Raw genomic sequence first — 46,756 nt, forward strand, 5'->3', positions numbered from 1 at the left:
GTACGGCATCGTGGGACTCAAGACCCACGCCAAGATGCTGCTGGTGACGCGGCGTGAGGGCAAGGCGGGCAAGCCTGACGGCAAGCACCAGCTGCGTCGCTACGCCCATCTGTCCACCGGCAACTACAACCCCAAGACGGCGCGCCTCTACACCGACATCGGCTGCCTGACCGCCGATCCGGATCTCACCGCCGACATCGACAATGTCTTCCGCCAACTGGCCTCGCTGGGCAAGGCGAAGCCGGCGAAGCGCCTGCTGCTGGCACCCTTCCACATGCACGAGCGCATGGTCGAGTACCTGGCGCGGGTGGAGCAGTCAGCGCGCGAAGGCAAGGTGGCGCGCGTGGTGCTCAAGGTCAACGCCTTGACCGACGCCGAGCTGATCCACGCCCTGCTGCGCTGCGGCCAGGCCGGGGCGGAGATCGACCTCATCGTGCGCGGCGCCTGCATGCTGCCGCCGCAGCTGCCGGGCATCTCTGACCGCATCCGCGTGCGCTCGGTCGTGGGCCGTTTTCTGGAGCATTCGCGCGTCAGCTATTTCCGCTGGGGCGATGGCGAGGAGGACGAGGCGCTGTACCTCTCCAGCGCCGACTGGATGAGCCGCAACATGTTCCGCCGCATCGAAGTGGCCTGGCCGGTGCTGGACCCCAGGCTGCGCCAGCGCCTCATCGACGAAACCCTGCAGCCCTACCTGCACGACAGCCTCGATGCCTGGGAGCAACTGCCTGACGGCCACTACCGTCGCATCGAGGGCGAGGGCCTCAGCGCCCAGCAGGCCCTGATGCGGCGCTATGCCGTCGATTGAGGCACGTCGAACCGCCCGGGCTCAGGCCTGCAGGCTGAGCTGCAGGCGTCCGAGTTTGCGCCAGGCCTCCAGCTCTTCGTTGAGCAGGTAGAGCGCCCGCGGATGCGCCTGGGCCCATCCTTCGGCCATGCGCACGCTCACCCGGTCCCCCTCGCGCTGCAGGCGCATGGTCTGCGCGTCGACCGGTTGCCGGGCATGGCATTTGATCAGTGCCAGGCGCAGGGCCAGCAACTGCCACAGCAGGCTCTCGTCCTGCAGTTCCTGCTCCAGCTTGCGCAGGCCGCCGCGCTGGCCCAGGGCCAGGTCGCCCAGGCGGTGCAGCTGGTTCTGGGAGAAGCCGGGGGCATCCACATGGGCCAGCAGGTAGGCGCTGTGGCGGTGGTGGTCGTGGTGGGAGACCATCATGCCGATCTCGTGCAGCTTGGCCGCCCAGGCCAGCTCGCGCTGGCGTTCACGCTCGGCCTTGGGCGCCAGCTGCTGATGCAGCTGCAGGGCCAGGTCTTGCACGCGCTGGGCCTGCTCGGTGTCCACGCCAAAACGCAGCTGCAGGGCTGCCACGGACTGGTCGCGCATGTCGCGACCCCGGCTCAGCTCGCCCTGACTGGCCTGCAGGCGCTCGGCCAGGTCAAAGACCACGCCCTGGCGCAGTGCCCCCTTGGCTGGCTGCAGGCGCTCGATCTGGAACTGGGTGAGCAGGGTGTAGAGGATGCACAGGCCGCCGCCCACCACGGCGCGGCGGTCGTCCTTGAGTCCGGGGAGGTCCAGTGCGTCCATGTGACCGGCCGCCAGGCAGCGCTCGATACACCAGCGCAAGGCCTCGGGCGTGATGCTGCCGTCAGTGACACCGCTGGCGGCCAGGAGTTGAGAGACAGCGCCCACGGTGCCCGAGGAGCCCAGGGCCTCCTGCCAGACCGGCTGCGAATACTGGCGGGCGAAGAGGTTCAGTGCTTCCTCAAGCTCGGCGCCTGCGGCCACCTGGGCGGCGCGGAAGGCCTCGGGCGTGAAGCGGCCGTCGGGGAAATAGCGCAGTGAAAGGCTGACGCTGCCGATCTGGAAGGACTCGGCCTTCAGCGGCTTGCGGCCCAGGCCCAGGATCATCTCGGTGGAGCGGCCGCCGATGTCTATCACCAGGCGCGGGCGCTCGGAAGGCTGCAGCCGGGCCACGCCGGCAAAGATAAGGCGGGCCTCCTCGCGGCCCGAGATGACCTCGATGCCGTGGCCCAGGGTCTTCTGCGCCAGCGCCAGGAAGGCATTGCGGTTGCGGGCCTCGCGCAGGGTCTGCGTGGCCACGGCGCGCACGCGGGCAGCCGGGAAGTCGTGCAGATGCTGGGCAAAGCCTGCGAGACAGTCCAGACCCCGCTGCATGGCCTCTGGGGTCAGCATGCAGTCGCCGTCCAGGCCGGCGCCCAGGCGCACCGTCTTCTTCAGGTAGAGCTGGCGCTTGTACTGGCCCCGGTGCAGTTGGGCGATCTCCAGCCGGAAGCTGTTGGAGCCCATGTCGATGGCAGCCAGGGCGTCGCCGGGCTGGGTGAGCGGGGAATCAGAGCGAAGCGCATTCATGGCGCCGGATTGTCGCGGCTGATGAGGTGTGTCGTTGTGTAAGCGTGCGTCAGGTGTGGCAGCTTGCACAAAGCTGGGCCGGCCGGACGCAGGACGTCGCGGACAGCCTGCCCGGGGCTGTCCTGGCCCGCCCCACGCGTGGCCATTGACAGGTCTGAGAGAATCCCCACATGTGCAAACCCTGAAGGCGCGCCGTCCTGGTGCGCCGTCTGTTGTCGGGCGCCGGGGATCGCGGCGCGCCACGCTTCACGCATGACCCTGTCCTACATCCTGCTTGCCACCTTCGTGGGCGGCCTGCTCTCCGTGCTGATCGCAGCCAGCCTCACGGTGGCCTTGCTGGGGCGCCTGGTGCGGCACCTGGTGAGCCTCTCCACAGGGGTGTTGCTGGCGACGGCCCTGCTGCATGTGCTGCCAGAGGCCTTTGAACGCCAGGCCAGCCCCCATGCCCTCTTCATGACGCTGCTGGGCGGGCTGATGTTCTTCTTCCTGCTGGAGAAGGCAGAGCTGTACCGCCACACCCATCACCACGAGGGCGACGGCCATCACCACCACCATCATTTCGATGCGGAACAGGCGGGGCGTGGCGGCCTCTCGGTGCTGGTGGGCGACAGCATCCACAACTTCTGCGACGGCCTCATCATCGCGGCGGCCTTCCTGGCGGACCAGCACCTGGGCTGGGTCACGGCGGCGGCCATCATCGCCCACGAGATCCCGCAGGAGGTGGGCGACTACATCGTGCTGCTCAACGCCGGCTTCAGCCGCGGCAAGGCCCTGCTGTTCAATGCCCTGTCGGGCCTTGCGGCGGTGGCGGGCGGTCTGCTGGGCTACTTCATCGTGGGGCCCTGGGAATCGCTGTTCCCCTACCTGCTGGTCCTGGCGTCCAGCAGCTTCATCTACGTGGCCGTGGCGGACCTGATCCCCCAACTGCAGCGTCGCCTGCCCTGGCGCGAGACGGCAGCCCAGCTCTTCTGGCTGGCCGCCGGCATGGGCTTCATCGTGCTGGTGCTGGGCAGCAGGCACTGAGCCCCCTGGGCGGCCCAAGAAAAAACCCGCCACGCGGGCGGGTCTGTGTTGGGCGTGAAGGCGGTCAGCGCACCACGAGGACCGGGATGGTCGAGTGCGTCAGCACCTTCTGGGTCTCGCTGCCCAGCAGCAGGGCCTGCACGCCGCGGCGGCCGTGCGAGGCCATCACCACGAGATCGGCTTCCACACGCTTGGCATGCTCGATGATGGCCTCCCAGGGATGCAGGGCCTCGATGCTGTGCGCCTCGCAGGGCACACCGGCCTTCTCGGCCGCTGCCAGCACGGTCTTCAGCCGGGTCTGGGCGATACGCTCCTGGGCGTCGAAGAACTCCTGCGGCGGCGTGGGCTGCATCTCGGACACGGCACTGTAGGGGAAGGGTTCCTTGACGCTGATCGCGTAGATCGTGGCGCCCAGTTCCTGGGCCAGGGCCAGGGCCTGTTCGAGGGCCTTGGCGGTGATGTCGGAACCGTCGGTCGGGACGATGATGCGCTTGTACATGCGAACCTCCTGTGAGCTGATCCTGCAAGCCTTGGGTGAAGACCTCGCCGGATCTCTGGGGCGGCCGCCTTGGCAGCTGCTGAGATCCGGTGCTGATGCGCAGAGTGTTGCTGTTCAGTAGGCCGTCGCGCTTGCGCTATGTCAAGACTCGGGCGTGCATCGCCGCGCGGGCGCCAGGGGCTCAGCCCTGGGCCACCGGGCGGCGCGGGTCGGCCGACCATTCGCTCCACGAGCCCGGATAGAGCCTCGAGCCACGCAGCCCCGCATGCTCCATGGCCAGCAGGTTGTGGCAGGCCGTGACGCCGGAGCCGCACTGGTGCACGACCTCCGAGGCGGCGAAGGGGGGCAGCAGGGCCTGGAAATCGGCACGCAGGGCATCGGCCGGCTTGAAGCGGCCGTCGGCCTGGAGGTTGTCCTTGAAGAAGCGGTTCAGGGCGCCAGGGATGTGGCCGGCCTGCCTGTCCAGGGGCTCGACCTCGCCGCGGAAGCGCTCGCCGGCTCGCGCGTCCAGCAGGCGCACGCGGCCCAGCTGGGCCTGCAGGGCGTCGGCATCGATCGAGGAGGCCAGGGAGGCGCTGGCCTGGAAGCTGCCGGCCCGCGTTGCGGGCGACTCTGCGCTTAGCGCGCCGCCGGCCGCCTGCCAGGCTGCGAGCCCGCCATCCAGCACGGCCACGGCTTCGTGACCCAGCCAGCGCAGCATCCACCAGACGCGGGCGGCGTACATGCCGCCCTGGCCGTCATAGGCGACGACCTGCATGCCGGCGTCCAGCCCGAGGGCTGCCAGGCGCTGCGCAAAGACGGCTGGATCGGGCAGGGGATGGCGGCCGGTGAAGACCTGACCCTCGCCGGCCTTTGGGCCGCTGAGGTCGCGGTCCAGATGCAGGTAGTGCGCACCGGGCAGATGGCCCTGGGCGTAGGCGCGTTCGCCGGCAGCGGTGTCTGCCAGGTCGAAGCTGAGGTCCAGCAGCAGGAGCGGGCGGGCAGCGGCCTGCAGGGCCTGCAGTTCCTTGGCACTGATGAGAGTGGTGTGGCTCATGATTCGGTCGTGCTTTGCGGGCTGTCAGAAGAAAGGCTGCGGGCGCGCAGCAGCGTGGCCGCAAGGCCGGCGCCAACGATCAGCAGCATGCCCAGTATCGCAGCCGGGTCCAGTCGTTCCTGGAAGATCCAGACGCCGTAAAGGCAGGAGAAGACGATGCCCAGGTACTGCAGGCTGGCGTTCACCAGGGTGCGACCCTTGCGGTAGGCGGCCGTCATCAGCAGTTGGGCCGCGGTGGCCAGCAGGCCCACGGCCAGCAGCAGGGCCAGACCGCGCGGGCTGTGTGCATGCCAGGCCTGGGGCTGACCCCACTGCTGCACGCCATTGATCAGCGCGCCGGCCACGGCGCCGCCGCAGGAGAAGTAGAAGACGATGCGGTACTCCGGTTCACCGGCTCGGCCCAGGGCCGTCACCTGCAGATAGGCCATGGCCGACAGCATGCCCGACAGCAGGCCCACCAGCCCGTACCAGGCCTGGTCCTGCTGCATGCTGGGGCGCAGCACCAGGGCCACGCCCAGAAAGCCCACCAGCACGCTGGCGACCAGCCGGCCGTCGACCTGCCGGCCGCCCAGCATCACGGCGCCGCCGATCAGGAACAGCGCCATCCAGACCGAGGACATGTAGTTCAGCGTCATGGCCGTGGGCAGGGGCAGCTTTCCGATGGCGTAGAACCACAGCGACAGCGCCACCACCCCCGACAGACCGCGCCAGAAGTGCATGGCCGGCACCGCAGTGCGCAGGCTCAGGCGACGAGCCAGTACCAGGCCGCCCACCAGGCTCACCCCGACCAGGCCGCGGTACATGACGATCTCGCCCGAGCTGTACTCGGCCGAAGCCAGCTTGACGCACACGCCCATGGTGGCGAAGAGCAGGGTGGCCAGGGCCATCATGAGGGAAGCGGGCATCGTGTGGCGGATGTTGCTGGCAATGAAAAAACCGCCCAGGGCGCGGGGCCGTTGGGCGGTTGGTGAACGTCGGGGCGTCAGAACTTCATTTCGCGGCGGTACCACTCATGGAAGTGCTTCATGCCGTCCTCCATGGGGCTCTGGTAGGGACCGACCTCGTTGTCGCCGCGGTCCATCAGGGCCTTGCGGCCCCAGTCCATGCGCAGCGCGATCTCGTCGTCCTCGATGCAGGTCTCCATGTAGGCGGCCTGATTGGCTTCGACGAAGTCGCGCTCGAAGGCGGCAATTTCCTCGGGGTAGTAGAACTCGACGATGTTGGTCGTCTTCTGCGGACCCTTGGGGTGCAGCGTGGAGACCACCAGCACATGCGGGTACCACTCGACCATGATGTGCGGATACAGCGTCAGCCAGATTGCGCCCTGCTCGGGCGGCTGGCCGTCGCGGAAGCCGAGCACCTGTTCGTGCCACTTCTTGTAGACGGGCGAGCCCGGGGTCTTCAGGTCCCTGTGGATGCCGACGGTCTGCACCGAATGGTTGCTGCCGAACTCCCAGGCGAGGTCGTCGCAGGTCACGAACTGGCCCAGACCGGGATGGAAGGGCCCGACGTGGTAGTCCTCCAGATAGACCTCGATGAAGGTCTTCCAGTTGTAGTCGCACTCGTGCACCTGGACCTTGTCCAGCACGTAGCCGCTGAAGTCCAGGTCCCGGGCCTTGGCGATGCGGGACAGCTCGCCGGCGATGTCCCGGCCGTTGTCCTCGAACAGCAGGCCGTTCCATTCGCGCAGCTTGTAGCGGTTCAGGTGCTGGCAGGGGTCATGGTCGAAGTGCGGGGCGCCGACCAGGGTGCCCTTGAGGTCGTAGGTCCAGCGGTGCAGCGGACAGACGATGTTGCTCCTCGTGTTGCCACGGCCGCGCAGCATCACCGCCTGACGATGCCGGCAGACGTTGGAGATCAGCTCGATGCCTTCCGGCGTGCGCACGAGCGCGCGGCCCTCGCCCTCCTGGGGCAGTGCGTAGTAGTCGCCAACCTCGGGCACGCTCAGGGCGTGGCCAAGGTAGCGAGGGCCTTGCTGGAAGATGAGTTCGAGTTCCCTGCGGAACAAGCCCTCGTCGAAGTAGGAGGAAACGTGCAGCTGGGTGGTGCTGCTGTCAAGCGCTGAGAGAGTGAGGCTCAGGTCGGACATGATCCAAGAGGGTCTCCAAGAAACCAATGTCAACCCCCCGGGCCCGTCATCAGGGCATCTGCTTCAGGTGCGGGTCCGGGTTTGTGTCAAAAAGCCCGGCCAATCTCGCTGCGGCGCGCAGCGGTGTGATGTGCTGCGCCGTGATGCGATGGCCGGGCTCCCGAGGTCCGCCACCCCTGGGGGTAGCGGGCGAGGGCGGGATTGTACCCGGGGAGCGGGATGTCCGCTTGCTGAGCAGGATCAATGAGCAGGGCCTTTCGCCTAAGCGCTCTGGTTACATTGCTCCAGTCCACTCGGACCAGGGCTTGTTGGTACCCCACTACAATGCGCCTTTCGCATTTTTATGAGCAAAGCCACAGCGACTCCCCGTCCGGCATCCGGCGCCTCGCCAGATGGAACCGGCATCGCCCAGGACCTCAGCTACGAGCAGGCGCTCGACGAGCTGGAGCGACTCGTGGCTGCCATGGAGGCGGGGCAGCTGCCTTTGGACCAGTTACTTGACAGTTACCGTCGGGGCGCCGAGCTCCTGGCCCTGTGCCGGGACCGCCTGCAGGCCGTTGAACAGCAGGTCAAGGTCCTGGAAACGGGCGAAATGCGTCCGTGGGAGGACGAATAAGGAATGGATGCAGGCGTGTTTGATCAATGGGCCGCGCGCAGTCTGGCGCAGGTAGAACAGGCATTGGATGAATGGACGCCGGCTGATGCCCCGGCCGGCCTGGGCGAGGCCATGCGATATGCCGTGCTGGGCGCCGGCAAGCGGCTGCGGCCGCTGCTGGTGCTGGGGGCCGCCGAGGCGGCTTCGGCACAGGGCGAGGCCGCGCTGCGTGCAGCCTGCGCCGTCGAGCTGATCCACGCCTACTCGCTGGTCCATGACGACATGCCCTGCATGGACAACGACGTGCTGCGCCGTGGCAAGCCCACCGTGCACGTGCAGTTCGGCGAGGCGCAGGCCATGCTGGCCGGCGATGCGATGCAGGCCCTGGCCTTTGAGGTACTCACCCCTGACGGCGGCATGGATGCCCCGCTGCAGGCGCGCCTGTGCCGCCTCCTCGCGCGGGCCTCCGGCCACGCCGGCATGGCGGGCGGGCAGGCCATCGACCTCGCCAGCATCGGCAAGGCGCTGACCGAAGACACGCTGCGCGACATGCACCGCCGCAAGACGGGCGTGCTGCTGCAGGCCAGCGTTCTGATGGGTGCCGCCTGCGGCGATGTCTCTGGCGCCGCCTGGCAGGCTCTGAGCGACTACGGCGCGGCCTTGGGCCTCGCTTTCCAGGTGGTTGATGACATCCTCGACGTTACCCAGGACTCCACCGTGCTGGGCAAGACCGCCGGCAAGGACCAGGCCTGCGACAAGCCCACGTATGTGAGCCTCCTCGGCCTGGAGGGGGCCCGCACCTACGCCGCACAGCTGCGCACCCAGGCCCATGCGGCGCTGGCCGCCAGCGGCCTCGAGAACACGGCCTGGCTCAGCGTGCTGGCCGACAAGGTCGTGGACCGCGATAACTGACCCCCAAGAAAAGCAGGGTTCCCCATGAGCTTTCCCTTGCTGCAGACCATCGACAGCCCCGCCGACCTGCGCCGCCTGCCGCGCGCGCAGCTCAAGCCGCTGGCTGACGAACTGCGCGCCTATGTGCTGGAGAGCGTGTCCAAGACCGGCGGCCATCTGGGCTCCAATCTGGGCACGGTCGAGCTGACGGTCGCGCTGCATTACGTCTTCAACACGCCGGAGGACCGCCTGGTCTGGGACGTGGGCCACCAGACCTATCCGCACAAAGTGCTGACGGGCCGTCGCGACCGCATGCCGGGCCTGCGTCAGCTGGGTGGCATCAGCGGCTTCCCGCGCCGTGACGAGAGCGAGTACGACACCTTCGGCACCGGCCATTCCTCTACCTCGATCTCCGCGGCGCACGGCATGGCCATGGCCGCCAAGATCAAGGGCGAGAACCGCAAGGCCGTGGCCATCATCGGTGATGGCGCCATGACCGCGGGCATGGCCTTCGAGGCCCTCAACAACGCGGGCGTCGCCCATGGCGGCCTGATGGGCGACGTGCTGGTGATCCTGAACGACAACGACATGTCGATCAGCCCGCCCGTTGGCGCCCTGAACAAGTACCTGGCCCGCCTGATGAGCGGCAGCTTCTACGCCGCCGCCCGCGAGGGTGCCAAGAGCGTGCTCAAGAACACGCCTCTGTACGAATTCGCCCGCCGTTTCGAGGAGCACACCAAGGGCATGGTGGTGCCCGGCACCATCTTCGAGGAATTCGGCTTCAACTACGTCGGCCCCATTGACGGCCACGACCTCGACTCCCTGATCCCCACACTGGAGAACCTGCGCGACCGCGGCGGCCCGCAGTTCCTGCACGTGGTGACCAAGAAGGGTGCCGGCTACAAGCTGGCCGAGGCTGACCCGGTCAAGTACCACGCCGCCTCGGGCAAGTTCGACCCGGCTGTGGGCTTCGTCAAGTCCGCCACGCCGGCCAAGCCGACCTTCACGCAGATCTTCGGCGAGTGGCTGTGCGACATGGCCGAGCAGGACCCGCGTCTGGTGGGCATCACGCCGGCCATGCGTGAGGGCTCGGGCATGGTCGAGTTCCACAAGCGCTTCCCCACGCGCTACCACGACGTCGGCATCGCCGAGCAGCATTCGGTGACTTTCGCCGCCGGTCTGGCCTGCGAGGGCCTGAAGCCGGTGGTGGCGATCTACTCGACCTTCCTGCAGCGCGCCTACGACCAGCTGATTCATGACGTCGCCCTGCAGAACCTGGACGTGCTCTTCGCCCTGGACCGCGCAGGCCTGGTCGGCGCCGATGGTGCCACGCATGCCGGCAACTACGACATTGCCTTCACCCGCTGCATTCCCTTGATGAGCGTGCTGACGCCAGCCGACGAAAACGAATGCCGTCAGGCGCTCTATACCGGCTACCAGCACGAGGGCCCGGTGACAGTGCGCTACCCGCGCGGCTCTGGCGTGGGCACCGAGATCCAGAAGGACATGCAGGCCTGGCCCTGGGGCAAGGGGGAGATCCGCCGCGAATCCGGCAAGGCCCAGGGCCGTGCAGGTGCGCCGCGCATCGCCATCCTGGCCTTCGGCACCGTGCTGTACCCAGCCCTGCAGGCCGCCGAGCAGTTGGATGCCAGCGTGGCCAATATGCGCTTCGTGAAGCCCCTGGACGTCGAGCTGGTCCGGCAACTGGCAGAGAGCCACGACGCCCTGGTGACGATCGAGGAAGGCTGCGTCATGGGTGGCGCGGGCAGTGCCGTGATGGAAGCCCTGCAGTCCATGGGCCTGAACCTGCCGGTGCTGCAACTGGGCCTGCCGGACCAGTTCGTCGAGCATGGCGATCCGGCCAAGCTGATGGCCATGTGCGGGCTGGACGCGGCCGGCATCGTCCAGTCCATCCTGCAGCGTTTCGGCGCCCGGCCCGAGCTCCTGCGCCCGGCCGTGAACGAGTGAGCGGGCAGGCCGGCGTCGTGCGGCTCGCCCCTGCGCCAGGGGGCGCCGTCACCGCCGCCTGATGTCACGGCACAGGCGTTTTTAGAGACCTTGCCCGCACGGGTTTCCTCGGGCCGTGTCATGCTTGCGGCTTCCGGTGCTTCTCCTGGCCGGCCGTATTCCCAGCTTATGAACCAAGTCACCAGCAGTCTTCACATCCCCGACACCCAGAGCGAGCGCGACGAGCGCCATCTCGTGATCCAACGCGTCGGCGTCAAGGATGTGCGCTATCCGCTGCAGCTGCGCCTGGACCGTGATACCCAGCCCACCGTCGGCACCTGGGCCCTGGACGTGATGCTGCCCGCCGAGAAGAAGGGCACCCATATGTCCCGCTTTGTGGCCTGGCTGGATGCGCTGAAGCAGCCGCTGGATGCCGCCGTGCTGCGCGGCCTGCACGAGGACATGCTGGCCAGGCTGGAGGCAAGGGATGGTCGCATCGAGGTGCGGTTCACCTTCTTCCTGCGCAAGCGCGCGCCGGTTTCCGGCATCGAAAGCCTGCTGGACTATCAGGGCGCCTTCATCACCGAGACCCGCGATGGTTGCAGTCGCGTCTGGCTGGAGGTCGCCGCGCCGGTGAAGAGCCTGTGCCCCTGCTCCAAGGAAATCTCCGACTACGGCGCCCACAACCAGCGCTCGCTGGTGACCATCCGCGTCGAGTTGCTGGACGACAGCCTGGGCCTGGCCGAGCTGGTGCGTGCCGCCGAGCTGAGTGCCTCCAGCGAGATCTGGCCCTTGCTGAAGCGGGCCGACGAGAAGTGGATCACCGAGCACGCCTACGAGAACCCCAAGTTCGTCGAGGACCTGGTGCGCGACGTGGCCCTGCGCCTCAATGCCGAGCCGCGCATCGGCGCTTACCGGGCCGAGGTGGAGAACTTCGAGTCCATCCACAACCACAGCGCCTACGCCTGCATCGAGCGCTCCTGAGGCCTGTGCGACAGAAGCCTGCGCTACGGCATCCACTGTTCAGCCCCGCCCTGAGCATCCAGGCCCGCGAAAGCGGGCTTTTGTCATTCAGCCGGCTGGCGAAGATGGGCCGGTGCGGCGCAGGTCCTGCTCCAGCAGTTGCGACAGCGCCCGGGCCTCGGCACGCAGGCTGTCGAGCAGGGGGGCCAGCAGGGCGTGCCGGCTGCGCAACATGGCCTGCACGGTGTAGACCCGGTAAGGCACCGACACCCGCAGCCGGCGCAGCTGCAGCCCCTGCCCGCTGAAGCGCAGCGCCGTCAGCGGGTTCAGGATGGAGAGCCCCAGCCCCCGGCGCACACACTCGCAGATCGCTGCAGCGCTGTGCGTTTCCAGCTGCAGGCGGCGGGCGATGCCGGCGGCATCGAAGAGGGCGTCCAGCTGCTGGCGGTAGGGGTCCTGGCTGGCGAGGCTGATGAAGGGCTGGCCGCTCAGGTCCTCAAGGCCCAGGCTGGGCCGCTCCAGCAGCGGATGGCAGTCCGGCAGCACGCAGACCTCGTCCGCCTCGAAGAGAAGCTCGCTCTGCGTGCCCGGCGGTGATTGCGCCTGCTCGGTCAGGCCCAGGTCATAGCGCTGCTCGCTGAGCCACTCCTCCAGCAGCGGCGACTCCTGCGGCGTGATGCTCAGCCGTCCCTCGGGGGCCAGGTCTTGCCAGCGCTTGCAGGCGCCCGGCAGCAGGGCCTGGGTCAGGGCCGGCAGGCTCAGCAGCTCCAACACGGTCTCGTGGCCCTGTGCCAGCGCACGGGCGCGCAGCACGATGCGGTCCAGCCCGGCATAGCTGCGCTGCACCTCCTCGAACAGGCTCAGGGCGGCCTGCGTGGGCTTGAGGCGGCCTTTGACACGATCGAAGAGGGCATAGCCCAGCAGGAATTCCAGACGAGCCAACTCGCGGCTGAGCGTGGGCTGCGAGGTATGCAGGCTGCGCGCGGCCTCGCTGACGCCACCACTGAGCATCAGTGCGCGGAAGATTTCGATGTGCCGGTGGCTGATCAGCGCTGGGTTCATGCCCTAAGTATATCAATGGTGAATGGATGATGAATGGAATGCTATTTGCGGATATGGACAAGGAAGCGCATGCTGCGCCTCATTGCATAGCCTGGCGATGCCGACCATGACCCTGCCCCTGAACCCCACCTGCATCCAGCAACTGGCCCAGCAGTTCGGCACGCCGCTGTGGACCTACGACGCCCCGACCATCCGCGCGCGCATCGCGGCGCTGAAGTCCTTCGACACCATCCGCTTCGCGCAGAAGGCCTGCTCCAACACCCATCTGCTGCGCCTCATGCGCGAGCAGGGCGTGAAGGTGGATGCGGTCTCGCGCGGCGAGATCCTGCGCGCCCTGGCCGCTGGCTACCAGCCGGGGACGCCGGCCCAGGAGATCGTCTTCACCGCCGATCTGCTGGACCGCGCCACGCTGGACGCCGTGGTGCAGCACCGCATCCCCGTGAACGCCGGCTCCATCGACATGCTGCGTCAGCTGGGCCCGCGCTCGCCGGGTCATCCGGTGTGGCTGCGCATCAACCCCGGCTTTGGCCATGGTCACAGCAACAAGACCAACACCGGCGGCGAGCACAGCAAGCATGGCATCTGGCACGCCGAGCTGGGTGCCGCCCTGGCCGAGGTGAAGGCCCAGGGGCTGCAGCTGGTCGGCCTGCACATGCACATCGGTTCCGGCGTGGACTACAGCCACCTGGCCCAGGTCTGCGATGCCATGGTGGCCTTGGTGAAGCAGGTGAAGGCCGCGGGCCTGGACCTGCAGGCGATCTCCAGCGGCGGCGGGCTTTCCATCCCCTATCGCGAGGGCGACCCTGTGGTCGACACCGCCCACTACTTCGGCCTCTGGGACAGCGCCCGCAAGACGGCCCAGGCGCTGCTGGGCCACGCCCTGCACCTGGAGATCGAGCCTGGCCGTTACCTGGTGGCCGAGTCCGGCAGCCTCATCACCGAGGTGCGTGCCGTGAAGGACGCCGGACGCAATCACTTCATGATGGTCGATGCCGGCTTCAACGAGCTGATGCGCCCTGCCATGTACGGCGCCTTCCACGCCATGAGCTTGGTGCCGCAGGACGCTGCTCCACGGCCGCTGCGGCCCACGGTGGTGGCTGGTCCCCTGTGCGAATCGGGCGATGTCTTCACCCAGGGCGATGGCGGCGTGGTCCAGCCCCAGGATCTGCCGCAGGCGCAGGTCGGCGACCTGCTGGTGATCCATGACACCGGGGCCTACGGCGCCTCCATGTCCAGCAACTACAACTCGCGACCCCTCATTGCCGAGGTGCTGCTGGACGGGGGTGAGGTCCGCCTCATCCGCCGACGCCAGACGGTGGAGGAGCTGCTGGCCCTGGAGCAAGGGCTTTGAAGTCTGCGTGACAGGAAAATCCTATCAAGTACTCCGTTTGATAGGGCTGCTTAATAGCCAGGGCCAATAGGGGCGATTTGATAAATCAAAGCTAAGGGACTCGGGATGACCATAAGATTCAGTCCATCCCAACAACCCCACAGCGGAGATTACCGATGTCCCTGATCAACACCCAAGTCCAGCCCTTCAAGACTGAAGCCTTCCACAACGGCAAGTTCATTGAAGTGACGGAAGCCAGCCTGAAGGGCAAGTGGTCCGTGCTGGTCTTCATGCCTGCCGCCTTTACCTTCAACTGCCCGACCGAAGTGGAAGACGCCGCGGACCAGTACGCCGAGTTCCAGAAGGCCGGCGCCGAGATCTACATCGTCACCACCGACACCCACTTCTCGCACAAGGTGTGGCACGAGACCTCGCCCGCCGTGGGCAAGGCCAAGTTCCCCCTGGTCGGCGACCCCACCCACAAGCTGACCCACGCCTTCGGCGTGCACATCGAGGAAGAAGGCCTGGCCCTGCGCGGCACCTTCGTGATCAACCCTGAGGGCGTGATCAAGACCGCCGAAGTGCATGACAACGCCATCGCCCGCGACATGAAGGAAACCCTGCGCAAGCTGCGTGCCGCTCAGTACGTCGCCAGCCATCCCGGCCAGGTCTGCCCCGCCAAGTGGAACGAAGGCGCCAAGACCCTGACCCCCTCGCTGGACCTGGTCGGCAAGATCTGACCCCAGTGACGCCCCATCGTTTGTCGTGAGACAGACCCGAGCCGCCGGCCCCGCAGGGCTGGCGGCCCTCCCAGCGCGCATCGAGCGACGCTGAAAGCGCCCCGGCGGCCCCGGCGGGTGTTTTCAGGGTGGCTTGGATGGCCACATCTGTACGAAACACACGCAAGGAAAGAGAGCCCGCCATGTTGGACGCCGCACTGAAGGAACAGCTCAAGGCCTACCTGGAGCGCGTTCGCGAGCCCTTCGAGATCGTCGCCTCGCTGGACGACTCGGCCACCGCGGCCGAGATGAAGGAACTGCTGCAAGAGATCGACGGCATGTGCGACAAGATCCAGCTGCGCCTGGACGGCAGCGATGCCCGCAAGCCCTCGTTCAGCCTGCAGCGCCTGGGCACCTCGCAGAGCCTCCGCTTCGCCGGCCTGCCCCTGGGCCATGAGTTCACCTCGCTGGTGCTGGCCCTGCTGTGGACCGGCGGCCACCCGCCCAAGGTCGAGCAGGACGTGATCGACCAGATCAAGGCCCTGGACGGCGACTTCCGCTTCGAGGTCTACATGAGCCTCAGCTGCCACAACTGCCCGGACGTGGTGCAGGCGCTGTCGCTGATGGCCGTGCTCAATCCCAAGGTGAAGACCGTGGTGATCGAGGGCGGCGCCTTCCAGGAGGAGGTGACGACCCGCGAGATCATGGCCGTGCCCTCGGTCTACCTCAACGGCCAGCACTTCGGCTCCGGCCGCATGACGGTGGAAGAGATCGTCGCCAAGCTGGACACCGGCGCCGCTGCCCGCGACGCTGCCAAGCTCAGCGCCAAGGCACCGTACGAGGTGCTGATCGTCGGCGGCGGTCCTGCTGGTGCGGCCGCGGCCGTGTATGCCGCCCGCAAGGGCATCCGCGTGGGGGTCGCGGCCGAGCGCTTTGGCGGCCAGGTCAACGACACCCTGGCCATCGAGAACTACATCTCCGTGCTGGAGACCGACGGCCCCAAGTTCGCCATGGCCCTGGAAGCCCATGTGAAGGCCTATGACGTCGACATCATGAACCTGCAGCGCGCCGAGAAGCTGACGCCCGCCGCGCAGCCCGGCGGCCTCATCGAGGTGCAACTGGACAATGGCGCCGTGCTCAAGAGCCGCAGCGTCATCCTCTCCACTGGCGCGCGCTGGCGCAACATCAACGTGCCCGGCGAGGCCGAGTACAAGAACAAGGGCGTGGCCTACTGCCCGCACTGCGACGGCCCGCTGTTCAAGGGCAAGCGCGTGGCGGTGATTGGCGGTGGCAACTCCGGCGTGGAGGCGGCCATCGACCTGGCCGGCATCGTGGCCCATGTGACCCTGCTGGAATTCGCCGACCAGCTGCGTGCCGACGCCGTGCTGGTGGACAAGCTCAAGAGCCTGCCCAACGTCAGCATCCACACCCAGGCCCAGACCACCGAGCTGACCGGCGACGGCAACCGCCTCAACGGCATCAGCTTCACCGACCGTGCCACGGGAGAGGCCCGCCACATCGAGCTGGAAGGCGTGTTCGTGCAGATCGGCCTGGTGCCCAACACCGAGTGGCTCAAGGGCACGGTGGAGCTGTCCAAGTTCGGCGAGATCATCGTGGACAGCCACGGCCGCACCTCGCTGCCTGGCGTGTTCGCCGCAGGCGATGCGACGACGGTGCCCTTCAAGCAGATCGTCATCGCCGCTGGCGATGGTGCCAAGGCGGCCCTGGGTGCCTTCGACTACCTGATCCGCACGCCGGCCACGGCCTGAACAAGGCACAGGGTCAGGCCTTGCTGGCGGGCGAGACCCTGGGCAGCTACATCAGCCAGCGCCGGGTCAGGCTCGGCGCGCACCGGCTGCTGACCCAGCCGGACCTGCCTGTTCTGCAGGTGGCCCTGGCCGTGGGATTTGGCTCCGGCGAGGCCTTTGCCCGGGCCTTCAGGCATCGCTTTGGGCAGAGCCCTACGGCTTGGCGCCAGGCCTGGCGGGCACATCGCAATCTGGATCAGGCGCTCAGCAATCTGGATCAGATGGCCCTGCCGCCGCCTGAACAGAATGCGCCCATGAGCCACGCCCCCACTCTTGACCTCGCCCAGGTGCGCCTGGTCGAGCGCCTCCCTGCCCGCATCGCCTACCTGCGCCACGAAGGGCCTCTGGGCCTGCCTGTCCAGCGCTTCTGGCAGACGCAGGTGCAGCCCTGGCTGCGCCGGCTCGCTTGGCCGACGCAGGTGCAGTACGGCATCAGCCATGACGACCCGATGGTGAGCGACCCCGAGCGCTGCCGCTACGACGCCGCCACCGAGGTGCCGGCGGGCAGCCCGGTGCCCCAGGGCACACTCACGGCGCTGCTGCCCGGAGGGCGCTACGCCGCGCTCCCATTCTTCGGCCGTGCTGACCACATCGGCCATGCCTGGGCGGCCCTGCTGCGCGACTGGTTGCCGGGCAGCGGCTGGCAGCTGGACTACCGGCCCTGCTTCGAGTGCTATTCGGTGGACGGCCGCGCTGACCCCGAGACGGGCGTCTTCGCCTGCGACATCTGCATCCCGGTGGCCCTCGCATGAGCCTGCTCATCACGGGGCTGGGGTGGGGCGCCCTGGTCCTGGCTCTTGCCGCCGGCCTGCCGGCGCGAGCCGCTGGCGAGGCCCTGCATCCGGTCGGCCTCATCCAGCGCGACTGGGTGGACACGCAGCGCATGGCCTACGGCAGCCGCATCCCTCGGCCACTGCCGCTGACGCTGTGGTACCCGGCGCGGGCCGGGAGCCAGGAGGCAGCGCTGCCCCTGGGACCCTTCGAGCCCCTGCTGCTGGCACCCGGCGCGGCGCCGGCCCCGGGCCGGTGGCCGCTCTTGCTGCTCTCGCATGGCACGGGCGGCAGTGCGATGTCCCTGGGCTGGCTGGCGCGCGGGCTGGCGGCGCAGGGCTATGTCGTCGCCGGTGTCGACCATCACGGCAACACCGCCGCCCGGCCGCCCTATCTGGCCGAGGGCTTCCTGATGCCCTGGGAGCGGGTGCGCGACCTGCGTGCCGTGCTGGATCAGCTGCTGGCGGACCCGCAATGGGCCCTGCACATTGACCGCCAGCGCATTGGCGCCCTGGGCTTCTCCATCGGGGGCTATACGGTCCTGGCCAGCCTGGGCGTGCGGCTCTCGCCTGAGCGCCTGGCCGAGCAATGGCAGGCCTGCCTCGCCGGCAGACCCTGCCCGCTGCCGCCTGAGTTGGACGAGCTGCGCGAGGGCCGCAGCGCCGCCGACTGGCTGGCCGGTCAGTCGGCCCTCCTGCGCCAGCTGACCCGAGGCCAGGAGTCCGGGGCGGACCTGCGCGACGATCGCATCAAGGCCGGCCTGGTGATGGCGCCGGTCCTGGGGCGGCTCATGGACCCGGCCAGCCTGGACCGGCTGGATCGGCCCCTGCATCTCATCGTCTCGGGCCAGGACGAACAGGCACCGCCGCAAGCCACGGCCGCGATCGTGGTCCGGCAGGCCCGCGCCGCCAGTTGGCATGAGGTGGCGGGCTATGGTCACTATGCCTTCCTGGCGGTTTGCACCGCGCGGGCCCAGGCCGTCATCCCGGCCTTGTGCGCCGATCCGCCCGGGCAGCCGCGCCAGGCCCTGCATCGGCAGGTGCTGGAGGACGCGCGAGCCTTCTTTCAGCGCGCGCTGCCCTGAGCCGGGCGCGGGGCCGAGGGCAGGCGGCTGCGCCACCAGCCCTCGGCGCTGTAGACGGCCAGCGCCGCCCAGATCAGGCCAAAACCCAGCACGCGGGCGGCGGAGAAGGGCTCGTGGTACAGCCACACGCCCAGGATGAACTGGATGCTGGGCGAGATGTACTGCAGCAGGCCCAGCGTGGCCAAGGGGATGCGCCGCGCACCGGCCGCGAAGAGCAACAGGGGCGCAGCCGTCAGCGGTCCGGCCAGCACGAGCAGGCCGATCAGGCCGGCATCCCCGCTGTTGAGCGCGCTGTGGCCTTGCTGGCCCCACCAGGCGAGCGCGACGATGGCCACGGGCGCCACGACCAGGCATTCCAGCACCAGGCCTTCCAGTGCGCCCAGCACGGCAATCTTGCGCAGCAGGCCGTAGACGCCGAAGCTGCCCGCCAGGATCAGGGCCACCCAGGGCAGCCGCCCGGTCTGCACCGTCAGCCACAGCACGCCCGCCGCGGCCAGGCCCACGGCCACCCATTGCGCAGGCCGGGGCCGCTCGTGCAGGAAGAAGAAGCCCAGGGCCACATTGACCAGCGGGTTGATGAAGTAGCCCAGGCTCGCATCCAGCACGTGGTCGTGCTGCACGGCCCAGACGTAGGTCAGCCAGTTGGCCGACAGCAGCAGAGCCGAGGCGGTGAAGGCTCCCAGCACCTTGGGGCTGCGCAGCACCGGGCCCAGCCAGGCCCAGCGCTTCATGAGGCTCAGCACGCCCACCATCAGCAGCAGGCACCAGACGATGCGGTGGGCCACCACCTCCACGGAGGGCACGCTGCCCAGGTGCTTGAAGTAGAGCGGGAACAGACCCCACATGGCGTAGGCGAGGGCGGCGCTGATCACACCGTGGCGCAGGGAGGCGGTCATGAATGGGGCTTGCTGTACTGCTGGGCTCCGGCATTGTGGCGGGCCGGATCAGGCCTGTCTTGCCGCGGGGCATTGTGCTGGGCGGCGGGATGCACAAAGTCATGGCGGGAAAGTCCGCTTCGAGCGCCTCGGTCTTCGCGGCCTAATGCGGGGCATGCCTCGTATCGTCTTCACATCCCAGCTGCAGCGCTTCATCGAGGCGCCCGAGCTCGAGACCACGGCGCTGGTCCTGCGTGAAGCGCTGGAGCAGGCCTTTGCCGGCCATGCACTGCTGCGCGGCTATGTGCTGGATGATCAGGGGCAGTTGCGGCCCAATGTGGTGATCTATGTGGATGGCCGTGTGGTGCATGAGCGCCGGCTGCTGGACCAGGTCCTGCAGCCGACCTCGCTCATACACGTGCTGCAAGCCCTGTCCGGTGGCTGAGCCCGGCCGCCCTCTTCAGCAAGGAGCCAAGCATGAGTCTGCAAGCCTGGATTGCCACCCGCAAGGGACTTTTCAACCTGCGTCATGAGGGGGCACGCGGCTGGCGCGTGGCGGGCGTCAGCTTCCTGGGGGATCCAGTCACCATGGTGCTTCCGCGTGGCGCCGGTGCTTCGGCCGAGCGCCTGCTGGCCAGCCTGAACCTGGGCCATTTCGGTGCCAAGGTGCAGGCCTCCGATGACGCAGGCAAGACCTGGCACGAACTGGCAGCACCGGCCTATCCGCTGCAGCCGGAGGGGGCGCCCGGCCCGGCCTGGAAGCTGGTCCAGATCTGGTCGATGGAGCGCGATGCCGGGCGCCTGTGGTGCGGCACCAATCCCGGCGGCCTGTTCTGCAGCGAAGACGGTGGGGCCACTTGGGCTCTGCAGCGCGGCCTGTGGGACCGCCCGGAGCGGCTCGAGTGGTTCGGCGGAGGCTATGACAGCCCGGGCATTCACTCCATCTGCCCGCACCCCCAACGGCCGGACGAACTGCTGCTTGGCATCAGCTGCGGTGGTGTCTGGCGCACGACAGACGCGGCGCTGAACTGGGAACTGCTCGGTGAGGGCCTGGCGGCGGAGTACATGCCGCCGCAGCTGCAGGGCGCGCTGAACACGCAGGACCCTCACCGCATCGTGCGTTGCGCGGCCCGGCCTGAGGTGCTGTGGTGCCAGCACCATTGCGGCATCTGGCGCAGCACGGACAACGGCCGGCGCTGGCAGCGCCTGCAGGGCCCGGTGTCCAGCTTCGGCTTTGCGGTGGCTGCCCATCCGGCGGACGCCGGCACGGCCTGGTTCGTGCCCGCCATCAAGGACGAATGCCGAGTACCCATGGACGGCGCACTGTGTGTGCAGCGTACCCGCGACGGCGGCCAGAGCTTTGATGTGCTGCGGTCCGGCCTGCCGCAGCAGGGCTGCTATGACATCGTCTATCGCCACGGCCTGGCCGTCGACGCCAGCGGGCAGCATCTGCTGATGGGTAGCACCACCGGCGGCCTGTGGGCCAGCGATGATGGTGGTGATCACTGGCAAGACCTGACCCTGCGGCTTCCGCCCATCTATGCCGTTCGCTTCGAAGGGGGCTGAGCCTCGTTCGCTCCTCTCGTCCAGTTCCTCGCCTGTCCCCCTCTTTTTCTCCCTCCTCCGATGCCGTTCTTGAAACCAGCCGCCCTCATCCCCTGCGCCCTGTCGCTGCTGGGCCTCTCCCTGCAGGTCCAGGCGCAAGCCACCGCCCCTGCCGGTGCCGCCGCACCGGCGCCCTACGACCTCAAGGCCCACTACACCAAGTACGAGTTCCGCGTGCCGGTGCGTGACGGCAAGAAGCTGTTCACCGTGGTCTACGTGCCGAAGGACGTGGAGGCCGCGGGCAAGCGCTATCCCTTCCTGATGACCCGCACGCCCTACAGCTGCGGGCCCTATGGCGTGGACCGCTACAGCAGCCGCCATGCACCTTCGGAGGACTTCCTCAAGGCCGGCTACATACTTGTCTGCCAGGACGTGCGAGGGCGCTACATGTCCGAAGGCATCTACCAGGAGATGGCACCCATCAAGGCCGGCAAGGGTTCCAGGGACGCCGATGCCAGCACCGATACACACGACACCGTGCAATGGCTTCTGGACCATGTGAAGGGTCACAACGGCAGACTGGGCATCTGGGGCATTTCCTACCCTGGCTTCTATGCTTCCGCGGGCATCATCGACTCGCACCCGGCCATCAAGGCCGCCTCGCCACAGGCCCCCATCGCGGACTATTTCCAGCGGGACGACGGCTACCACGGTGGCGCCCTGATGCTGGCCCACAACTACGGCTTCCTGACCGGCTTCAAGCCGCAGGACAACCCCACGGTGGAGCCCAAGCGCTGGTCCAGCTTCGACTACAACAGCAAGGACGCCTACGACTACTTCCTTCGACTGGGCAATCTGGACAACATCGCCAAGTCCATTGGCAAGGAGCGCAATCCCTATTTCGACGAGCTGATCGAGAACGATCGCTACAACGACTACTGGAAGGCGCGCTCCGTTGGGCCGCAGCTGAAGAACATCAAGGCAGCTGTGCTGACGGTGGGCGGCTGGTTCGACGCCGAGGATCTGGCCGGCGCATTGGCCACCTACCAGTTCATCGAGAAGCAGAACCCCGGCATCAGCAATGCGCTGGTGATGGGCCCCTGGATCCACGGCGGCTGGGTGCGCACGCTGGGCAAGGGTCTGGGGGCGGTCGACTTCGCAAGCAAGACCAGCGACCATTTCCAGAAGCAGATCCTGCTGCCCTTCTTCGAGCAGCACCTGCGCGGCGGCAGCGACGCCAAGCTCCCCGAGGCCAGCATCTTCGAGACGGGCACCAATGTCTGGCGTCAGTACAGCGCCTGGCCACCGGTCGAGGCAAAGCTGCGCAGCCTCTACTTTCAGGCGGGCGGCAAGCTCGCCTGGACGCCGCCGGCTGCAGGCAAGGCCGAGTTCGACAGCTATGTGAGTGATCCCAACAAGCCCGTGCCCTTCATCGGCTACACGGCCCTGGGCATGCCGCCGGAGTACATGGTGGCGGACCAGCGCTTTGCATCCACCCGGCCCGATGTGCTGGTCTACCAGACAGAGGTGCTGGAAGAGGACGTGACGGTGGCCGGCCCTGTGAGCCCACGGCTCTTCGTGTCCACCACGGGTACGGATGCCGACTGGGTGGTCAAGCTGATCGACGTCTATCCGCCGGACCTGGGCGATGAGCTGCCGCGCAACCGCGAGCAGATTGCCGACGTGCCGCCGCCCCCGGGCTTCCAGCTGGGCGGCTACCAGCAGCTGGTGCGGGGCGATCCGCTGCGCGGCCGCTTCCGCAAGAGCTTCGAGAAGCCCGAGGCCATGGTGCCGGGGCAGGTGGAGGAAATCCGCTTCGACATCCCGGACGTGGCCCACACCTTCCGCCGCGGGCACCGCATCATGGTGCAGATACAGAGCTCCTGGTTTCCTCTGATCGACCGCAATCCCCAGACCTTTGTGCAGATCCGCAGCGCCAAGCCCGAGGACTTCAAGGCGGCGACGCAGAAGGTTTTCCACTGGAAGGAGCAGCCTTCGGCGCTGCAGCTGAGGGTGATTGACGGCGGGCGGTGACGGGGCGTCCCATCGATCGAAAGGGCGTCGCCAGGCGCCCTTTCTTCATTGCGAAGATGGGAGCGGCGCCCGCCTCCTGGCTCTTCTTGCACCGAGCCTGTCAGCGAGGGCTGATCGATCAGCAGCGAGGGTTCAGTGCGTCCCGCACCCGCTCGACAGGGGCCAGCCAGCACCAATCGCCCCGCTGCAGCATGTCGGCCCACTCAGGGCCCGGTGGCGCCTGGAGCATCAGGCGTTCTCCTGTCTGCGGATGGCGAAGTTCCAGCGTCCACGCATGAAGCCACAGGCGCTGCAGGCCCAGGAACCCGGCCACCGCGCGGTTGTGCGCGCCCTTGCCATGCGTGGCATCACCGACCAGGGGATGGGCGATGTGCTTGAAGTGGCGGCGGATCTGGTGGCGGCGGCCGCTGTGGGGCGCGGCCTCGATCAGGGCATAGCGGCTCTCAGGGAATCGGCCGTCCACGCTGAAGGGCCAGGCAACGCGGGCCAGGCAACGGTAGTCGGTGCTGGCCTCGAGCAAGACCTGACCCTGCGAAGGCCGCTCCGGATCGCGCGCCAGTGGGTGGTCGATCGTGCCGGCGTCCTCGGGCCAGCCACGCACCAGGGCCAGGTAGCGCTTGCGTGGCTCGCCCTGCTCGAAGGCCTGGCCCAGCTGCGAGGCGGTGTCGGCGTCCAGGGCGAACACGAGCAGGCCTGAGGTGCCCTTGTCCAGGCGGTGGGCGGGCCAGACGGGGCGGCCCAACTGGTCGCGCAGCATCTGCAGGGCGAAGCGCTCCTCGTGGGCGTCCAGCGCCGTGCGGTGCACCAGCAGGCCGGCGGGCTTGTCGATGACAGCCAGGTGCTCGTCGAGGTGCAGCACCTTGAGCGCTGTGTCGGGCGCCTCGCTCAACGCAGGTTTCCGTCGAGGTAGTGCCATTGCCCGTCCAGGCGGACGAAGCGGCTTGTCTCGTGCAGGCGGAAGGCGCGGCCGCCCAGCTTGGAGCGGGCGACGAACTCGACTTCGGCGTGCTCCGCGTCCTGCTGGGCGCGGGCCTTGATCTGCAGGCCCAGCCACTTGAGGCCGGGTTCGTTGGGCGCCAGCACGGCGGGTCGGGTGTCGGGGTGCCAGGTGGCGCGCAGGTAGTCCAGCAGGTCCAGGGTGTAGGCGCTGTACCGGGAGCGCATCAGAGCCTCGGCGTCTGGCGCATCCCAGCAGCCGCTGGCAGCAAAGCGCTGATGCAGTGCACCGCAGCAGGCGGCGTAGGGCAGGGGCCTGGACCGGGCGTCGCAGCGGCCGCAGGGGCAGGGGGCGGAATCAAGCATGGCGGCATCATGCCAGCTGACAGGGGCTGTCCGGAGGCCTCTCTAAAATGCACGGATGACCGCCCACCCCCACGACGCCCCAGGCACCGATTCCCTTGACGACCTCTTCGGCGATGCGCCCGCACCCCGGCCCGCCTTGGGGGCCTCGGAGGCCCAGAACGGCCTGCTCAAGGGCCTGAACCCGGAGCAGCTCGCCGCCGTCACCCTGGGGCAGGAGCCGGCCCTGATCCTGGCCGGCGCCGGATCGGGCAAGACCCGGGTGCTGACCACCCGCATCGCCTGGCTGCTGAACCAGGGCTTGGCCACGCCAGGCGGCATCATGGCCGTGACCTTCACGAACAAGGCTTCCAAGGAGATGCTCACCCGCCTCTCCGCCATGCTGCCCTACAACGTGCGGGGCATGTGGATCGGTACCTTCCATGGCCTGTGCAACCGCTTCCTGCGCGCGCACTGGAAGCTGGCCGGGCTGCCGCAGGGCTTCCAGATCCTCGACGCCTCGGACACGGTCTCGGCCGTCAAGCGCGTGATCAAGGCCATGAACCTGGACGAGGAGCGCTTCGTGCCCAAGCAGGTCAGCTGGTTCATCGCCGGCGCCAAGGAAGACGGCCTGCGACCCAAGGACATCGATCTGCGCGACGAGCAGACCCGCAAGCTGGCCGAGATCTACCAGGCCTACGAGGACCAGTGCAAGCGCGAGGGCGTGGTCGACTTCGCCGAGCTGATGCTGCGCGCCTACGAGCTGATGCGTGACAACGCCGCCGTGCGCGAGCACTACCAGCACCGCTTCCAGTACCTGCTGGTCGACGAGTTCCAGGACACCAACAAGCTGCAGTACGCCTGGCTGAAGATGTTTGCGCCGCCGGGCCGCGGCCAGGGCGTCTTTGCGGTGGGCGACGATGACCAGAGCATCTACGCCTTCCGCGGCGCGCGGGTCGGCAACATGAGCGATTTCGAGCGCGAGTACCGCGTGCGCCGGGTGGTCAAGCTGGAGCAGAACTACCGCAGCTACGGCCACATCCTGGATGCCGCCAACGAGCTCATCAGCCGCAACAGCCACCGCCTGGGCAAGAACCTGCGCACCGAGATGGGCCCGGGCGAGCCGGTACGCGTCAATGAGGCCGCCAGCGACTTCAACGAGGCCCAGTGGCTGCTGGAGGAGGCGCAGGCCCTGCATCGCCAGGGGCTGGCGCGCTCGGAGATCGCCATCCTGTACCGCAGCAATGCGCAGTCGCGGGTGATCGAGTCGGCGCTGTTCAATGCCGGCGTGCCTTACCGCGTGTACGGCGGCCTGCGCTTCTTCGAGCGGGCGGAAGTGAAGCACGCGCTGGCCTATCTGCGCCTGATCGAGAACGCCAACGACGACACCAGCTTCCTGCGCGTGGTGAACTTTCCGGCCCGCGGCATCGGCGCGCGCACGCTGGAGCAACTGCAGGACGCTGCGCGCCAGAGTGGCCGCAGCCTCTACCAGAGCGTGGCGGCGGTGCCGGGCAAGGGCGGCAGCAATCTGGCCGCCTTCGTGAACCTGGTCGAATCCATGCGCAACCTGACGCAAGGCCTGACCCTGCGCGAGATCATCGAGCAGATGCTGGAGACCTCCGGTCTGGCCGAGTTCTACCGCACGGACAAGGACGGCGCCGAACGCCTGGAGAACCTGGACGAACTGGTCAACGCCGCCGAGGCCTTCGTCACCCAGGAGGGCTTCGGCAAGGATGCCGTCGCGCTGCCGGTCGATGAGCTGGGGGCCGCTGGTGGATTCACGCCAGGGCAGATCGCCGCTGGCGATCCGCCCGCCATCGCCGCGGTGAACCTCACGCCGGACGCCGAGACCGGCGAGATCGTCTCGCCCCTGGCCGCTTTCCTGACGCACGCCTCGCTGGAGGCCGGCGACAACCAGGCGCAGGCCGGCCAGGACGCCATCCAGCTCATGACGGTGCACTCGGCCAAGGGCCTGGAGTTCGATGCCGTCTTCATCACCGGCCTGGAGGAGGGCCTGTTCCCGCACGAGAACTCGCTGTCCGACGGCGACGGGCTGGAAGAAGAGCGTCGCCTGATGTACGTGGCCATCACCCGGGCCCGGCAGCGCCTGTACCTGAGCTTCAGCCAGACCCGCATGCTGCACGGCCAGACGCGCTACAACGTCAAGAGCCGCTTCCTGGACGAACTGCCGGAAGAGGCGCTGAAGTGGCTGACGCCGCGCAACCAGGGCTTCGGCTCGGGCTTTGCCCGCGAGTACCAGCAGGCCTGGGAGCGGGGCTCGGGGCTCAAGTCCATGGTGGGCGCGGGCCGGGTGGAGCGTCAGGCGCCGGCCTGGCAGCAGGAGCGCGAGGGCAAGGATGCGCCGTCCTTCGGGGGCGCACCGGTCCCCAAGACCATGAAGCAGGCCGCGGCTGCCAAGGTGGGCGCCGAGCACGGCGGCCTGCGCGTGGGCAAGGCCGTCTTCCACAACAAGTTCGGCGAAGGCGTGCTGCTGACGCTGGAGGGCAGTGGCCCGGATGCCCGCGCCCAGGTGAACTTTGGCCGGCATGGGACCAAGTGGCTGGCACTGTCGGTGGCGAAGCTGACGCCGATCGATTGATTGAGGAGCGCCTGCGGGTGTGCCGAGCCTTGCATGGGCGGCTTGCACGAGTGGCGCCGTCGTGCCGCACGGCAGCAGAAAGAGAAATGGCCGGGTCTCCCCGGCCATTTCCCACTCAAGCGCAGACCTGAAGATCAGGCCGTCGCCGGCTTCGCATGCTCATCGTCCAGCAGCTTGCCGAAGGCCAGCTTGATCAGCAGCAGCAGCACCGCCGCCGAAGCCACCAGGGCCGCGTGCAGGGCCCAGAAGCTGGGGCCGCTGATCTCGTCCAGCAGGCCGGCCAGCCAGCCCACGAAGGTGTTGCCCAGGAAGAGGTGCAGGTAGTAGCAGCCAATCATCAGCCCTTCCATGCGCTGCGGCGCGGTGCGCGAGTACAGCGCCAGGCCCACGGGCAGGATGTTGGCGAAGCCCAGGTTGTTCAGCAGGTTGTAGCCTATGGTCCAGACCAGGCTGACGCGGCCATGGTCCTGCTCGATCATGCCGGCGGCCAGCACGATCAGCAGCGGTGCCGTGCAGGCAAGGGCGGAGCCCAGGGCCATCTTGGTCAGCTCGTCCGGCTCGCGGCGGCGCTCGGCCCACCAGCGCCAGAAGGCGATCGAGCCCAGCATGGTCAGCAGGCTGGTCGCGGCATCCAGGGCCTGCAGCCAGGTCAGGGGCACGGCCCACCCGAAGAGCACCATGTCCATGTGCTTCTGCGCCCACAGCGGGTAGGCGTTGTTGAATTGCTGATTGCCTACGATGGACAGCATCAGCACCGGAATCATGCAGACCAGCAGGGCCAGGCGGCGCTTGTCGCGGCTGCTCATGGGGGCCTTGGGTGCTGCGTCGCGAACCTTGGCATGGCGCGGTTCCTCGGCCGGGAGGTAGCGACGGCCAGCGAGGTAGACGATCAGGCCGATCAGCATGCCCACGCCCGCGGCGCCGAAGCCCCAGTGCCAGGCCACCTTCTCGCCCAGCGTGCCGCAGACCAGGGGTGAGGCGATCACCGCCACCTGCACCGCCAGCATGAAGATCTGGAAGGCGCTGGCGCGGCGCTTGTCCTCTGGCTTGTAGAGCGACCCCACCTGCGCGGCGATATTGCCCTTGAAGGCGCCCACGCCCACCAGCAGGCAGGCGATTGCCAGCAAAAAGCTGCGGTCGAAGGCCATCAGGAAGTGGCCCAGGGCCATCAGCGCGGCGCCGATGGTGATGGTGCGGGTGCGGCCCAGCCAGCGGTCCGCCACGATGCCGCCCAGCAGGGGCGTCAGGTAGACCAGGCCGGCATAGAGGCCAAAGACGATGGAGGCCAGCTGCTGTGTCTTGCGTGGGCCGGTCACGGACTCGATCAGTGCGCGCAGGCTGTCGATACCGGCCACATTGCCGATGTTCTCGGGCAGGAACAGGTAATTGCTGAGGTAGAGCACCAGCAGCGCCTGCATGCCGTAGTAGGAAAAACGCTCCCAGAACTCGCAGAAGGCCAGCCAGCCCAGGCCGACGGGGTGGCCCAGGAAGGCACGGTCCAGGCGGTCACCTGACGCGGCGGGAGGGGATACGCCGCTGGTGGCGGCTTCGGAAGGCAGGACGGCAGACATGGCAGGCCTTGTCAGTGGATGAAGGGGGCTACTGCTAAAAGGTCCGCCACTGTGGCTGAACTGGGGACGAAGCGCCATCCAGGCTTCCCTGGATGACGATATGCGGAGACGAGGTGCGAAATATGCAGGTTAGAGCGCGGCCGGCCCTGGCGGCGGCAGTGGCCAGGCCAGGCACAGGGCAGGGCGCCGCCGGCGCTGTCATGGATCTGTCGCAGGGCGGTCATGCGTGCTTCATGGCCCGCCGGGACACTCGGGGCGCTTTCAACCCGAGGGTATCCCGTCAAATGAACAAGCAAGACCAGAACCAGCCTTCCTGGGCGGACGAAGAACACAACACCAGCGCCAACCCGGACTTCCAGAGCGTCCTGGGGGCCCGCATGGCCCGGCGCTCCCTGCTGCGAGGGGCCCTGGGCGGCGTTTCCAGTGCCATGCTGGGAGGCTTCGCGCTCACCGCCTGCGGCAGCGGCGGTGATGACAACAGCCCCGCACCCGCTCCCGCACCCGTGCCCAAGCTGCAGAAGCTGGGTTTTTCCGCCGTGCCCAAGTCCACGGCAGACGCGGTCTCGGTGCCTGCGGGCTACACGGCCACCGTGCTGTTCGCACTGGGCGATCCCCTGACCGCTGCCGCCACCGCCTACAAGAACGATGGCAGCGACGGTGACTTCGACAATCGTGCAGGCGACCACCATGACGGCATGGAGTACCTGGGGCTGTCCGCCGATGGCAAGCCGGACCCCAAGTCCAGCGACCGCGCCCTGCTGGTGATGAACCACGAGGCCACCAGCCATGCCGGCAGCGAGCGCGCCTCGGCCTTCGTCCATGTCAACGGCGGCACGAACACGCTGCCGCGCCCCGCGGCCGAGACGGATCGCGAGGTGCCGCTGCATGGCCTGTCGGTGGTGGAGATCCGCCGTGGCGGCGGCACCTTCTCCTACGTCAAGGACTCCAGCTTCAACCGCCGCATCACCCCCTTGACGCCGGTGGTGCTGTCTGGCGCCGCCGCTGGCCATGCCTTGATGAAGACCCGCTACAGCAGCACCGGCGTGGCTGCTCGCGGCACGCTGAACAACTGCGGCACGGGCCTCACCCCATGGGGCACGGTGCTGACCGGTGAGGAGAACTGGTCCGGCTACTTCTTCCGCTCCGCCACCGATGATGCCGCCCGCGGCAATGACAAGTCGGTGACGGCCCTGAAGCGCTATGGCCGCAGCCAGGGGGCCGCCAGCCGCCATGGCTGGGAGACGTCCGGTGCTGACGACAAGTACCAGCGCTGGGACATCAGCAAGAAGGGCGCCTCTGCCGATGGCAGCGACGACTACCGCAACGAGATGAATACCTTCGGCTACCTGGTCGAGGTGGACGGCTACAGCAAGACCGCCGCCGTGAAGAAGCGGACCAGCCTGGGCCGCTTTGCTCACGAGAGCGCGGCCTTCAGTGCGCTGGTGGTCGGCAAGCCGTTGGCGGTCTACATGGGCGACGACTCGCGAGGCGAGTACATCTACAAGTGGGTGTCTGAGGCGGTCTGGTCTGCCGCGGATGCCAATCCCGCCGACCGCATCGCCACCGGCGACAAGTACCTGGACAAGGGCCGCCTCTACGTGGCGAAGTTCAATGCCGATGGTTCGGGCGAGTGGATCGAGCTGTCGATCAACAACGCCTTGATCAAGGCTGCCAGTGCCTATGCCTTCGCCGACCAGGCGGATGTGGTGGTCAATGCCCGCCTGGCCGCTGACGCCGTGGGCGCCACGAAGATGGACCGCCCCGAGTGGTGCGCGACCCATCCGACCAGCGGCGAGGTCTACTTCACGCTGACCAACAACAGCAACCGCAAGGTCGAGCCCACCGGCTCGCAGATGGTCGTCGACGCTGCCAATCCTCGCTCCTATTCCGACAGCTACGCTGGCGGTGCCGCGGGATCGCCGGGCAATGTCAACGGGCACATCCTGCGCGTGGCCGAGACCGGCGGTGATGCCGCGGCGACCAGCTTCAAGTGGGACGTCTACCTGTTCGCCGCTGAAGCCGAAGCCGATGCCAGCAAGGTCAATCTGTCGTCCCTGACCGCAGACCAGGACATGTCCAGCCCCGACGGCCTCTGGTTCAGCAAGGCCACCGGCATCTGCTGGATCCAGACCGATGACGGTGCCTACACGGACAAGACCAATTGCATGATGCTGGCCGGCATTCCGGGCAAGGTGGGCGATGGCGCCAAGAAGACGCTGAGCTACACCCGCAAGGACGGCAGTGTGATGACGGTGGATACCTACGTCGGCAAGGCGCCTACGGCCGATACGCTCAAGCGTTTCCTGGTGGGTCCGGTGGACTGCGAGTTGACGGGCTGCTGCGAGACGCCGGACGGCAAGGCCCTGTTCGTCAACATCCAGCACCCGGGCGAGACCATCAGTTCGGCCACGATCGGGAACCCTGACAAGTTCCTCAGCCACTGGCCCGGCAACGCCGGCTATGGTGCAGGCGGTGCCAAGGCACGCCCGCGCTCGGCGACGATCGTCATCACCAAGAGCGACGGCGGCGTCATCGGAAGCTGAGTCATGACGGTGCCGCTGAAGGCGGCATGACTCCCAGTGAAATGGGCCTGGTGCAGGGATGCGCCGGGCCCTTTTTCATGGGTGACCCGCTGTCGAGGCTCCCGCGCGGCCGGTGGCGCACGCGCGAGCCTCGCCCGCACTCACGACTGTTGCGGAGGGTGGGCCAGCACGTCCTTGGGGGCGCCGAACATGAAGCAGTCCACGAAGGTGAAGTAGAGGGACGCGTAGAAGGCCGAGCCCAGGGCATACATGGCGATGATGCCCAGCAGGGGCAGCAAGGCGCTGAGCCCCGCCAGCGCGAAGGCCGCGCTGAGCATGCCGCCGGCCAGGCTGGCGACGATCTGCACGCCCAGCCAGCCCAGCATGTAGACCGCGAAGGCACCGCGGTTGCGCCATACGCCCAGGGTGCTGGAGAACAAGGCCTGCAGCGCACCCTGGCCGCCCCAGTGCACCAGGGCGGGGGCATGCCAGTAGGGTGTGCTGATCAGGGCGATCCAGGCCAGGCGCAGCATGAAGCCGCTGAACAGCGCAGGGTCGGGCGCAGGCAGCTCGGCCGGCTGCTTGCCACCTTCCTGGCTGGCTGCGGTCATGGCGTCCATGAACTTGTCTAAGGCCGTGCCGAAGGCGCCGCCGTCCAGTTGGTCCATCAGTAGCAGGCCGCCGATGGTCAGCAGCGCGAAGCTGAAGCCCAGCACCAACTGGGTGGTGCGCCGCTCGCTCGTCAGCTGCAGGGGCGCGATGAAGACGCTGGGCACGGGGCGCTTGCCCTGCAGCACCAGGTGCGACGCCAGCATGAAGCCCAGCGAGAACAGCGGCATGGTGGCCAGCAGCAGGAAGCGCAGGGGCGCTGGCAGGGCCAGGGTCAGCAGGTTCAGCAGCATCAGCGCCGAGAACAGACCGATCATGCCCAGCGGCGCGCGCTGCACGATCTTGAAACCGTGCCGGACCCACAGCAGGCCGTTGGCCGCGGGGACGTTCTGCAGGTGGAGGGTCAGGGCCATTCAGCGTTCCTGGGGGGCAAGGGCGTGCCATGCGCTCGCGAGGCGCTCGCGCAGCACGCGCTCGAAGTGGGTGGGATCGTGGGGCTTGAGCAAGGAGGCTTCGCGCGGCAGGTGGTAGTCCCACAGGCGCGAGACCCAGAAGCGCAGCGCCGCCGCGCGCAGCAGGGCCGGCATCAGGCGGTGCTCGGCGCCGCTCAGCGGGCGCTCGCGTTCGTAGGCCTGCACAAAGGCCTGGGCGCGGGCCTCGTCCAGGCGGCCGCTGGCGAGGTCGATGCACCAGTCGTTGAGGCACACGGCGATGTCGAACAGAAAGGTGTCGACACCGGCGAAGTAGAAGTCGAAGAAGCCGCTGAGCTGCTCGCGGCCGGGCAGGCCCTCGAACATGACGTTGTCGCGGAAGAGGTCGGCGTGGATGGGGCCGCGTGGCAGCTCGGCATAGCTCTGCGAGGCGGCCAACTGCTGCTGGAAGGCCAGCTCGCTGGAGAGCAGCTCGGCCTGCTCCGGCGTCAGGAAGGGCAGCACCACGGGGACGGTGTCGCTCCACCAGGCCAGGCCGCGCAGATTGGGCTGGCTCAGCGGAAAGTCGCGGCCGGCCAGATGCATGCGGGCCAGCATGGCGCCGACCTGCTCGCAGTGGAAGAGATCCGGCGCCAGTTGGTGGCCGCCGCGCAGCTTGTTCACCACGGCGGCGGGCTTGCCCTGCACACGGTGCAGGATCTCGCCGCTGCCATCGGCCTGCGGGTCAGGCACTGGGATGCCACGGCCGGCCAGGTGCTTCATCAGGCGCAGGTAGAAGGGCAACTGTTCGAAGCTCAGGCGCTCGAAGAGGGTCAGCACGTAGTCGCCGCGCTCGGTGCTGACGAAGTAGTTGGTGTTCTCGATGCCGGCCGTGATGCCGCGCAGATCGGTGATGGTGCCCAGTTGCAGGCGGTCCATCAGGACCTGGACCTGGGCGGCGGAGACTTGGGTGAAGACGGCCATGGCAGGAAGGCTGGGCGGGGCGCTGCTGGCGCCGCGCGGGAATCAGAAGCTGAACAGGCGCCAGACGCGCTGACCGGCCCCGGCCTTGGCCGAGGCGGCACCGGGGCTCAGGTCGCGGCCGGGCTCGCCCAGCAGGATCTCGTACTCCGGGGCCTTGCCCTTGGGCTTGACCTTGGCGCTGACGGTCTGGCCGCGCACGCGGAGTTCCTCGATGCGGATGCTGTCGTCTTCCAGCCGGATCTCCTGCACCGCGGGTTCGGGCGGGTCCTGAGGAAGGGGCGGGGCGGCCGGGGTCTCGGCCGCATGCGCCACAGCGGCCAGGCAGGCGATCAGCCCGGTGGCCAGGGACAGGGCAGCCCGTGCCCAGGGCCGGGCCGGCGATGGCAGGTGGAGGGGGGACGGGTTCTGCATCCGCCGATTCTATGCGGCAGCCAGAGCCGCCTCTCACGCAGGCTGCTGACAGCAGCCGGCCATGCCTTGCGTGACAATGCGCCCCCATGAGCAAACCCATCCTGCTGCTGGTCGACGGCTCCAGCTTCCTCTACCGCGCCTTCCACGCCCTGCCGGACCTGCGCGGCCCCGAGGGCCAGCCTACCGGCGCCGTGCATGGCTTCGTGGCCATGATGAAGAAGCTGCGCGATGACATCGGCGCCGAGCATGCTGCCTGCGTGTTCGACGCCAAGGGTCCGACCTTCCGCGACGAGTGGTACCCCGAGTACAAGGCCCATCGCCCGCCCATGCCGGATGAGCTGCGGGCGCAGATCGCCCCCATCCACGAGGTGGTGAAGCTGCTGGGCTGGCCGCTGCTGGAGGTGCCGGGCATCGAGGCGGATGACGCCATCGGCACCCTGGCCCGCCTGGGCGCCGAGAGCGGCCACCGGGTCGTGGTGGCCACGGGCGACAAGGATCTGGCCCAACTGGTCAATGCCGACGTCAGCCTGATCAACACCATGGCCAAGCCGCCCGAGCGCCTGGACGTGGCCGGCGTGATGGAGAAGTTCGGCGTGCCGCCGGACCGCATCATCGACTACCTGACCCTCATGGGCGATGCCGTGGACAACGTGCCCGGCGTCGAGAAGGTGGGCCCCAAGACCGCCGCCAAGTGGATCGCCGAATACGGCTCGCTGGACGGCGTGGTCGCCAGCGCCGACAAGATCAAGGGCGTGGCCGGCGAGAACCTGCGCAAGGCCCTGGACTGGCTGCCCACGGGCCGCCGCCTGGTGACCGTCAAGCTGGACTGCGATCTGGCCGGCCACGTGCCGCAATGGCCGGCCCTGGACGCCCTGGCCCTGCAGCCCGTGGACAAGTCCGGCCTGCTGGACTTCTTCACCCGCTACGGCTTCCGCACGCTCAAGCGCGAGCTGGAGGCGGAGCTGGGCGGTGGCGCCGCGACGCCTGCGCCCAAGCCCGCTGCCGGGACGACGGGCGACCTCTTCGCCGACATCGCGCCGCCGGCCGAGGCCGCGCAGGTCGAGCGCCGCTACGACACCGTCCTGGACTGGACCGCCTTCGAGGCCTGGCTGGCCCGCATCCAGGCCGCACCCCTGGTCGCCCTGGACACCGAAACCGATTCCCTGGACCCCATGGCTGCCCGTATCGTGGGCCTGTCCTTTGCCGACCAGCCCGGCGAGGCCTGCTACATCCCCCTGCGCCACAGCGGCCCCGACGCGCCCGAGCAGCTCCCCATGGACGAAGTGCTGGCCCGCCTGAAGCCCTGGCTGGAGGACGGCTCGCGGGCCAAGCTGGGCCAGAACGTCAAGTACGACCTGCATGTCTTTGCCAACCACGGCATCGCGGTGCAGGGCTATGTGCACGACACCATGCTGGAAAGCTATGTGCTGGAGGCGCACAAGACCCACGGTCTCGAAGCCCTGGCCGAGCGCCATCTGGGCCGCCACGGCCTGAGCTACGAAGACCTCTGCGGCAAGGGCGCCCATCAGATCCCCTTCGCCCAGGTCGACGTGGCCAAGGCTGCCGAGTACTCCAGCGAGGACTCCGAGATGTGCCTGCACGTGCACGAGCTGCTGCAGCCGCGCCTGCAGTCTGACCCCGGGCTGGACTTCGTCTACCGCCAGATCGAGATGCCGGTGTCCCTGCTGCTGGCGCGCATCGAGCGCACAGGGGTGCTGATCGATGGCGCGCGCCTGCAGGCCCAGAGCCACGAGCTGGCGCAGCGCCTGGTCGCCATCGAGCAGCAGGCCTACGAGATCGCCGGCCAGCCCTTCAACATGGGCAGCCCCAAGCAGATCGGCGAGATTCTCTTCAACAAGCTGGGCCTGCCCGTGGTCAAGAAGACCGCCACCGGCGCGCCCTCGACCGACGAGGAAGTGCTGGACAAGCTGGCCGCGGACTACCCGCTGCCGGCCAAGATCCTCGAGTACCGCGGCCTGGCCAAGCTCAAGAGCACCTATACCGACAAGCTGCCGCTGATGGTCAATCCCCAGACGGGCCGGGTCCACACCTCCTATTCGCAGGCGGTGGCGGTGACGGGGCGGCTGTCCAGCAACGACCCGAACCTGCAGAACATCCCCATCCGCACGGCCGAAGGGCGCCGGGTGCGCGAGGCCTTTGTCGCGCCGCCGGGGCATGTGATCGTCAGCGCCGACTACTCGCAGATCGAGCTTCGCATCATGGCTCACATCAGCGAGGACCCTGGCCTGCTCAAGGCCTTCCAGGACGGGCTGGACGTGCACCGCGCCACCGCCTCCGAGGTCTTCGGCGTGGCCGTGGACGCGGTCACCAGCGAGCAGCGCCGCTATGCCAAGACCATCAACTTCGGCCTGATCTACGGCATGGGCGCCTTCGGCCTGGCCCAGTCCCTGGGCATCGAGCAGAAGGCGGCCAAGGACTACATCGACCGCTACTTCACCCGCTTTGCCGGGGTGAAGACGTATATGGACCTGACCCGTCAGTCGGCCAAGGACCTCGGCTACGTCAAGACCTATTTTGGCCGTCGGATCTATCTCCCGGAGATCAACGGCGGCAACGGCCCGCGCAAGGCCGGCGCTGAGCGCCAGGCCATCAACGCACCCATGCAGGGCACGGCGGCCGACCTGATCAAGCTGGCCATGATCGCGGTGCAAAAGGCACTGGACGACGAGGGCAAGCAGAGCCGCATCGTGATGCAGGTGCATGACGAACTGGTTTTCGAGGTGCCTGAGTCAGAGTTGGACTGGATTCGCGCGGAGGTGCCGCGCCTGATGGCGGGCGTAGCCCAGCTCAAGGTGCCGCTGCTGGCCGAGGTCGGGGTCGGGGCGAACTGGGACGAAGCACATTGACATCCCAGCGAGCCCATGGGCGAGGCTGGCTCTTCGGGCTTAACAGGTTCAAGGCCGCGCAAGCGGCGCATGCAAGGTGATTGATGGATTTACCGTATGAATGGCAGATCGGCTGGCGCTACACGCGTGCGGGCCGGGGAGGGCGGCGCAACCGCTTCATCTCCTTCATCTCCGGGGTGTCGATGCTGGGCATCGCGCTGGGGGTGGCGGCGCTGATCATCGTGCTGTCGGTGATGAACGGCTTCCAGAAGGAGGTGCGGGACCGCATGCTGTCCGTGGTATCGCACATCGAGTTGATGGGCTGGCAGGGCGAGAGCTTCCCGGACTGGGAGCAGTTGGCCGGGCAGGCCAGACGCAACCCACAGGTGAAGGCAGCCGCGCCCTTCGTGGCCAACCAGGTGCTGGTGGCGCGGGGCGAGGACATGCGCGGTGCCATCGTGCGCGGCATCGATCCTGCCCTGGAGCCTGCCATGACGCCGCTGGCCGCCGAACTCAAGGACACGGCCCTCAAGCGCCTGGTGCCGGGCGAGTTCGGCGTGCTGATCGGGGTGGAGATGGCCCGCGCGCTGCAGGTGCACGAGGGCGACCGCATTACCCTGGCCGCACCTACGGGGGACGTGACGCCGGCGGGGGTCTCGCCACGCTTCAAGCAGTTCAAGGTGGTGGGACTTTTTAGCGCCGGCCACTATGAGTACGACAGCGCCCTGGCCCTGGTCCACATCCAGGATGCCCAGCGCTTCTTCCGCGTCGACGGCCCCACGGGTGTGCAGCTGCGCCTGGCCGATGTCCATCAGGCCCGCGAGGTGGGGGACCAGCTTTCGCTGAGCTTCGGACCCGCCATCCGCGTGCGCGACTGGACCCGTACCAATGCCAGCTGGTACGACGCCGTGCAACTGGAGAAGCGCATGATGCGCATCATCCTGACCCTTATCGTGGCCGTGGCCGCCTTCAACCTGGTCTCGACCCTGGTCATGACGGTGACTGACAAGCAGAGCGACATCGCCATCCTGCGCACCCTGGGCGCGAGCCCGCGCTCCATCATGGGCATCTTCATGGTGCAGGGGGCGGCAGCCGGCGTGATCGGCACCGTCGGTGGCACCTTGCTGGGCCTGCTGACGGCCTTCAACATCGACGTCATCGTGCCCGCCATCGAGCGCCTCTTCAATACCAGCTTCCTGCCCAGCAGCGTCTACGTGATCAGCCGCATGCCCAGCGATCCGCAGTGGTCCGACATCATCCCCATCGCCCTGACCTCCCTGGTGCTGGCCTTCCTGGCCACCCTCTACCCCAGCTGGCGCGCCAGCCGCGTGCAACCCGCGGAGGCGCTGCGCTATGAATGACCGTTCCAAGGATCTGGTGCTTCAGGGCACGGCGCTGAGTCGGCGCTTCGAAGAGGGCCCCCTCGACGTCACCGTGCTGACGGGTGTGGACATCAGCGTGCGCCGGGGCCAGACCCTGGCCATCGTCGGCGCCTCGGGCTCGGGCAAGAGTACGCTGCTGCACCTGCTGGGCGGCCTCGATGCGCCCAGCAGCGGCCGCGTCCAGCTGATGGGCCGTGACTTCGCCCAGATGAACCCGGCCGAGCAGGGCCGCTGGCGCAACGAGCACCTGGGCTTCATCTACCAGTTCCACCACCTGCTGCCGGAGTTCACGGCCCTGGACAACGTGGCCATGCCCCTGCGCATCCGCCGCCAGCCCGAGGCCGAGGCTCGGGCGCAGGCGAAGGCGATGCTGGAACGCGTAGGCCTGGGGCAGCGCGCGATGCACCGGCCGGCCGAGCTCTCGGGCGGCGAGCGCCAGCGCGTGGCCATCGCCCGCGCCCTGGTCAGCCGCCCGGCCTGCGTGCTGGCGGACGAGCCCACCGGCAACCTGGACCGCGGCACGGCGGATGCCGTCTTCGGCCTGATGCTGGAGTTGGCGTCCAGCCAGGGCACGGCTTTCGTGATGGTCAGCCATGACCAGCAACTGGCCGCACGCTGTGAAACCCGCTTGAACCTCATCGGCGGCCGTCTGCAGCAGGATTGAGCGCGGGCTGCAGTAGGATCGGTGCCCCACTGTCCTGGAGGCCCCATGTCTGTTGTCCCGCCCCGCTACATCCTCAAGCTCAGCTGTCCGGATCAGGCCGGCATCGTCCACGCCGTGACGGGATTTCTGCTGGAGCAGGGCGGCAACATCCTGACCTCGGCCCAGCACGGTGATGCCGACCACCAGCGCTTCTTCATGCGCATCGAGTTCGAATGCAGCCGCGCCACGCCCGTGCTGGCCCTGCGCGAGGCCTTTGCGCCCTTGGCCAGGCAGCTGCAGATGGACTGGGAGCTGGTCGGACGTGAGACCAAGACCCGTGTGCTGCTGCTGGTCTCCAAGCTGGGGCACTGCCTCAACGACCTGCTCTTTCGCGTGCAGACGGGCCACCTGCCCATCGAGATCCCGGCCATCGTCTCCAACCACCGGGACTTCTACCAGTTGGCCGCCTCGCACAACATCCCCTTTCACCACTTCCCGCTGCTGAATTCCACGCCCGAGCAGAAGGCCGCTCAGGAGCGCAAGATTCGCGAGGTGGTCGAGGAGAACCGCATCGACCTCGTCGTGCTGGCCCGCTACATGCAGATCCTCTCGGGCGAGATGTGCGAGTACCTCTCGGGCCGCGCCATCAACATCCACCACAGCTTCCTGCCCAGCTTCAAGGGCGCGCGGCCCTATCACCAGGCGCATGAGCGGGGCGTCAAGCTGATCGGCGCCACGGCGCACTACGTGACCTCGGACCTGGATGAAGGCCCCATCATCGAGCAGGAAGTGGCCCGCATCGACCACAGCATGCCGCCCGAGCAGCTGGTGGCCATCGGCCGGGACACTGAATGCATCACCCTGGCCCGCGCCATCCAGTGGCATGCCGAGCACCGCGTGCTGATGAACGGCAACCGTACCGTGGTCTTCCGCTGAGGACGGAGCGCCGTGCATGTGGATAGACACCCACTGCCACCTGGACGCGCCCGAGTTCGATGCCGACCGTGACGCCGTCGTGCGGCGCGCCCAGGACGCGGGGGTGAGGCAGATCGTGATCCCGGCCGTTGCGGCCTTTGGCTTCGACACGGTGCACGAGCTGGCGCATCGCCACGGCTTTGCCTACGCGCTGGGCATCCATCCGCTGTATGTGATGCAGGCCCGGGAGCAAGACCTGACCCTGCTGGCGGACCGCTTGCGGGTCTGGCGGGATGACCCGCGTCTGGTGGCGGTGGGCGAGATCGGCCTGGACTTCTTCGTGCCGGGCATTGACGCCGATCTGCAGCAGCACTTCTACCTGACTCAGCTCAGGCTGGCCCGCGAGCTGGGTCTGCCGGTGTTGCTGCACGTGCGGCGCAGTGCCGATCAACTGCTGGCCGGGCTGCGCCGCCTGCCCGTGGTCGGCGGCATCGCCCATGCGTTCAACGGCAGCGAGCAGCAGGCGCTGACCTTCTGGAAGCTGGGCTTTCGCCTTGGCTTTGGCGGCACACTGACCTTCGACCGATCGTTGCAGATCCGGCGTCTGGCGGCCTCCCTGCCTGCCGAATCGCTGGTGCTGGAGACGGATGCACCGGACATTCCCCCGCACTGGCTCTACAAGACCGCGGCGCAGCGCGCGGCAGGCGAGTCCAGCCGCAACGAGCCGGCCGAGCTGCCGCGCATCGCCGAGCGCCTGGCCGCTATCCGAGGCTGGACGCTGCCACAGGCCGCCGGGCAGACCCGAGTCAACGCTGTCACGGCGCTGCCCCGCCTGGGCAACTTGGAGGGGCACCTTTGAAGGATTCCTCACATGGCAGGGCCATCGATTGCAGCCGCCCCGACATCGCGGCCTGGATACGGGCCTGGCTGGCCGCCCGCTCGGCCGGACGCGGGCTGCCAGCGCCCTTTGATGATGCGGGTGGCTACCGGGTCGACGTCAATGCGCCCGACGAAGTACGGCGCTGGGTCTTTCCCCGGGTGAGTCCGGCCGTCACGTCCCTGGCGCAGGAGATCGTGCAGCCCCGGCATTTCATCAAGGTCTGCGCCGAGCCCGAGCAGTTGCTGGCGGCCTTGCCGTCGGCGTGGCGGATTGCGGCGCAGGGGTATTTCATGCAGGGACCGGGTCGGTCGCCACTGGCTAGGCCGGTGCCGGGCTACCGCTGCGAGCGGCACACCGCGGCGGGGCTCAGCCAGGTGCGGATCCTGACCGAGGACGGGGAGCTTGCCGCCAGCGGCCATGCCGCGGAGACGGCCGGCGTGTTCATCTACGACCGCATCCTCACCGAGCCCGCCCATCAGAGGCGCGGGCTGGGCCGGCTGCTGATGCACGAACTCGGCGCCTGCAAGCGCGAAGCGCGTGCGCCGGAGTTGCTGGTGGCCACCATGCAGGGGCGCTCGCTCTACGAGGCCCTGGGGTGGACGGTGCTGAGCCCCTTCTCGACCGCCTTCCTGCCCGACTGAACGGGCGGATCGCTTCAGCGGTTGCGCGGCGTGATGGGCGTTTCCGGCACAGGGTAGCCGGCCGCACCGAAGGTCGCGACCACCGCCTTGTGCGTGTCGAAGTAGACCTGCCAGTAGTGGTCGGTGTGGGTGTAGGGCCGCACGCAGAGCAGGGGGCCTTCGGGGGTGAAGCTGAGGATCTCGACGTCGGGCGCGGGCGAGCTGGCAATGTTGGGGATCTGGGCCAGGGCCGTCTTCAGGCGGGCGATGGCGTCCAGCGGGTCCACGCTGTTGGCGATCTTGGCCACGCAGTCCACGCGCCGGAAGGGCAGGCTGGAGAAGTTCTGGATGGTGTCCGAGAAGATCTTGTTATTGCCGATGATGGTCTGCACATTGTCTGGCGTGACCAGGGTGGTGCCGAAGAGGCCGATCTCCAGCACCGTGCCCGTGACCCCGCCCACCTGGACGAAGTCCCCCACCTTGAAGGGCCGCAGCACCTGCATGAAGATGCCGGCTGCAAAGTGCGTCAGCAGGCCGCCCCAGGCCGTGCCGATGGCCAGGCCCGCGCCGGCCAGCAGGGCGGCGAAGGAGGTGGTGTGGATGCCGAAGATGTCCAGGATGGCCAGCACCAGGACGATGTTCAGGATCACCGACAGGATGGAGCGCAGGTAGGTGGACAGCGTGGAATCGATGCGCTTGCCGCGCTCCAGCGCCGCGCCCATCAGCCGCAGCACCAGGCCGATGACCCAGCGGCCGATGATCCAGGCGGCCAATGCGGCCAGGACCTTGAGTCCAAAATCCATGCCCTGGGTGCTCAGGAAAACCCAGATGGCTTCGGTATTCAACATTGCAATCCTCCGTGTTCTTGAATGAATGACATGGCACGACGAACGCCCGACATCCAGGTCCGGATGACAGGAGACCCGGCCGCAGCCGCGGGCGCCTCGATTGAAACTGCCACCGGCGACCCTGTGCTGCAGGGTTTGCCCGCGCTGGCCTCGCCCCGGGCGCGGCTGCTGGTGCTGGGCAGCTTCCCCAGTGTGGCCTCGCTGACTGCTCAGCAGTATTACGGCCACCCTCGCAACCACTTCTGGCCGCTGCTGTCGGCGCTGTGGGGTCAGGACTTGCGTGCCATGCCTTACGAGCTGCGCTGCGGCTGGGTTGCACGGCGCGGTCTGGCCATCTGGGACGTCTACGCCAGCTGTCAGCGGGAGGGCAGCCTGGACGCCGACATCCGCGCCGCCAAGCCCAATGATTTGCAAGCGCTGGTGAGCAGCCTCCCGGAGCTGCGGGCAATCGCACACAATGGCGGGGAATCGGCGCGCAGCCTGCGCGTCACGCAAGCCCTCGGCCTGCCTGTCTTCCGCCTGCCCTCGACCAGCCCGGCCAATGCCAGCTGGAGCTTCGAGCGCAAGCTGCAGTCCTGGCGCGAGGTCTTTGCCTTTGCCGGACTGCTGGATGAGCATCAAGAAGAAGACGAAGGAAACGGGTGGCCGCGCGGCCAGCCCTGAATGGACGCATGCCACGCTGTCGGAGTTCGACGGCGTCCGCTTCCTGCACCTGGACAGCATCTGGGTCCAGGGCGCCATGCGCATCCGCAAGCCCCAGGTGCTGGAGCTGGAGTACATCCAGCGCATGATGGCCTGGATGCTCTGGCGGGACGGCGAGTCCCTGCGCGAAGGCCATGCCGTGCAACTGGGCCTGGGCGCTGCGGCGCTGACCCGCTTCTGCCACAAGGTGCTGCGCATGCAGACCACGGCGGTCGAGATCAACCCGACCGTGATCGCTGCCTGCCGCAGCTGGTTCCACCTGCCGGAGGACGACGAGCGACTCTCCGTCCTGAACCAGGACGCAGCGCGCTGGGTGGCCGACCCGGCGAACCTGCAGACCGTGCAGGTGCTCAATGTGGACCTCTACGACCACGACGCGGCCTCGCCCGTGCTGGATGACGAGGACTTCTATGCGGCCTGCCGGGGCGTGCTGGCCGACGGCGGCCTGATGACGGTCAACCTGTTCGGGCGCGCGGCCAGCTTTGCGCGCAGTGCCGCCCGCATCGCCCGCGTCTTCGGCAGTGATCAGGTCTGGAGTCTGGCTCCGACGAAGGAGGGCAACACCGTGGTGGTGGCGGCGCGAGGCGTGCAGGTGCCGGACCGCGAGGAGCTGGAGCGCCGTGCCGATAAGATCGAGGCGCGCTACGGCAGCCATGGCCTGCCCGCGCGCAAGTGGCTGCGCCTGGTGCGGCCCCTGCCGATGCGCATCATTGAACTGATGGCGGAAGAGGCCTGAGATGAACAGTGCGTCCAAGAGCGAATCCTCTGCCGTGGGCCAGCAGGGCGGGCGCCTGGAATGGCGGCCCCTGCTGCGTTGGCTGCAGGAGGACGGCATCATTGACGCCGAGTCTGCACAGCGTGTGGAGCAGCGCTTCGGCGCAGGCGACAGCGCCCAGCACCCGCTGCTGCGCCTGGCCGCTGCGGGGCTGCATCGCCTGTCCAACGGCAAGCTGCTGGACGTCGAGGCGCTGACGGCCTGGTTGGCCGAGCGGGCGCGCCTGCCGTATCTCCGTATCGACCCGCTGAAGGTGGACGTGGGCCGCGTGTCCGATGTGATGTCGGTCAACTACGCCGAGGCCAAGCGCTGCCTGCCCATCCAGTTCGGTCTGATGGACATCACCATTGCGACCAGCGAACCCTTCGACCTCGGCTGGGTCGCGCAGATCGAGTCGCATACGCGCAAGCAGATCAAGCTGGTCGTGTCCAGCCCCAACGAGATTGCGCGCTACACGACTGAGTTCTTCACCTTGGCCAAGTCCGTACGCGAGGCCGCGAAGAGCGGTGCTGCGGCGCCCTCGGCGAGCTTTGAACAACTGGTTGAGCTGGGGCGCTCCAACAAGCAACTGGACGCCAACGATCAGGGCATCGTGCAGGTGGTCGACTGGCTGTGGCAGTACGCCTTCGACCAGCGTGCCAGCGACATCCACCTGGAGCCGCGCCGCGAAATCGGCCTGATCCGCTTCCGCATCGACGGTGTGCTGCATACCGTCTACCAGCTGCCGCCCACGGTGCTGGGGGCCATGACCTCGCGCATCAAGCTGCTGGGCCGCATGGACGTCGTCGAACGCCGGCGACCCCTGGACGGCCGCATCAAGACGCGCAACCCGCTGGGCGAGGAAGTGGAAATGCGTCTGTCCACGCTGCCCACGGCCTTCGGCGAGAAGATGGTGATGCGCATCTTCGACCCCGACAATGCCGTCAAGGACCTCAGCGAGCTGGGCTTCTCGCGCCACGATTCCGAACGCTGGAACCAACTGGTGGCCAAGCCGCACGGCATCATCCTCGTCACCGGCCCCACCGGCAGCGGCAAGACCACGACCCTTTACTCCACGCTCAAGCGCCTGGCTACAGACGAGGTCAATGTCTGCACCATCGAGGACCCGATCGAAATGATCGAACCCGCCTTCAACCAGACCCAGGTGCAGACCGCCATTGACTTCAGCTTCGCGGAAGGCCTGCGTGCCCTGATGCGCCAGGATCCCGACATCATCATGGTCGGTGAGATCCGCGATCTGGAAACTGCCGAGATGGCCATCCAGGCCTCGCTGACCGGCCATCTGGTCTTCAGCACCTTGCACACCAACGATTCGGTCTCAGCCGTCACCCGGCTGCTGGACCTGGGCGTGCCCGCCTACTTGATCAACGCGACGGTGATCGGTGTCCTGGCTCAGCGCCTGGTTCGCACGCTCTGCGAGCACTGCAAGCAGCCTGACGAGAGCGTCACACCCGAGACGCTCAACGAGACGCTCAAGCCCTGGCGCATGAATGGCAAGGTGCGCGCCTACCGGCCGGTGGGCTGCCTGGAGTGCCGCAATACGGGCTTTCGCGGTCGGGCCGGGCTTTACGAGCTGCTGATGCTCAGCGAGCCCGTGCGCAAGCATCTGCATGCCCACGCTGACATGCCTGCCATGCGGCGCCAGGCCATGCAGGAGGGGCTGCGCCCGCTGCGCCTGGCAGGAGCGATGAAGGTTGCCGAGGGTTTGACTACCCTGGATGAAGTGCTGCGCAGCACCCCGCAATGGGAGCACTGATCCCTGTCGCAGCGCTGTTGCGCTTACGTGGAAACCACAGACGAGAGCGCCGGATGTGCTGCCTAGAATCGTTTGACAACTGCATGAGAGGCGCTCAGTGAAGATCAAGAGCCAAAGAGACTTCTGGTCCGGTCTGCTGTTCCTGCTGGTCGGCCTGGCCTTTGCCTGGGGCGCCACGGAATACAACTTCGGCTCCTCCGCAAAGCCTGGCCCCGGCTACTTTCCCTTCGGTCTGGGCATCCTGCTGGCCATGCTGGGCGGCCTCGTCCTCTTCAAGGCGGTGACCATCGAGTCCCCCGACGGCGACCAGATTGGCGCCATTGCCTGGCGCCCACTGCTCATCATTGTTGGCGCGATTGCCCTGTTCGGGCTCGCATTGCCCAGGTTGGGGCTGGTGGTGACCCTGCCGTTGCTGATCTTCATGTCCTCGCTGGCCGGTGACGAGTTCCATTGGAAGGATGCGTTGATCAGCGCCGTCGTACTGACGGCGGGCAGCTGGGTGATTTTTGTCTGGGGACTGAAGCTCACCATCCCCGTCTGGCCCGTCTTCCTGGCTTGAGGAGTGCTCATGAGCTTGCTTGACAACCTCCTGCTCGGGTTTCAGACCGCCCTGACGTTCCAGAACCTGGCTTACGCCTTCATGGGCGCCATGCTGGGCACGCTGATCGGGGTGCTGCCCGGCCTGGGACCTGTCGCGACCATCGCGATGCTGCTGCCGTCCATCTACACGCTGGACGCAACGCCAGGCCTGATCATGCTGGCCGGCATCTACTACGGCGCACAGTACGGTGGTTCAACCACGGCCATCCTGATCAACGTTCCGGGCGAGTCCAGCTCGGTGGTGACGGCCATCGACGGCTACCAGATGGCCCGCCAAGGGCGTGCAGGCGCGGCACTGGCGGTGGCGGGCCTGGGGTCCTTCTTTGCGGGCTGCGTGGGCACCATCATCATTGCGGCCTTCGCGCCGCCGCTGACCGAGATGGCCTTCAAGTTCGGTCCGGCCGAGTACTTCTCTCTGATGGTGCTGGGACTCATCGGCGCCGTGGTGCTGGCCTCAGGTTCGCTGGTCAAGGCCATCTCAATGATCGTGCTGGGCCTGTTGCTGGGGCAGATCAACACGGACGTGATATCCGGTACACCACGCTTCTCCTTCGACATTCCGGAGCTGTCCGATGGCATCGGCTTCGTGGTCATCGCCATGGGGGTCTTCGGCTTTGGAGAAATCATTGCCAACCTGGGGCAGCCGCCCGAACACCGAGAGGTCTTCACCAAAGAGGTGAAGGGCTTGTGGCCTACCAAGGAAGACTTCAAGGAAGCCTGGCCTTCCGTCCTTCGGGGCACGGCGTTGGGTTCGGTGCTGGGGGTGCTGCCAGGTGGTGGCGCTCTGCTTGCATCCTTTGCGGCGTACACCCTGGAGAAGAAGGTGGTGCGCAAGCCCCGCCATGCCTTTGGCAAGGGCGCCATCCAGGGCGTGGCCGGACCGGAGAGCGCGAACAACGCCGGCGCGCAGACCAGCTTCATCCCGATGCTGACCCTGGGCATACCGCCGAATGCCGTGATGGCTTTGATGGTGGGGGCGATGACCATCAAGGGCATACAACCGGGTCCGCAAGTGATGACCAGCAACCCGCAGCTTTTCTGGGGCCTCATTGCCTCCATGTGGGTGGGCAATCTGATGCTGGTGGTGCTGAACCTGCCTCTGATAGGCATGTGGATCAAGCTGCTGACTGTGCCTTACCGCTTCCTGTTTCCGGCCATCGTGACCTTCTGCTGCATCGGCACTTACACGCTGAACAACAACAGCTTTGATGTCTATGTCACCGCCGGTTTTGCGATGCTGGGCTATGTGTTCTACAAGCTGAGCTGTGAGCCAGCGCCGCTGCTGCTGGGCTTCATCCTCGGGCCCATGATGGAAGAGAACCTGCGTCGCGCCTTGTTGCTGTCGCGTGGCGACTGGGGGACTTTCGTCAGTCGGCCCCTGTCCGCCGGACTGCTGGTGGCAGCCTTCCTGCTGATTCTGGTGGTGATGCTGCCCTCCATCCGCAGCAAGCGGGAAGAGGCCTTCCAGGAAGACTGAGCACTGAGCGGAGCGTGCCCGGCTGCTCGCCGGTCCGGAGTGCCGGTTTCTGGATACGAAGAATTTTTCTCGAATCTCTTGCTCTGGTCTAAAAAGCTGTGCTACAGTCTAAGGCTTCGCTGCTGATGCAGTGCTTCGAAACGAAGCGCGAATTGGCGGCGGGGCGCAAAAGGGTTTCGATCCTGATGCGCGGCGAGATCTGAATGTTTCGCCAGGCGTTGAAAGCTGTTGAAAAACAAATTTCAAAAAACGCTTGACGATACGAAAGAAATTCAGTCATAATCTCGCTTCT

General features: G+C 67.6%; 42 protein-coding genes (1 of these 42 running past the window's edge). 27 read left to right on the forward strand and 15 right to left on the reverse strand.

Annotated elements, in window-relative coordinates; translation table 11 throughout:
- A protein-coding gene (gene ppk1, locus ACS5PK_RS17220) for a polyphosphate kinase 1 (protein WP_439441483.1) crosses the window boundary here: on the forward strand, positions 1-805 show its 3' end. Its footprint begins 1,265 nt before the window's first position; 805 of the gene's 2,070 nt are visible here — the last part of the coding sequence; its start codon lies beyond the left edge, outside the window; the stop codon is at positions 803-805.
- Between the two features lie 21 nt (positions 806-826).
- Here ppk1 and ACS5PK_RS17225 read toward each other — a convergent pair whose 3' ends face one another.
- Positions 827-2,365 (reverse strand): Ppx/GppA phosphatase family protein, encoded by a 1,539-nt coding sequence (locus ACS5PK_RS17225; protein WP_439441484.1) that lies wholly within the window; start codon positions 2,363-2,365, stop codon positions 827-829.
- Between the two features lie 252 nt (positions 2,366-2,617).
- Between ACS5PK_RS17225 and ACS5PK_RS17230 the strand changes: the two genes are divergently transcribed.
- Complete coding sequence (locus ACS5PK_RS17230; protein ID WP_439441485.1) at positions 2,618-3,388, forward strand: ZIP family metal transporter; 771 nt, start codon at positions 2,618-2,620, stop codon at positions 3,386-3,388.
- Between the two features lie 64 nt (positions 3,389-3,452).
- Here the strand turns inward: ACS5PK_RS17230 and ACS5PK_RS17235 are convergent, their stop codons facing one another.
- From ACS5PK_RS17235 to ACS5PK_RS17250, 4 genes are all read right to left on the reverse strand, one after another.
- The gene (locus ACS5PK_RS17235) at positions 3,453-3,887 is read right to left on the reverse strand and encodes a universal stress protein (RefSeq protein WP_439441486.1); all 435 of its coding nucleotides are present in this window, start codon (positions 3,885-3,887) and stop codon (positions 3,453-3,455) included.
- 181 nt (positions 3,888-4,068) lie between these two features.
- Positions 4,069-4,923: a sulfurtransferase gene (locus tag ACS5PK_RS17240; RefSeq protein ID WP_439441487.1), complete on the reverse strand. Its 855-nt coding sequence runs from the start codon at positions 4,921-4,923 to the stop codon at positions 4,069-4,071.
- Positions 4,920-5,828 (reverse strand): DMT family transporter, encoded by a 909-nt coding sequence (locus tag ACS5PK_RS17245; protein ID WP_439441488.1) that lies wholly within the window; start codon positions 5,826-5,828, stop codon positions 4,920-4,922. Before ACS5PK_RS17245 ends, ACS5PK_RS17240 begins: the two co-directional genes overlap by 4 nt.
- Positions 5,829-5,905: 77 nt before the next feature.
- The gene (locus tag ACS5PK_RS17250) at positions 5,906-7,012 is read right to left on the reverse strand and encodes an aromatic ring-hydroxylating oxygenase subunit alpha (protein WP_439441489.1); all 1,107 of its coding nucleotides are present in this window, start codon (positions 7,010-7,012) and stop codon (positions 5,906-5,908) included.
- A 343-nt stretch (positions 7,013-7,355) separates the two neighbouring features.
- On the opposite strand from ACS5PK_RS17250, the gene xseB reads away from it, so the two are divergent.
- From xseB to folE2, 4 genes are all read left to right on the forward strand, one after another.
- Positions 7,356-7,628 (forward strand): exodeoxyribonuclease VII small subunit, encoded by a 273-nt coding sequence (xseB, locus tag ACS5PK_RS17255; protein ID WP_439441490.1) that lies wholly within the window; start codon positions 7,356-7,358, stop codon positions 7,626-7,628.
- A gap of 3 nt (positions 7,629-7,631) precedes the next feature.
- Entirely contained in the window at positions 7,632-8,519 is an 888-nt protein-coding gene (locus ACS5PK_RS17260) for a polyprenyl synthetase family protein (RefSeq protein ID WP_439441491.1), read from the forward strand.
- Between the two features lie 24 nt (positions 8,520-8,543).
- A complete protein-coding gene (gene dxs, locus ACS5PK_RS17265) occupies positions 8,544-10,466 on the forward strand; it encodes a 1-deoxy-D-xylulose-5-phosphate synthase (RefSeq protein ID WP_439441492.1) in 1,923 nt (640 codons plus the stop codon).
- A gap of 168 nt (positions 10,467-10,634) precedes the next feature.
- Positions 10,635-11,429: a GTP cyclohydrolase FolE2 gene (folE2, locus tag ACS5PK_RS17270; protein ID WP_439441493.1), complete on the forward strand. Its 795-nt coding sequence runs from the start codon at positions 10,635-10,637 to the stop codon at positions 11,427-11,429.
- An 87-nt stretch (positions 11,430-11,516) separates the two neighbouring features.
- Here the strand turns inward: folE2 and ACS5PK_RS17275 are convergent, their stop codons facing one another.
- A complete protein-coding gene (locus tag ACS5PK_RS17275; RefSeq protein WP_439441494.1) occupies positions 11,517-12,470 on the reverse strand; it encodes a LysR family transcriptional regulator in 954 nt (317 codons plus the stop codon).
- Between the two features lie 106 nt (positions 12,471-12,576).
- Here ACS5PK_RS17275 and lysA point away from each other — a divergent pair, with 106 nt between their 5' ends.
- From lysA to ACS5PK_RS17300, 5 genes are all read left to right on the forward strand, one after another.
- Complete coding sequence (lysA, locus tag ACS5PK_RS17280) at positions 12,577-13,821, forward strand: diaminopimelate decarboxylase (protein ID WP_439441495.1); 1,245 nt, start codon at positions 12,577-12,579, stop codon at positions 13,819-13,821.
- A gap of 155 nt (positions 13,822-13,976) precedes the next feature.
- Positions 13,977-14,540, forward strand: coding sequence for an alkyl hydroperoxide reductase subunit C (gene ahpC, locus ACS5PK_RS17285; protein WP_439441496.1), 564 nt, complete (start codon positions 13,977-13,979; stop codon positions 14,538-14,540).
- A gap of 182 nt (positions 14,541-14,722) precedes the next feature.
- On the forward strand, positions 14,723-16,288 hold the full coding sequence (ahpF, locus tag ACS5PK_RS17290) for an alkyl hydroperoxide reductase subunit F (RefSeq protein ID WP_439441497.1): 1,566 nt from the start codon (positions 14,723-14,725) through the stop codon (positions 16,286-16,288).
- A 20-nt stretch (positions 16,289-16,308) separates the two neighbouring features.
- On the forward strand, positions 16,309-17,079 hold the full coding sequence (locus ACS5PK_RS17295) for an AraC family transcriptional regulator (RefSeq protein WP_439441498.1): 771 nt from the start codon (positions 16,309-16,311) through the stop codon (positions 17,077-17,079).
- On the forward strand, positions 17,076-18,182 hold the full coding sequence (locus tag ACS5PK_RS17300; protein ID WP_439441499.1) for an alpha/beta hydrolase family protein: 1,107 nt from the start codon (positions 17,076-17,078) through the stop codon (positions 18,180-18,182). Before ACS5PK_RS17295 ends, ACS5PK_RS17300 begins: the two co-directional genes overlap by 4 nt.
- Here the strand turns inward: ACS5PK_RS17300 and rarD are convergent.
- A complete protein-coding gene (gene rarD, locus ACS5PK_RS17305) occupies positions 18,164-19,078 on the reverse strand; it encodes an EamA family transporter RarD (RefSeq protein WP_439441500.1) in 915 nt (304 codons plus the stop codon). The genes ACS5PK_RS17300 and rarD overlap by 19 nt on opposite strands.
- A gap of 154 nt (positions 19,079-19,232) precedes the next feature.
- Here rarD and ACS5PK_RS17310 point away from each other — a divergent pair, with 154 nt between their 5' ends.
- From ACS5PK_RS17310 to ACS5PK_RS17320, 3 genes are all read left to right on the forward strand, one after another.
- On the forward strand, positions 19,233-19,502 hold the full coding sequence (locus tag ACS5PK_RS17310) for a MoaD/ThiS family protein (RefSeq protein ID WP_439441501.1): 270 nt from the start codon (positions 19,233-19,235) through the stop codon (positions 19,500-19,502).
- 32 nt (positions 19,503-19,534) lie between these two features.
- Positions 19,535-20,623: a WD40/YVTN/BNR-like repeat-containing protein gene (locus ACS5PK_RS17315; RefSeq protein ID WP_439441502.1), complete on the forward strand. Its 1,089-nt coding sequence runs from the start codon at positions 19,535-19,537 to the stop codon at positions 20,621-20,623.
- Positions 20,624-20,692: 69 nt separating this feature from the next.
- Positions 20,693-22,636: a CocE/NonD family hydrolase gene (locus ACS5PK_RS17320; protein WP_439441503.1), complete on the forward strand. Its 1,944-nt coding sequence runs from the start codon at positions 20,693-20,695 to the stop codon at positions 22,634-22,636.
- 118 nt (positions 22,637-22,754) lie between these two features.
- On the opposite strand, the gene ACS5PK_RS17325 is transcribed toward ACS5PK_RS17320, so the two are convergent.
- Both ACS5PK_RS17325 and ACS5PK_RS17330 read right to left on the reverse strand, forming a co-directional pair.
- Positions 22,755-23,525 (reverse strand): pseudouridine synthase, encoded by a 771-nt coding sequence (locus tag ACS5PK_RS17325; RefSeq protein ID WP_439441504.1) that lies wholly within the window; start codon positions 23,523-23,525, stop codon positions 22,755-22,757.
- The gene (locus tag ACS5PK_RS17330; protein WP_439441505.1) at positions 23,522-23,938 is read right to left on the reverse strand and encodes a YchJ family protein; all 417 of its coding nucleotides are present in this window, start codon (positions 23,936-23,938) and stop codon (positions 23,522-23,524) included. The genes ACS5PK_RS17325 and ACS5PK_RS17330 overlap by 4 nt, the downstream gene beginning before the upstream one ends.
- 55 nt (positions 23,939-23,993) lie before the next feature.
- Between ACS5PK_RS17330 and ACS5PK_RS17335 the strand changes: the two genes are divergently transcribed.
- On the forward strand, positions 23,994-26,513 hold the full coding sequence (locus ACS5PK_RS17335; protein WP_439441506.1) for a UvrD-helicase domain-containing protein: 2,520 nt from the start codon (positions 23,994-23,996) through the stop codon (positions 26,511-26,513).
- A gap of 134 nt (positions 26,514-26,647) precedes the next feature.
- Here the strand turns inward: ACS5PK_RS17335 and ACS5PK_RS17340 are convergent, their stop codons facing one another.
- Positions 26,648-28,084, reverse strand: coding sequence for a peptide MFS transporter (locus ACS5PK_RS17340; protein WP_439441507.1), 1,437 nt, complete (start codon positions 28,082-28,084; stop codon positions 26,648-26,650).
- 284 nt (positions 28,085-28,368) lie between these two features.
- Here ACS5PK_RS17340 and ACS5PK_RS17345 point away from each other — a divergent pair, with 284 nt between their 5' ends.
- Positions 28,369-30,627 carry a PhoX family protein gene (locus ACS5PK_RS17345; RefSeq protein ID WP_439441508.1) on the forward strand — a complete coding sequence of 753 codons (2,259 nt, stop codon included), beginning with the start codon at positions 28,369-28,371 and terminating at the stop codon, positions 30,625-30,627.
- A gap of 140 nt (positions 30,628-30,767) precedes the next feature.
- Here the strand turns inward: ACS5PK_RS17345 and ACS5PK_RS17350 are convergent, their stop codons facing one another.
- From ACS5PK_RS17350 to ACS5PK_RS17360, 3 genes are read right to left on the reverse strand one after another with little or no spacing between them, the layout of a single operon-like run.
- Positions 30,768-31,628, reverse strand: coding sequence for a BPSS1780 family membrane protein (locus tag ACS5PK_RS17350; RefSeq protein ID WP_439441509.1), 861 nt, complete (start codon positions 31,626-31,628; stop codon positions 30,768-30,770).
- The gene (locus ACS5PK_RS17355) at positions 31,629-32,609 is read right to left on the reverse strand and encodes a homoserine kinase (RefSeq protein ID WP_439441510.1); all 981 of its coding nucleotides are present in this window, start codon (positions 32,607-32,609) and stop codon (positions 31,629-31,631) included.
- A 42-nt stretch (positions 32,610-32,651) separates the two neighbouring features.
- Entirely contained in the window at positions 32,652-33,020 is a 369-nt protein-coding gene (locus ACS5PK_RS17360) for a hypothetical protein (RefSeq protein ID WP_439441511.1), read from the reverse strand.
- A gap of 86 nt (positions 33,021-33,106) precedes the next feature.
- Here ACS5PK_RS17360 and polA point away from each other — a divergent pair, with 86 nt between their 5' ends.
- The 6 genes from polA to ACS5PK_RS17390 all read left to right on the forward strand — a co-directional run bounded on the left by polA (position 33,107) and on the right by ACS5PK_RS17390 (position 40,327).
- Positions 33,107-35,887, forward strand: a complete 2,781-nt coding sequence (gene polA / locus ACS5PK_RS17365; RefSeq protein ID WP_439441512.1) for a DNA polymerase I — start codon at positions 33,107-33,109, stop codon at positions 35,885-35,887.
- An 83-nt stretch (positions 35,888-35,970) separates the two neighbouring features.
- Complete coding sequence (locus tag ACS5PK_RS17370) at positions 35,971-37,227, forward strand: lipoprotein-releasing ABC transporter permease subunit (protein ID WP_439441513.1); 1,257 nt, start codon at positions 35,971-35,973, stop codon at positions 37,225-37,227.
- Entirely contained in the window at positions 37,220-37,912 is a 693-nt protein-coding gene (locus ACS5PK_RS17375; protein WP_439441514.1) for an ABC transporter ATP-binding protein, read from the forward strand. Before ACS5PK_RS17370 ends, ACS5PK_RS17375 begins: the two co-directional genes overlap by 8 nt.
- Before the next feature lie 45 nt (positions 37,913-37,957).
- A complete protein-coding gene (purU, locus tag ACS5PK_RS17380) occupies positions 37,958-38,827 on the forward strand; it encodes a formyltetrahydrofolate deformylase (RefSeq protein WP_439441515.1) in 870 nt (289 codons plus the stop codon).
- Positions 38,828-38,843: 16 nt separating this feature from the next.
- Positions 38,844-39,665: a TatD family hydrolase gene (locus tag ACS5PK_RS17385; RefSeq protein WP_439441516.1), complete on the forward strand. Its 822-nt coding sequence runs from the start codon at positions 38,844-38,846 to the stop codon at positions 39,663-39,665.
- Positions 39,662-40,327 carry a GNAT family N-acetyltransferase gene (locus ACS5PK_RS17390; protein WP_439441517.1) on the forward strand — a complete coding sequence of 222 codons (666 nt, stop codon included), beginning with the start codon at positions 39,662-39,664 and terminating at the stop codon, positions 40,325-40,327. The genes ACS5PK_RS17385 and ACS5PK_RS17390 overlap by 4 nt, the downstream gene beginning before the upstream one ends.
- A gap of 14 nt (positions 40,328-40,341) precedes the next feature.
- On the opposite strand, the gene ACS5PK_RS17395 is transcribed toward ACS5PK_RS17390, so the two are convergent.
- Complete coding sequence (locus tag ACS5PK_RS17395; protein WP_439441518.1) at positions 40,342-41,154, reverse strand: mechanosensitive ion channel family protein; 813 nt, start codon at positions 41,152-41,154, stop codon at positions 40,342-40,344.
- Positions 41,155-41,217: 63 nt separating this feature from the next.
- Here ACS5PK_RS17395 and ACS5PK_RS17400 point away from each other — a divergent pair, with 63 nt between their 5' ends.
- The 5 genes from ACS5PK_RS17400 to ACS5PK_RS17420 all read left to right on the forward strand — a co-directional run bounded on the left by ACS5PK_RS17400 (position 41,218) and on the right by ACS5PK_RS17420 (position 46,464).
- Positions 41,218-41,817 (forward strand): DNA-deoxyinosine glycosylase, encoded by a 600-nt coding sequence (locus ACS5PK_RS17400; RefSeq protein ID WP_439441529.1) that lies wholly within the window; start codon positions 41,218-41,220, stop codon positions 41,815-41,817.
- Entirely contained in the window at positions 41,765-42,592 is an 828-nt protein-coding gene (locus ACS5PK_RS17405; protein ID WP_439441519.1) for a spermidine synthase, read from the forward strand. Before ACS5PK_RS17400 ends, ACS5PK_RS17405 begins: the two co-directional genes overlap by 53 nt.
- A gap of 1 nt (position 42,593) precedes the next feature.
- Positions 42,594-44,387, forward strand: coding sequence for a GspE/PulE family protein (locus tag ACS5PK_RS17410; protein ID WP_439441520.1), 1,794 nt, complete (start codon positions 42,594-42,596; stop codon positions 44,385-44,387).
- Between the two features lie 97 nt (positions 44,388-44,484).
- Positions 44,485-44,946, forward strand: coding sequence for a tripartite tricarboxylate transporter TctB family protein (locus ACS5PK_RS17415; protein ID WP_439441521.1), 462 nt, complete (start codon positions 44,485-44,487; stop codon positions 44,944-44,946).
- Positions 44,947-44,955: 9 nt separating this feature from the next.
- Positions 44,956-46,464 carry a tripartite tricarboxylate transporter permease gene (locus ACS5PK_RS17420; RefSeq protein WP_439441522.1) on the forward strand — a complete coding sequence of 503 codons (1,509 nt, stop codon included), beginning with the start codon at positions 44,956-44,958 and terminating at the stop codon, positions 46,462-46,464.
- Positions 46,465-46,552: 88 nt separating this feature from the next.
- Here the strand turns inward: ACS5PK_RS17420 and ACS5PK_RS17425 are convergent.
- Positions 46,553-46,756 (reverse strand): hypothetical protein (locus ACS5PK_RS17425; RefSeq protein WP_439441523.1); only part of this gene is annotated, 204 nt, incomplete at its 5' end.

Origin of the sequence: Roseateles sp. DB2 (genome assembly GCF_051857535.1) — a bacterium.
Lineage (GTDB): Bacteria > Pseudomonadota > Gammaproteobacteria > Burkholderiales > Burkholderiaceae_C > Roseateles_B.

Coding starts and splice junctions, on each gene's coding strand:
- ACS5PK_RS17225 (WP_439441484.1), bottom strand. CDS start 2,365: ATGAATGCGCTTCGCTCTGATTCCCCGCTCACCCAGCCCGGCGACGCC.
- ACS5PK_RS17230 (WP_439441485.1), top strand. CDS start 2,618: ATGACCCTGTCCTACATCCTGCTTGCCACCTTCGTGGGCGGCCTGCTC.
- ACS5PK_RS17235 (WP_439441486.1), bottom strand. CDS start 3,887: ATGTACAAGCGCATCATCGTCCCGACCGACGGTTCCGACATCACCGCC.
- ACS5PK_RS17240 (WP_439441487.1), bottom strand. CDS start 4,923: ATGAGCCACACCACTCTCATCAGTGCCAAGGAACTGCAGGCCCTGCAG.
- ACS5PK_RS17245 (WP_439441488.1), bottom strand. CDS start 5,828: ATGCCCGCTTCCCTCATGATGGCCCTGGCCACCCTGCTCTTCGCCACC.
- ACS5PK_RS17250 (WP_439441489.1), bottom strand. CDS start 7,012: ATGTCCGACCTGAGCCTCACTCTCTCAGCGCTTGACAGCAGCACCACC.
- xseB (WP_439441490.1), top strand. CDS start 7,356: ATGAGCAAAGCCACAGCGACTCCCCGTCCGGCATCCGGCGCCTCGCCA.
- ACS5PK_RS17260 (WP_439441491.1), top strand. CDS start 7,632: ATGGATGCAGGCGTGTTTGATCAATGGGCCGCGCGCAGTCTGGCGCAG.
- dxs (WP_439441492.1), top strand. CDS start 8,544: ATGAGCTTTCCCTTGCTGCAGACCATCGACAGCCCCGCCGACCTGCGC.
- folE2 (WP_439441493.1), top strand. CDS start 10,635: ATGAACCAAGTCACCAGCAGTCTTCACATCCCCGACACCCAGAGCGAG.
- ACS5PK_RS17275 (WP_439441494.1), bottom strand. CDS start 12,470: ATGAACCCAGCGCTGATCAGCCACCGGCACATCGAAATCTTCCGCGCA.
- lysA (WP_439441495.1), top strand. CDS start 12,577: ATGACCCTGCCCCTGAACCCCACCTGCATCCAGCAACTGGCCCAGCAG.
- ahpC (WP_439441496.1), top strand. CDS start 13,977: ATGTCCCTGATCAACACCCAAGTCCAGCCCTTCAAGACTGAAGCCTTC.
- ahpF (WP_439441497.1), top strand. CDS start 14,723: ATGTTGGACGCCGCACTGAAGGAACAGCTCAAGGCCTACCTGGAGCGC.
- ACS5PK_RS17300 (WP_439441499.1), top strand. CDS start 17,076: ATGAGCCTGCTCATCACGGGGCTGGGGTGGGGCGCCCTGGTCCTGGCT.
- rarD (WP_439441500.1), bottom strand. CDS start 19,078: ATGACCGCCTCCCTGCGCCACGGTGTGATCAGCGCCGCCCTCGCCTAC.
- ACS5PK_RS17310 (WP_439441501.1), top strand. CDS start 19,233: ATGCCTCGTATCGTCTTCACATCCCAGCTGCAGCGCTTCATCGAGGCG.
- ACS5PK_RS17315 (WP_439441502.1), top strand. CDS start 19,535: ATGAGTCTGCAAGCCTGGATTGCCACCCGCAAGGGACTTTTCAACCTG.
- ACS5PK_RS17330 (WP_439441505.1), bottom strand. CDS start 23,938: ATGCTTGATTCCGCCCCCTGCCCCTGCGGCCGCTGCGACGCCCGGTCC.
- ACS5PK_RS17335 (WP_439441506.1), top strand. CDS start 23,994: ATGACCGCCCACCCCCACGACGCCCCAGGCACCGATTCCCTTGACGAC.
- ACS5PK_RS17340 (WP_439441507.1), bottom strand. CDS start 28,084: ATGTCTGCCGTCCTGCCTTCCGAAGCCGCCACCAGCGGCGTATCCCCT.
- ACS5PK_RS17345 (WP_439441508.1), top strand. CDS start 28,369: ATGAACAAGCAAGACCAGAACCAGCCTTCCTGGGCGGACGAAGAACAC.
- ACS5PK_RS17350 (WP_439441509.1), bottom strand. CDS start 31,628: ATGGCCCTGACCCTCCACCTGCAGAACGTCCCCGCGGCCAACGGCCTG.
- ACS5PK_RS17355 (WP_439441510.1), bottom strand. CDS start 32,609: ATGGCCGTCTTCACCCAAGTCTCCGCCGCCCAGGTCCAGGTCCTGATG.
- ACS5PK_RS17360 (WP_439441511.1), bottom strand. CDS start 33,020: ATGCAGAACCCGTCCCCCCTCCACCTGCCATCGCCGGCCCGGCCCTGG.
- polA (WP_439441512.1), top strand. CDS start 33,107: ATGAGCAAACCCATCCTGCTGCTGGTCGACGGCTCCAGCTTCCTCTAC.
- ACS5PK_RS17370 (WP_439441513.1), top strand. CDS start 35,971: ATGGATTTACCGTATGAATGGCAGATCGGCTGGCGCTACACGCGTGCG.
- ACS5PK_RS17375 (WP_439441514.1), top strand. CDS start 37,220: ATGAATGACCGTTCCAAGGATCTGGTGCTTCAGGGCACGGCGCTGAGT.
- purU (WP_439441515.1), top strand. CDS start 37,958: ATGTCTGTTGTCCCGCCCCGCTACATCCTCAAGCTCAGCTGTCCGGAT.
- ACS5PK_RS17385 (WP_439441516.1), top strand. CDS start 38,844: ATGTGGATAGACACCCACTGCCACCTGGACGCGCCCGAGTTCGATGCC.
- ACS5PK_RS17395 (WP_439441518.1), bottom strand. CDS start 41,154: ATGTTGAATACCGAAGCCATCTGGGTTTTCCTGAGCACCCAGGGCATG.
- ACS5PK_RS17400 (WP_439441529.1), top strand. CDS start 41,218: ATGACAGGAGACCCGGCCGCAGCCGCGGGCGCCTCGATTGAAACTGCC.
- ACS5PK_RS17405 (WP_439441519.1), top strand. CDS start 41,765: ATGAGCATCAAGAAGAAGACGAAGGAAACGGGTGGCCGCGCGGCCAGC.
- ACS5PK_RS17410 (WP_439441520.1), top strand. CDS start 42,594: ATGAACAGTGCGTCCAAGAGCGAATCCTCTGCCGTGGGCCAGCAGGGC.
- ACS5PK_RS17420 (WP_439441522.1), top strand. CDS start 44,956: ATGAGCTTGCTTGACAACCTCCTGCTCGGGTTTCAGACCGCCCTGACG.